Annotated in this window: 43 protein-coding genes and 1 pseudogene; 30 read left to right on the top strand and 14 right to left on the bottom strand. The window is 65.9% G+C overall.

The genetic code is table 11. From position 1 onward, the window contains the following. The first annotated feature begins 206 nt into the window (after window positions 1-206). Window positions 207-1,217 carry a malate dehydrogenase gene (locus Q0A27_RS11710; RefSeq protein ID WP_291475682.1) on the top strand — a complete coding sequence of 337 codons (1,011 nt, stop codon included), beginning with the start codon at window positions 207-209 and terminating at the stop codon, window positions 1,215-1,217. Window positions 1,218-1,285: 68 nt separating this feature from the next. Then, window positions 1,286-2,419, top strand: a complete 1,134-nt coding sequence (locus tag Q0A27_RS11705; RefSeq protein WP_291475681.1) for an alpha/beta hydrolase — start codon at window positions 1,286-1,288, stop codon at window positions 2,417-2,419. Between the two features lie 22 nt (window positions 2,420-2,441). Here the strand turns inward: Q0A27_RS11705 and Q0A27_RS11700 are convergent, their stop codons facing one another. Then, on the bottom strand, window positions 2,442-4,367 hold the full coding sequence (locus Q0A27_RS11700; protein ID WP_291475680.1) for a solute carrier family 23 protein: 1,926 nt from the start codon (window positions 4,365-4,367) through the stop codon (window positions 2,442-2,444). A 643-nt stretch (window positions 4,368-5,010) separates the two neighbouring features. On the opposite strand from Q0A27_RS11700, the gene Q0A27_RS11695 reads away from it, so the two are divergent. The 7 genes from Q0A27_RS11695 (at window position 5,011) to Q0A27_RS11665 (ending at window position 11,709) form a co-directional block, all read left to right on the top strand. Next, window positions 5,011-5,979 carry a DUF559 domain-containing protein gene (locus tag Q0A27_RS11695; RefSeq protein WP_291475679.1) on the top strand — a complete coding sequence of 323 codons (969 nt, stop codon included), beginning with the start codon at window positions 5,011-5,013 and terminating at the stop codon, window positions 5,977-5,979. 344 nt (window positions 5,980-6,323) lie between these two features. Next, window positions 6,324-6,476 carry a hypothetical protein gene (locus Q0A27_RS11690; protein WP_291475677.1) on the top strand — a complete coding sequence of 51 codons (153 nt, stop codon included), beginning with the start codon at window positions 6,324-6,326 and terminating at the stop codon, window positions 6,474-6,476. A 14-nt stretch (window positions 6,477-6,490) separates the two neighbouring features. Next, a complete protein-coding gene (gene mvk / locus Q0A27_RS11685) occupies window positions 6,491-7,450 on the top strand; it encodes a mevalonate kinase (protein ID WP_291475675.1) in 960 nt (319 codons plus the stop codon). After that, a complete protein-coding gene (mvaD, locus tag Q0A27_RS11680; RefSeq protein WP_291475673.1) occupies window positions 7,447-8,472 on the top strand; it encodes a diphosphomevalonate decarboxylase in 1,026 nt (341 codons plus the stop codon). Before mvk ends, mvaD begins: the two co-directional genes overlap by 4 nt. Continuing rightward, a complete protein-coding gene (locus Q0A27_RS11675) occupies window positions 8,472-9,581 on the top strand; it encodes a phosphomevalonate kinase (RefSeq protein WP_291475671.1) in 1,110 nt (369 codons plus the stop codon). Before mvaD ends, Q0A27_RS11675 begins: the two co-directional genes overlap by 1 nt. Window position 9,582: 1 nt before the next feature. Continuing rightward, the gene (gene fni / locus Q0A27_RS11670; RefSeq protein ID WP_291475669.1) at window positions 9,583-10,734 is read left to right on the top strand and encodes a type 2 isopentenyl-diphosphate Delta-isomerase; all 1,152 of its coding nucleotides are present in this window, start codon (window positions 9,583-9,585) and stop codon (window positions 10,732-10,734) included. A gap of 366 nt (window positions 10,735-11,100) precedes the next feature. Continuing rightward, complete coding sequence (locus Q0A27_RS11665) at window positions 11,101-11,709, top strand: metallophosphoesterase (protein ID WP_291475667.1); 609 nt, start codon at window positions 11,101-11,103, stop codon at window positions 11,707-11,709. Between the two features lie 4 nt (window positions 11,710-11,713). Here the strand turns inward: Q0A27_RS11665 and Q0A27_RS11660 are convergent, their stop codons facing one another. From Q0A27_RS11660 to Q0A27_RS11640, 5 genes are all read right to left on the bottom strand, one after another. Further along, window positions 11,714-12,832, bottom strand: a complete 1,119-nt coding sequence (locus Q0A27_RS11660; protein ID WP_291475665.1) for a Swt1 family HEPN domain-containing protein — start codon at window positions 12,830-12,832, stop codon at window positions 11,714-11,716. Between the two features lie 46 nt (window positions 12,833-12,878). After that, window positions 12,879-14,537 carry a hypothetical protein gene (locus tag Q0A27_RS11655; RefSeq protein WP_291475664.1) on the bottom strand — a complete coding sequence of 553 codons (1,659 nt, stop codon included), beginning with the start codon at window positions 14,535-14,537 and terminating at the stop codon, window positions 12,879-12,881. A 20-nt stretch (window positions 14,538-14,557) separates the two neighbouring features. Further along, on the bottom strand, window positions 14,558-18,127 hold the full coding sequence (locus Q0A27_RS11650; protein WP_291475662.1) for a DUF499 domain-containing protein: 3,570 nt from the start codon (window positions 18,125-18,127) through the stop codon (window positions 14,558-14,560). 58 nt (window positions 18,128-18,185) lie between these two features. After that, the gene (locus Q0A27_RS11645) at window positions 18,186-20,996 is read right to left on the bottom strand and encodes a DUF1156 domain-containing protein (protein WP_291475659.1); all 2,811 of its coding nucleotides are present in this window, start codon (window positions 20,994-20,996) and stop codon (window positions 18,186-18,188) included. Window positions 20,997-21,105: 109 nt separating this feature from the next. Beyond that, window positions 21,106-24,678 (bottom strand): helicase-related protein, encoded by a 3,573-nt coding sequence (locus Q0A27_RS11640; protein WP_291475656.1) that lies wholly within the window; start codon window positions 24,676-24,678, stop codon window positions 21,106-21,108. Window positions 24,679-24,768: 90 nt separating this feature from the next. Here Q0A27_RS11640 and Q0A27_RS11635 point away from each other — a divergent pair, with 90 nt between their 5' ends. Then, window positions 24,769-25,167, top strand: a complete 399-nt coding sequence (locus Q0A27_RS11635) for a helix-turn-helix transcriptional regulator (RefSeq protein ID WP_291475653.1) — start codon at window positions 24,769-24,771, stop codon at window positions 25,165-25,167. Window positions 25,168-25,189: 22 nt separating this feature from the next. Here the strand turns inward: Q0A27_RS11635 and Q0A27_RS11630 are convergent, their stop codons facing one another. The 5 genes from Q0A27_RS11630 to Q0A27_RS11610 form a co-directional block, all read right to left on the bottom strand. Beyond that, window positions 25,190-25,924 (bottom strand): ImmA/IrrE family metallo-endopeptidase, encoded by a 735-nt coding sequence (locus Q0A27_RS11630; protein WP_291475685.1) that lies wholly within the window; start codon window positions 25,922-25,924, stop codon window positions 25,190-25,192. A 427-nt stretch (window positions 25,925-26,351) separates the two neighbouring features. After that, window positions 26,352-27,044 carry a hypothetical protein gene (locus Q0A27_RS11625; RefSeq protein WP_291475652.1) on the bottom strand — a complete coding sequence of 231 codons (693 nt, stop codon included), beginning with the start codon at window positions 27,042-27,044 and terminating at the stop codon, window positions 26,352-26,354. 381 nt (window positions 27,045-27,425) lie between these two features. Beyond that, window positions 27,426-28,820, bottom strand: a complete 1,395-nt coding sequence (locus Q0A27_RS11620; RefSeq protein WP_291475651.1) for an NAD-dependent succinate-semialdehyde dehydrogenase — start codon at window positions 28,818-28,820, stop codon at window positions 27,426-27,428. Between the two features lie 52 nt (window positions 28,821-28,872). After that, on the bottom strand, window positions 28,873-29,244 hold the full coding sequence (locus Q0A27_RS11615) for an AzlD domain-containing protein (protein ID WP_291475649.1): 372 nt from the start codon (window positions 29,242-29,244) through the stop codon (window positions 28,873-28,875). Next, window positions 29,244-29,906, bottom strand: a complete 663-nt coding sequence (locus Q0A27_RS11610) for an AzlC family ABC transporter permease (protein WP_291475647.1) — start codon at window positions 29,904-29,906, stop codon at window positions 29,244-29,246. Before Q0A27_RS11610 ends, Q0A27_RS11615 begins: the two co-directional genes overlap by 1 nt. Before the next feature lie 67 nt (window positions 29,907-29,973). Here Q0A27_RS11610 and Q0A27_RS11605 point away from each other — a divergent pair, with 67 nt between their 5' ends. The 6 genes from Q0A27_RS11605 to Q0A27_RS11580 all read left to right on the top strand — a co-directional run bounded on the left by Q0A27_RS11605 (window position 29,974) and on the right by Q0A27_RS11580 (window position 36,855). Beyond that, the gene (locus Q0A27_RS11605) at window positions 29,974-30,531 is read left to right on the top strand and encodes a helix-turn-helix domain-containing protein (protein WP_291475645.1); all 558 of its coding nucleotides are present in this window, start codon (window positions 29,974-29,976) and stop codon (window positions 30,529-30,531) included. A gap of 296 nt (window positions 30,532-30,827) precedes the next feature. Next, the gene (locus Q0A27_RS11600) at window positions 30,828-33,635 is read left to right on the top strand and encodes a valine--tRNA ligase (RefSeq protein WP_291475642.1); all 2,808 of its coding nucleotides are present in this window, start codon (window positions 30,828-30,830) and stop codon (window positions 33,633-33,635) included. Continuing rightward, complete coding sequence (locus tag Q0A27_RS11595; protein ID WP_291475641.1) at window positions 33,635-35,194, top strand: folylpolyglutamate synthase/dihydrofolate synthase family protein; 1,560 nt, start codon at window positions 33,635-33,637, stop codon at window positions 35,192-35,194. The genes Q0A27_RS11600 and Q0A27_RS11595 overlap by 1 nt, the downstream gene beginning before the upstream one ends. Beyond that, window positions 35,191-35,781, top strand: a complete 591-nt coding sequence (locus Q0A27_RS11590) for a TIGR00730 family Rossman fold protein (RefSeq protein WP_291475639.1) — start codon at window positions 35,191-35,193, stop codon at window positions 35,779-35,781. The genes Q0A27_RS11595 and Q0A27_RS11590 overlap by 4 nt, the downstream gene beginning before the upstream one ends. Before the next feature lie 5 nt (window positions 35,782-35,786). Further along, window positions 35,787-36,254: a DUF4233 domain-containing protein gene (locus Q0A27_RS11585; RefSeq protein WP_291475637.1), complete on the top strand. Its 468-nt coding sequence runs from the start codon at window positions 35,787-35,789 to the stop codon at window positions 36,252-36,254. Between the two features lie 52 nt (window positions 36,255-36,306). Then, window positions 36,307-36,855 (top strand): NADPH-dependent FMN reductase, encoded by a 549-nt coding sequence (locus tag Q0A27_RS11580; protein ID WP_291475635.1) that lies wholly within the window; start codon window positions 36,307-36,309, stop codon window positions 36,853-36,855. A 221-nt stretch (window positions 36,856-37,076) separates the two neighbouring features. On the opposite strand, the gene Q0A27_RS11575 is transcribed toward Q0A27_RS11580, so the two are convergent. After that, window positions 37,077-38,177 (bottom strand): hypothetical protein, encoded by a 1,101-nt coding sequence (locus Q0A27_RS11575; RefSeq protein ID WP_291475633.1) that lies wholly within the window; start codon window positions 38,175-38,177, stop codon window positions 37,077-37,079. A 104-nt stretch (window positions 38,178-38,281) separates the two neighbouring features. On the opposite strand from Q0A27_RS11575, the gene ndk reads away from it, so the two are divergent. Then, window positions 38,282-38,698, top strand: coding sequence for a nucleoside-diphosphate kinase (gene ndk, locus Q0A27_RS11570; protein ID WP_014009459.1), 417 nt, complete (start codon window positions 38,282-38,284; stop codon window positions 38,696-38,698). Between the two features lie 108 nt (window positions 38,699-38,806). Here ndk and Q0A27_RS11565 read toward each other — a convergent pair whose 3' ends face one another. Next, complete coding sequence (locus tag Q0A27_RS11565) at window positions 38,807-39,481, bottom strand: hypothetical protein (RefSeq protein ID WP_291475631.1); 675 nt, start codon at window positions 39,479-39,481, stop codon at window positions 38,807-38,809. Window positions 39,482-39,834: 353 nt separating this feature from the next. On the opposite strand from Q0A27_RS11565, the gene Q0A27_RS11560 reads away from it, so the two are divergent. From Q0A27_RS11560 to Q0A27_RS11525, 8 genes are all read left to right on the top strand, one after another. Next, window positions 39,835-43,884, top strand: coding sequence for a translation initiation factor IF-2 N-terminal domain-containing protein (locus Q0A27_RS11560; RefSeq protein WP_291475629.1), 4,050 nt, complete (start codon window positions 39,835-39,837; stop codon window positions 43,882-43,884). Window positions 43,885-44,161: 277 nt separating this feature from the next. Then, complete coding sequence (gene rplU / locus Q0A27_RS11555) at window positions 44,162-44,464, top strand: 50S ribosomal protein L21 (RefSeq protein ID WP_291475627.1); 303 nt, start codon at window positions 44,162-44,164, stop codon at window positions 44,462-44,464. Between the two features lie 57 nt (window positions 44,465-44,521). Beyond that, window positions 44,522-44,791 (top strand): 50S ribosomal protein L27, encoded by a 270-nt coding sequence (rpmA, locus tag Q0A27_RS11550; RefSeq protein WP_014009463.1) that lies wholly within the window; start codon window positions 44,522-44,524, stop codon window positions 44,789-44,791. Between the two features lie 346 nt (window positions 44,792-45,137). Further along, window positions 45,138-46,070 carry an ABC transporter substrate-binding protein gene (locus Q0A27_RS11545; RefSeq protein WP_291475621.1) on the top strand — a complete coding sequence of 311 codons (933 nt, stop codon included), beginning with the start codon at window positions 45,138-45,140 and terminating at the stop codon, window positions 46,068-46,070. 114 nt (window positions 46,071-46,184) lie between these two features. After that, window positions 46,185-47,708 (top strand): GTPase ObgE, encoded by a 1,524-nt coding sequence (gene obgE, locus Q0A27_RS11540; RefSeq protein WP_291475620.1) that lies wholly within the window; start codon window positions 46,185-46,187, stop codon window positions 47,706-47,708. A 17-nt stretch (window positions 47,709-47,725) separates the two neighbouring features. Further along, window positions 47,726-49,018 carry a glutamate 5-kinase gene (gene proB / locus Q0A27_RS11535; protein ID WP_291475619.1) on the top strand — a complete coding sequence of 431 codons (1,293 nt, stop codon included), beginning with the start codon at window positions 47,726-47,728 and terminating at the stop codon, window positions 49,016-49,018. A 92-nt stretch (window positions 49,019-49,110) separates the two neighbouring features. Then, window positions 49,111-50,424, top strand: a complete 1,314-nt coding sequence (locus tag Q0A27_RS11530; RefSeq protein WP_291475618.1) for a glutamate-5-semialdehyde dehydrogenase — start codon at window positions 49,111-49,113, stop codon at window positions 50,422-50,424. Window positions 50,425-50,505: 81 nt separating this feature from the next. Beyond that, window positions 50,506-51,333, top strand: coding sequence for a hypothetical protein (locus Q0A27_RS11525; protein WP_291475616.1), 828 nt, complete (start codon window positions 50,506-50,508; stop codon window positions 51,331-51,333). A gap of 1 nt (window position 51,334) precedes the next feature. Here the strand turns inward: Q0A27_RS11525 and Q0A27_RS11520 are convergent, their stop codons facing one another. Next, window positions 51,335-52,297, bottom strand: coding sequence for a YwiC-like family protein (locus tag Q0A27_RS11520; protein ID WP_291475614.1), 963 nt, complete (start codon window positions 52,295-52,297; stop codon window positions 51,335-51,337). Between the two features lie 37 nt (window positions 52,298-52,334). On the opposite strand from Q0A27_RS11520, the gene nadD reads away from it, so the two are divergent. From nadD to Q0A27_RS11490, 5 genes and pseudogenes are all read left to right on the top strand, one after another. Then, the gene (gene nadD, locus Q0A27_RS11515; protein WP_367273324.1) at window positions 52,335-53,066 is read left to right on the top strand and encodes a nicotinate-nucleotide adenylyltransferase; all 732 of its coding nucleotides are present in this window, start codon (window positions 52,335-52,337) and stop codon (window positions 53,064-53,066) included. Between the two features lie 103 nt (window positions 53,067-53,169). After that, complete coding sequence (rsfS, locus tag Q0A27_RS11510) at window positions 53,170-53,670, top strand: ribosome silencing factor (RefSeq protein WP_291475610.1); 501 nt, start codon at window positions 53,170-53,172, stop codon at window positions 53,668-53,670. A 15-nt stretch (window positions 53,671-53,685) separates the two neighbouring features. Further along, the gene (locus tag Q0A27_RS11505) at window positions 53,686-54,468 is read left to right on the top strand and encodes a histidine phosphatase family protein (RefSeq protein ID WP_291475608.1); all 783 of its coding nucleotides are present in this window, start codon (window positions 53,686-53,688) and stop codon (window positions 54,466-54,468) included. Between the two features lie 392 nt (window positions 54,469-54,860). Beyond that, window positions 54,861-55,889, top strand: a pseudogene (locus Q0A27_RS15065) (DegV family protein); the annotation flags it as partial. Window positions 55,890-56,548: 659 nt separating this feature from the next. Next, window positions 56,549-57,171: SLBB domain-containing protein (locus Q0A27_RS11490; RefSeq protein WP_291475607.1), on the top strand; the 623-nt coding region annotated here is incomplete at its 3' end.

The following is a 57,171-nucleotide window of genomic DNA, read 5'->3' as shown; positions in this document are numbered from 1 at the left end:
GGTGCAGGGGGTGCAGGGGGTGCGACGGGAGTGGTTTCACCCCCGTACTGAGTTGTGTCCTTATGTATACGGGCAAATGCCAGACTAGTAGGTCTACTACAGACGGTGGATACACCCGAACCGGTGTCCACCTAAGAGGGGGTGATCCACGGAATGCACTTAGACTGGCGAACGGACAACCCACCGACCCTTCAGGAGTGCCCACCGTGCAATCCACCGCCCCCGTCACCTCCCCTGTCACCGTGACCGTCACCGGCGCCGCCGGACAGATCGCCTACTCCCTTCTCTTCCGCCTCGCCACCGGCGAGGTCTTCGGCCGCGACACCGTAGTAAACCTCAACCTCCTGGAGATTCCCGCGGCCACCACCGCCGCCGAGGGCGTCGCCATGGAGCTGCAGGACGCCGCTTTCCCGCTGCTCGGAACCGTCACCGTCACCGATGACGCCGACGTCGCCTTCACCGGGGCGGACGCGGCCTTCCTCGTCGGTGCCAAGCCGCGGGGCAAGGGTGCGGAGCGCTCCGAGCTGCTCGCCGACAACGGCGGCATCTTCGGCCCCCAGGGCAGGGCCATCGCGGCCAACGCCAACCCGGGCGTCCGTGTCCTGGTCGTCGGCAACCCGGCGAACACCAACGCCGCCATTGCCGCAGCCGCCGGTGGACTGCCTGCCGGTTCAGTCACCGCGATGACGCGGCTGGACCACAACCGTGCCCTGTCCCAGGTCGCGCAGCGGCTCGGGACGCCGGTCTCGGGCCTGCACCGGATGACGGTCTGGGGCAACCACTCCACCACACAGTTCCCGGACATCACCGAGCTCGTCGACGACACCGGACGCTCACTCACCGAGGATCTCGGCGGACTGGAGGGAACCTGGAACACCGAGGAGTTCATCCCGCGGGTCGCCAAGCGTGGCGCGGAGATCATCAGTGTGCGCGGTTCCTCCTCGGCGGCGTCCGCGGCCTCGGCGGCCGTGGACCACATGCGCGACTGGGTCCAGGGCACTCCGGAGGGCGACTGGGTCTCGGTCGTCCTGGCGTCTGACGGCTCCTACGGTGTGCCCGAGGGTCTGATGTGCAGCTTCCCGTGCCGCTCGGTCGACGGGGCCTGGCAGATCGTGCAGGGCCTGGCGCTGTCCGAAGCGCAGCGGGCCCGGCTGGACGCCTCGGTCGAGGAGCTCGCCGACGAATGGTCGACGGTGCAGGAACTCGGTCTCGTGTAGCCTGGGCTGAAGTTTTTTCGGGGCCGAAGGTTCCCTTTTGCGGGGTCTACCCCCTATGGTTGTGATCTATGTCACAGACTTCGCAACTGAATGCCCGTGCCAGCGCCAACCAGGGGGCGGAGACCTACCGCCCTTCCGTGCTCGACCGGATCATCGCCGCCGGGGCCCGCGCCCTCCGCTTCATCCCCGCTCCGCTGCTCTCGGTCTTCTCCCGGACGAACAACGCCGGCGACCGGCTCGACGGTGACGTCGCCCTCTCCCTGCTCACGCTGAAACTCGTCGGCGGATCCGACATTGCCGACCAGGACGCCGTGGACGCCCGACGCAACGTCGACCGGCAGGCCTACCTCGCCGGCTCCTGCGGGACGAAGTCACTGGAGGTCGGCCTCGTCGACCACCGCATCGTCGGCGGCGTCCGCGTGCGCGTCTACACTCCGGCCGGTGCGGCCCGGTGGCAGGGCGGTAGACCGGCGCCGGCCATCATCTACATGCACGGAGGAGGGTGGGCGACCGGATCCCTCGACAGTCACGACTCGACCTGCCGTTTCCTCTGCCGTCGCAGCAGTGTCCAGGTCTATTCGATCGACTACCGGATGGCTCCCGAGCACCCGTTCCCCGCCCCGCTGGAGGACGTCACCACCGTGATCTCGGCAGCCGTGTCCGGACAGATCGCCGAGATCGACCCGGAGCAGGTCATCATCGCCGGCGACTCCGCCGGTGCGCACCTCGCCACCGCGTCCACGCTCTGGCTGCGTGACCGGGGACTGCCGCAGCCGGCCCTGCAGATGCTCTTCGCGCCGGTCGTGGACCTCCGGGAGGTCGACGAGGTGATGGCGACCTACGCGAGCCGCCGCGAATTCCACGACGGTCCGTACATCACCGAAGACCACTTCCGCTGGTACGACAAGGCCTTCGTCAGTGAGCTCAGTGACGAGGAGCGACGGGGTGACCTCGTCTCCCCGATCCTGGCCGAGGACCTGTCCGGCATCGCCCCGGCCTATGTCGCCGTTGCCGGACATGACCCGCTGCGTGACGAAGGTGAGGCCTACGCCGCCCGCCTGGATGAGGCCGGGGTGCCGGTGACGGCGCGTCGACACCGCGGCCTGGTGCACCCCTTCGTGAACTCCAGCGTGATCTGGTCGGGGTCCGGGCGAGCCCTGGATGAGGCGGTCGGTGCGGTGCGGCACGTGCTGAGTATCTGAGCGTCTCCGTCCCCGGCACCACCTACCCCAGGTGGTCGAACTTCGACTCCCACGCGGCGGCGACCGGATTGGCGTCCGCGATGAGGTTGTTGAAACGGTCATTGGAGATCTCCACGACCTCGCCCAGCAACTGCAGGTGCTCCTGCTCCGGGGAGTTCTCCAGCCGGCGCAGACCCTCCGTGACGATCTGACTACGGGAGTCCATCCGGCCCAGGCAGGCGACGAAAGGCATCCCGAACCGCTCCCGGTACTGGTCAGAAAGGTCCCGGAGCTGCTCCTGCTCCACATCGTCCATATCCTCCAGGGCGAGCGAGCCGGCGAACCCCGACTCGCGCCTCAGAGCGTCCTCGTCGAGCAGGAGATCAGCCATCGACGGGTAGTCGTGGATCAGAGCATCCTGCTGCTCGCGCGGGGCGGTGAGCACGGCGTCCTGCACCGCATCGCGCAGGTCCTGGACCGTGGCGAAGGGGCCGACGGCATGGGCGCGCTCCAGCGGCCACGTCGCATTGTTGAACAGCGGTGAGAAGGTGCGCAGGAAGGACGCCTGATCCATGGCGTTGACGTCCTCCAGAGTGAGCATCCGGCCCGCCGCATCGCGGGTGACGTCGGGGGACGGGCGGCGTCCCACATGGAAGAACAGCAGGTTCAGCACGATCGCGGCGATCGAACCGGTCGTCACACCCGAAGCGAAGAAGACCTGTGCCCACTCCGGGAAGACTTCGGCGATGCCCGGCTTGAACGTCACCAGCATGCCCAGACCCATCGAGATCGTGAGGATCGTGGCATTGCGCGTGTCCGTCAGATCGACCTTGCCGAGCGTCTGGATACCGACCAGCGCCACATTGGCGAACAGTGCCATACTCGCCGCACCCAGCACCGGGGAGGGGATTGCGGCGACGATCGCGCCGGCCTTCGGGATCAGACCGATGACGATCATGAGGACGCCGGCCGCCGCGACGACCCACCGCGACCGTACACGGGTCATGCGCACCAGACCGACGTTCTGCGCGAAGCAGGTGTAAGGGAAGGAGTTCATCACGCCGCCCAGGGTGGTGGACAGGCCGTCGGCCCGCAGCGCGCGGGCGATGTCCTCCTTGGTGGTGCGGCGTCCGACGATCTCGCCGGCAGCGAAGACGTCTCCGGTGGACTCCACCATCGTGATCAGCATGACGATGATCATCGAGATCGCGCCGGTGAGCACGAACTCCGGGGCGCCGAAGTAGAAGGGGGTCGTGAAACCGACCCAGTCGGAGGTGCCCACGTCATCGAAGCCCGTGTCGCCGAAACCGAAGGCGACGGCGGTGCCGATGACCAGGCCGACGAGGATCGACAGGGTACCGAGGAAGCCCTTGAAGAAGCGCTGCATGACGATGATGATCGCCAGCGTGAGACCGGCGTAGGCCAGGTCCTTCGTCTCCGGGGCGCCTTCGGCGTAGTTCGTGAAGTCGTTCGCGGCGACCGAGAGCAGCGTGATGCCCATTGTCGTCAGCACCGTGCCGATGACCACCGGCGGGAAGAACCGGATGAACTTCGCGAAGTACGGGGCGGCGAGGAAGGTGAAGATGCCCGAGATGATGATCGAGCCGTAGATCGCCGGGAGGACGCCCACCCCGCCGTCCTCGTTGACGGCCAGGCCGATCGCCACGATCGGTGCGACGGCCGTGGTCGTCACACCCTGGATGATCGGCAGGCGCACACCGACCTTCCAGAAACCGACCGACTGGATCAGTGTGGCGATACCGCAGGTGAACAGGTCGGCGTTGATGAGATGGATCGTCGTCTTCGCGTCGAGATTCAGCTGGCCGGCGATGAGGAGCGGGACGACGACGGCGCCGGCGTAGAACGCGAGGAGGTGCTGGACGGACAGGACCGCGAGCTTGCCGGCGGGCGGGACCTGGTCGACGGGATGCTTCTGCTGGGCCGGAGGGGCGTAGGTGGTTGTGCTCATGCAGGTTCTTTCCGTGCAGGTTCTTTCCGGGAAACGTCAACGGTCCGAGGTTTGATCGAGGTCAGTGGATGTCTGATCGATGCCGATCGATGTCAGATGGACCGGGGTACCGACACAGGGTAGTCCGCCGGTAGGGGCGGCCTGGAATCGTGGGGTGCTTCACATGTTCTGTGACCTGCACGTCGCGCTTTCTCATGTCATCGCCCCTCTTATGTCCGGATGTAGTGCTGAGGGGTCGTTTTCGCTGGGGCTGAGCGACCTGTCGGCACTACTTCCGGACAAGGGGGCCCGGGTTGAAGGGCAGCCCGGGTTGAAGGGCAGCCCGGGTTGAAGGGCAGCCCGGGAAGACAGCAGCCCGGGTTGAAGGGCAGCCCGGGAAGACAGCAGCCCGGAACGGGGGCTTGTAGGGCGCGCCGTGCTCCGCTTCACTGGACGGCGGGGCGGGTGAGATGTCTTTCGCCGACAACTGAACAGATCCGGGAGGGGATCACACAACATGGGGGAGAAACACCCGACCACAGGGGAGAGTCTGCGACAGTGGTGGCGGCGCGCCGCAGACGAGAAACGACTGCCTCCGGGCAATGGACCGGAACACACCCGGCGGATACTGCCGAGCAGACTCCCGTTCCGGCGTAAGGAAGCGATGGACTCCGGGACAGTGACCCGTCACAAGCTTGACCGGTTGTATGTCGAGGTCGCCCGCGGCGTCCTCTTCCTGGAGCTCGGGCCGGAGACACCGCGGCAGGTGGCCGGTGATCATCCCGGAGAGTTTCTGGTGGACATCATCACCCGGGCCAGAGCGCAGTGGCTGCGGCACCGCGACCTCGTCACCGGATCGTGGGCCGCCGCCGCATTCCACGGACTCCTCTACTGGGCGGACTCCGCACCGGTGCTGTTGCTCACCGACAAGTCACATCGTCATACCGGAGGCGGCGACGGCACCGGGAAGGCACGGCTGCGTCCGGTGATACGGCGGTGGCCGGCCTGCCTGACCCGCGAGACCGTCTGTCCTGATCCGAAATTGCCGGAGCTGCGGTGCGTCACCGCTCCAGTGGCTGCAGCCCAGTGCCTGAAGTCGGTGTTCATGCGGTCGCACCACTGGGTTGTCCCGGAGGTCCCCGGGCTGACCGATGTACAGGTGCGTGCGGTGCAGCTCATCGACGCGTTCCTCCAGTGCACCACGGTCACCGTCGACGAGATCATGCATGCGTGCCGAGGACTGGTCTCTGCACGCAAGCTCAGGGAGGTGCTCCCGCTGGTCGATCCGGGTGCGCAGTCACCCCGCGAGACCCTGCTCCGACTGGTTGTCCGGGACATACTGCCCGACGGTCACCGCTGGACCTCGCAGGTGCGGCTGGACCTGCCCACGGAGACCTGGACCGTGCTGGACCTGGCGTGTGCCTCGCTGAAGGTGGCGCTGTACTACGACGGTTCCACACACCAGGACGCCGGTCAGAACCAGAAAGACATCGATCAGCTCCAGGAACTCAAGGATCTGGGCTGGGAGGTTGTCCGGGTGGACGCGGCACTGTTCGCCGACCGCAGACGACTGCTCCGACTGGTGTCAGGTGCGATTTCCAGGGCAGCCGCAGTTGCTGCGGCGGCTGCTTAGATTCTCTGTCCGGAAGTAGTGCTGAGGAGTCGGTGGCGGCATCCTCGTGTCCGGAAGTAGTGCTGAGGAGTCGGTGGCGGCATCCTCGTGTCCGGAAGTAGTGCTGAGGAGTCGGTTCTGCCGGGGCGGAGTGACCTGTCGGCACTACTTCCGGACATGTGGGGTGGCGGAGCACCCGGATCATCACATGAAGCCGTCACACGCCCGGATCGTGGGTTTCATCGTGCACTGCAGCAGACATGAGGCAGTATGGGAGGACATCGGGACTGTTCTCCGGGTTCACCCTCACGTTCACGGACCCCGGTGCCGGCGACGTCCGCACAGTCGCCTTCACGGTCGTCTGCGTGCTCGACGGCACCGTCGCCAGTACCGTCGACAGTGTCGGCATTTTGCCGGTGGGCGTCGTCTGCGGCACTCTGAACAAGTTGGGCGTGGGCTACGGCGTGCAGATCGCGACGCTGTACTCTTCCCCCAGGATCGTCCTGAACCTGCTGTAGCGAGAAAGGCTTCCGTGGCACCTCACGTCGGACACGGCCAGACCGTGGCCAAGATCATCCTCTTCGGGGACCATTCCGTGGTCTACGGGCACCCCGCCATCGCGATGCCGCTGCGCACGCTGCGCATGATCGCGCGCGTCGAGCCCACGGACGGTCCAGGCACCCTCTCCGGCCTGGGCTGGACCGGTCCTCTCAGCGATGCTCCGGCCAGGTTCTCCAGTATCGTCAAGGCCGCAGAGGTCGCCGCAGCGTTCGCCGGTCACCCCGGTGCCGGCCTGAGCATCACCACGGAAGCGGAGTTCCCCCCGGAGCGTGGCCTCGGTTCGTCCGCTGCAGCCGCCGGTGCGGTCATCCGTGCAGTCCTCGACGCCTTCGACGCGCCGGCCACCCCGCGCGAGCTCTTCGATCTCACCCAGGAAGCCGAGACAGTCGCCCACGGGCGTCCTTCCGGTCTGGACGCTGTCGCCACCTCGGCGCAGACCCCGGTCCATTTCCAGGCGGGCCAGGCCACGGACCTGGAGTTCAGCCCGGACGCGTGGATCGTCATCGCCGATTCCGGTGTCGAGGGCTCCACGCGGGAGACCGTGGGACATGTCCGTGCACGCTTCGAGGCGGAGCCGGACGTGATCACGGCGCTACTCAACCGGCTCGGCGAGATCACCGACGAGGTCGTCGTCGATCTGCGCACCGGTGACGTCCAGGGCATGGGTGCCCGGATGACGGAGGCGCACGGCATCCTGGGCGAGCTCGGAGTGAGCAACACCCAGCTGGATGCGCTGGTCGCCGCGTCCCTCGGGGCCGGTGCCCTGGGCGCGAAGCTCACCGGCGGCGGACGCGGTGGTTGCGTCATCGCCCTGGCCGCCACGGAAGAGGACGCCGAGCGCGTCGAGAAGGCACTGGTGGACGCCGGTGCCCGGGGAACCTGGGTCCATGCCCCTGCCACCGGACAGATGGCCGGGGAGGTCCTGCAGTGACAGATGCCACCAGCCCGGCGACTGCGACAGCACACGCGAATATCGCGTTGATCAAGTACTGGGGCAAAGCCGACGACGCACTCATCATCCCGGTGACCTCGTCGCTGTCGCTGACCCTCGACGCGCTGTACACGACGACGACCGTCCGCTTCGGCATCGAGGGGGACGCAGATACCGCGACTCTCGACGGCGAGGTCGTCACCGGTAGGGCCTACGACAGGATCGTGGACCTGCTCGACCTGGTGCGTGAGCGCGCCGGGATCACCGACCGGGCCGAGGTCATCTCGGTGAACACCGTGCCGACCGCCGCCGGGCTGGCCAGTTCCGCCTCCGGGTTCGCCGCCCTGGCCGGGGCGGCCGCCTCCGCCGCGGGCCTGGACCTGTCGGACCGTGAACTGTCGCGTCTGGCGCGGCGGGGTTCCGGGTCGGCGTCGCGCTCGATTTTCGGTGGGCTGGCCGTGTGGCACGCCGGCACCGACGACGAGTCCTCCTACGCCGAACCGGTCGCGGATCCGACCGGTCTGTCCGGGGATCTGGCCATGGTCGTGCTGGTCCTCGACGCGGGGGAGAAGTCCGTCTCCTCCCGTGAGGGGATGCGTCGGACGGTGCAGACCTCGCCGGACTACCGGTCGTGGGTCGAGGAGCATGCCGGGCATCTGGCGTCCGCCATGGAGGCGGTGCGGCAAGGCGACCTGGAGCGTCTCGGTGCCGTCGCCGAGGAAAACGCCGCCGGAATGCACGGCACCATGGCGTCGGCCGTGCCGCCGGTGGAGTACGTCACCGACCAGTCCCGTGCCGCGCTGGGTGCGGTGAAGGCGCTGCGTGAGGAGGGACTTCCGGCATGGGCGACGATGGACGCCGGCCCGAACGTCAAAGTGCTGACCCGTGCCTCCGAGGCGGAGCGGGTGGACGCGCGACTGCGCGAGATGCTCGCCGAGGTCGCTCCGCAGCTGGGCACCGTCGTGGCCTACTCGGGCCCCGGCCTGGAGATCACCCGACCCGACTCCCAGGAGGCCAACTGATGAGCGGACTGTTCACCCGTGCTGTCACCGAGGTGCGGGCACCCGGCAAGCTCTATATCGCCGGTGAGTACGCCGTGGTCGAACCCGGCTACCCGGCGGTGCTCATCGCCGTGGACCGCTACATCACCGTGCGGGTCAGCCCGGCGTCCGCGGACACCGGCCACATCACCACCGACCAGAACGCGGGCAGTCACCTGGAGTGGTACCGGCAGGGCAGTGACATGCTCATCGAGCCGGACCAGGACCAGTTCAGCTTCGTGCTGGCCGCGGTAAGGATCGTGGAGGAGGCGGCGGTCGCCCTCGGCGTCCCGCTGCAGGTCTTCGACCTGGACATCACCAGTGAGCTTGACGATGACTCGGGCCGTAAGTTCGGCCTGGGGTCCTCCGCCGCGGTGACCGTGGCGACGGTGCGGGCGTTGTGCGCGCACTACCGGCTGAAGCTCACGCTGATGGAGCAGTTGAAGCTGGCCCTGCTGGCCAGTATCGAGGTGCAGCGGTCGGGGTCCGGCGGCGATGTCGCGGCCTCGATGTTCGGCGGCTGGATCGCCTACACCTCTTTCGACCGGGAGTGGGCCCGGGAGCAGCGGGCCGTGCGTCCGCTTCTTGAGCTCGTGAGGTCGGAGTGGCCGGGACTGTCGGTGCGTCCGCTGACCCCACCGGAATCGCTGCGGCTGCTGGTGGGTTGGACCGGCTCACCGGCGTCCACCTCCCGTCTGGTCGGGGATGTGCAGTCCAACAAGCGGGGGGATGCCGCGTGGTCCTATGCCGGCTTCCTGGCGGACTCGCGCGACTGTGTGGAGTTCTTCGTCAAGGCACTGGACGCCGCGGACACACAGGGGGTGTTCGCCGGGATCCGGCGCAACCGTGCCCTGCTGCGCGAGCTCGGCGAGCACACCGGCACGACCATCGAGACGCCGACGCTGCGTCGACTCATCGAGTCTGCCGAGGGCCACGGTGGGGCGGCGAAGACCTCGGGCGCCGGTGGTGGGGACTGCGGCATCGTGCTCATCGGGGAGGACGCCGACATCGACGGCCTACTGGCAGTGTGGGAGCGGGCGGACATCCGCCTGCTGAACCTGCACCAGCATCGACCGGACCGGGGGAACTGACATGGCGATCTCACGGGACACTCTCGGGGGAGGACGCAAGGACGAGCATGTCCGGCTGGCTGAAGAACTGCGGGAACTCCGCGACGCCGGTGTGGTGCGTGGTGTTTCTCCGCACGGCGTGTGGGATGACGTGCGCTTCATGCACCACTCCTTCCCGGGCGGGTCATTCGACGGGGTCGCGTTGAAGACCTCGGTGTGCGGGCGTGACTGGGCGGTGCCCTTCTACATCAACGCGATGACCGGCGGGTCGGAGAAGACCGCGCTGATCAATGCTGACCTGGCCCGGGCCGCTGCGGCGACCGGGGTGGCGATGGCGACCGGGTCTGCGTCCCCGGCGCTGAAGGACCCGTCGCTGGCGCATTCCTTCGCCGTGGTGCGGGAGAATGCTCCTGACGCGTTCCTGTTCGCCAATGTCAGCCCGGAGATGACGGTGGAGCAGGCGCGGGACGCCGTCGGCTTCCTCGACGCGGATGCCCTGCAGGTGCACGTGAATCCGGCGCAGGAACTGGTCATGCCCGAGGGTGACCGGGACTTCAGCGGCTGGCTCGACCGGCTGTCAGACATCGTCGACGGGGTCGATGTGCCCGTGGTGGTCAAGGAGGTCGGCTTCGGGCTGTCGGCCCGGTCTGTCGCGGAAGTCGTGGCGCGCGGTGTGCGCACCATCGACGTCAGTGGTCGGGGCGGGACGAACTTCATCGACATCGAGAACCGGCGTCGGGAGAAGCAGGAGTACGCCTACCTCTCAGGGTGGGGTCAGACCGCGGCGGAGTGTCTGCTGGATCTGCAGGCGTCTCCGGTGACTGTGCCGGGTGGCGAGTCCGCGCCCGGTGGTGAATCGACGGAGGAGCCGGTGCAGGTGATCGCGTCCGGCGGAGTCTCGACGCCGCTGGACGTGGTCCGTGCACTGTCACTGGGTGCCTCGGCGGTTGGTGTCTCCGGACACTTCCTGCATGTGCTGATGACCGACGGACTGGACACTCTGATCGACGAGATCACCGAGTGGATCGCCCAGGTCCGCACCCTGATGACGCTGCTGGGTGCTGCCTCTGTGGCGGAGCTGCGGCAGGTTGATGTGCTGGTGACCGGCACGACCGCCGATTTCGCCCGGCTGCGTGGGGTGGATCTTGAGGGGCTCGCGCGACGAGGAATGTGACGATTGAGCGTGCCGGGGGAGCGGGCGGGCCAGTGCGACGCTGCCCTACGCCCCCGTTATAGGGTGGTTTTTTCCTGTCGTGGGTTCCGGAAACCGCACCTCGGGTGGGTTTTCCGTGGTGTTGCCCCCGAATTTCACCCTCACCCCCCCCGGGGTTCACTGGTCGTATATGGTGGTGATCACCCCCGACGGAGAACTCCGGAGGTGGGAAGATACCGTGCCGCGGTCAGCGGCACGGAACGTGGGTTGAAGGGATCGAGAACTCGGTCTCTGCGCATTGAGCCGCTCATGTTTCGTGCCGGTGGCCGCGGCACTGCCATGTCCGGATGGGATGGGTCCGCGCCAGGGCCCGCTACGCTGAGGCAGATGACCACGAACTTCTGGACTGTGTCCGACCTGCACCTCGGTCACCGGCTGGTTGCTGACCTGCGCGGGTTCGCCGACACCGGGCAGCACGACCGGGTGGTGCCCGACCATCTGCGTGAGGTTCCGGAGGACAGCGTCCTGCTCTGTCTGGGGGACATCTCCGTGCGCAAGGACGCCTACGCGCTCGCCCGTCTCGCTGAGTTGAAGGCGGAGAAGAATCTCACGATGTGGCTGATCCCCGGCAACCATGACCGGGTCCACCCGATGTTCGGGTGGGATTCCGTGGCGGAGTGGACGCCGCGCTACCGGGAGATCTTCGACGTGATCGCCCTGGACCTGCAGGTCCGGATCGGACGCTGGCAGGTACTGATGACGCATATTCCCCGGGCGACGGGGAAGGACGCGGTCCCTGACCCACATCAGACACCGCTGTTGGCCCGGTGGGCGGGACGTGAGGGGTTCGACTGCACGGTCCACGGGCACACGCACTCGTCGGTGCCGGTGCGGCGCAAGCATGTCAACCTCAGTCTGGAGGCGACGGGGCTGGCCCCGGTTTCGCCGGAACGGTTGGAGGAGTTGGTGGGGCAGGCGGTGCGCTACAGGGGATAGGGGGTTACAGCAGTGCCTTGGCGCGTGAGAGGTGCTCTGTGACCTTCGCGCCGGCGCGGCTGATGCCGAAGACATTGAGGACGCCACGTCGGATCTCGGCGTCCGGAACATCAGCGCCGGCCGGCTGTCGGGCGGCGATGATGCGCCAGGCGTTGGCGATCTCCACCGGGCTGATGTCCGTGAAGTCGCGGCCGGCGGTGTGGTTGGCGCCGGTGGGCCGGAACTCCCGCCAGGTGGCGGGGTCGATATCGGTGGGCCAGACGAAATCGTCGGCGTCGATGATGAGGTCGAGCTGACGTAGCTGCCGGGCGATCTGCTGTTTCTTCTTCGCACCGCAGCGTGACATGCCGAAGGAGCGGACGGTGAGCGTTACGAGCCGGTCCAGACTGACGGGCCCCTCGAACTCGGCGATCTCGGCGGCGACACCGCGGACCTGCAGCTTGGCGTCCTTCTTCGGTAGCGCGTCGATGATCTCGGGACCGCCTGTGATGACGATCTCCCAGGGTTCGTACTCGTAGCGTCCGGTATCACCGACGGTGGGGGAGGATGTCACAGGGCAGGGTGATGGTGCCGTGGTGGTTGCCACTACGGGGGCCTGAATCGAGGACGAGGACGAGGACGCGATCGGGGTCGGGTCCGGTGCAGGGACGGGTGCAGTGAGCTCGGTCTTCGTGGCGTATGCGGAGAGGAGTCCGGTGCGTCGGGTCTTCGCCTCGGCGGCTCCGGTCGTGTCTCCCAGCAGTGTGAGCAGTCGGACGGAGTAGTCGGAGGTGCGTACGGCGTCGAGGTCGGAGAGCTCGTCATTGTGGGCCCAGCGGTTGCGCATGATGCGCAGTTCATTGGCGACGGTGCTGACCTGGCGCAGGTTGTCGTCGAAAGGGTAGCCGAGGCTGCCGAGGCGTTCGGTGAGCATGCGCAGCTGACACTGCAGGTCGGTACGGGAGTAGCTGTGCCGGCTGCGGCCTTTCGTCCGGTCGAGCTCGGCGAGGATGGTGGTCCAGGGCAGGCTGTCCGCCCCGCCGAGCTCACCGGACAGACGCGCGGCGATGAGCGGGTCGAGGCGTCGGCTGAGGGAAGTGAGGAGGTCGGAGACTGTACTCGTGACGGAAGTCGCAGAAACCATATCCATATACTCAGTATTTCATATTTCTGAGTCCACGCAGAACCAACTAAGATCTGATACCGACGGTGTGGATCTTGGTCCCCACGTGGTCCACAATGAACCGACCCTTTTTGTCGTCGATGGCGAAATAAATGCGACCACATCGCTCCGGAGAAGTGTTATCCCTGAGTTTTATGTGAGGCGTTCGTTCGTAGGTTTTTCCTTCGTAAGAGAAGTCTCGTAGTCCGGAATCCGAGGATATCGCCCTATCGAACGGGGCAAAATTTAGGCCGAAGCGTTCCATGAAGACGTCCTTCCAGTTCCCGTCCAGTGATTCTCCTTCTTCCCAGTAGCTGACTGCAAGTTTTGCCATAGAAGTGAGGGCGTCAACCATTTCGTCTGGAAATGGATACTTTGCCCTTTTCCATTCCTTTGAGACTCGCCGACTAAAAACTATCCGATCCATCGAGCGGTCTTCGAGATCATGAATTAACCGCTCCATTGAATTTTGATCTCCGGACCGTAGGCTAGGGACGCCGTCCCACTGGTCAGCTTCGGGAACTGTATCTTGTTTCCTGACGTTATTCGCTGACCCAACTGCTGAAAGAGCCTCTTGGAGATTATCTATCTGCTCTTGCAGGTATTCGTTGTTGCGTTGTAGTGAGGTGATGTCGGCTTGAGAGCTTTGGAGACCTTCCAGATCAGCTTCAATACTTTCGGCCATCTCTTTCCAGGTCTGAGTATCTTCTCGAGACTTTGCTAGACGCTGTTCAAGGGATGAGATGATCTCTTCTTTGTTTGAGATGGAGAGAATCCTACTTTGCTCAGCCTTTTCCTCTGCGGCCCTGTCGGCAGCTGCTCCTGCTTGTGCGGAGGCGAATATTTCATCTCTTCCTCGTCGCATAACAGATACGAGTGAGAGCCGCTCCATGAGGCGAGTGCGCAGTTCGTTTCGATCGTCAGAGTTTACGACTTGCCAGCTGAACTGCTCGGAATTGACTTGGCGATCGGGCCAGACTAGGACTGCGGCAGATTTTTGTGGTGCCATTCCTGGGGCTTGACGATCGATTTCAAGCTTGGATCGATAGTCCACCGTGAATACGCGAAGTAGGCCGATGAGCTTGTTCGCGCATTCTTTAGCTGCGGATATTGCTTCCAATGTTCGAGAGTGAATAATCAAAACGGGCAGTCGGTGGTCTGTGTGGATGTACTGAATGAGCGAGTTGGTCTCCTCCTGATTGCGAACGTTGACATATTTTGTTTCCAGTATGTCTAAGCCAATAAAACACCGGAGGCGGTAGTCGTTGACGAAGTCCCTTACGAGGCCTGGCTGTCTGACATCCGCTTTGCGCAGCGGGGACAAACTTCCTGTCGTGGACTCACGGGATACAACGACTCGAAGAGCGTACCTTCCGTTTTTATCGGTACCGAATGTGGTGCGCGTTTGAAGCGTCTGGTCCCCCTCGGGAAAATGATCCAACACATCAATGCGAACCATTTGCCCGTTACTGTGATTAAGGTACTTCCAGGCTGCAGATTTTTCTCCACCATTGCGGGAAGGTACTCTACCAATATTACCGGACGTGAGGAGATCTGGGGCAGATATGACCGTGTCTCCCATGGTTCGAGATATCCACTTTGCCAGAATTGAAAGTCCTATACTCCAAGGGTCGTCGGACGACGTCTTCCCCTCTACGGCGGACTGAAATACGTACAAGTCTTGCATGGCATCTCCTAAAAGTTTTACTATTCGAAGGTTCCGGAAGCGTTGTTCATCTCCGCGATGCTGCCCTCGATCATCGCGCGAGTCTGATCGTTGAAGCCTGCGGGGGCTGTGGCCTCGACATCGAGGGTGATGTTCACCGAACCACCGTTGGTCTCCAGTGACCGTAGGTGGTGGAGAATCTCGTCGTCGATCCGCATGTACAGACCGGGTCCACCACCGGAGACCGGCAGTTCGAATGTCGCGGTGAAACGGGTGTTCCGGTGTTCGGGTTCGGGAGGGAGTGGCGTGACGCCGACGATCCCACCGTCGCCTTTCTCTCCGTTCCCACCGACGTCGCCTGTGCCACCCGGGACCTCGTTCCCGCCCTCATCAGTACCAACTCCCGGGTTCTCTCCGTCACCGCTGGTCCCGTCAGTCAGTCCTGACTGACCGGCCGCGGCAGCCCGGCGGGTGGCCTCAGCCGCTTCCCGTGCCTCGCGTTCGGCCTTCTCAGCCTGGAACTGGGCGCGCGCGGCGTCCGGATGAACGATGAGCAGGGAATCCGGCAGCGAGCCGGCCGGAAGTCCGGAGTCGCCCTCAGGCCAACGGAGGTTCTCGTATCGGATGTCACTGTCTGCTTCGCTCAGACCGTCCGCGAGGGCGAACGGCCGGTCGTCCAGATTGAAGGTACCGCCGTCATTGCGGATACCCTCCTCGATGACCCGGCGGTTGAGCACCCGCTGCATGTAGAGGTAGCGCGGGTACATGCCCCACAGGTCGCCGAGACTGTAGTGCCCCTGCGCCGCCCAGGTGCCGTTGGTGTGGTTCGTCAGTTCCATGGCGATCCGCGCCGGGGCCAGTTGGTTGACGAATGCCTCGGACTGCTGCAGTTTGTCTACGGCGCGCTGGATCGTGTCGGACCCGCCGGTGATCTTCTCCTGGGTGAGGGAGACGAATCCTTCGGTGGAGTCCGTGGAGACCCCGGGTTCGATGACCCACTGGTAGCTGTCGGCGAGCCGGTCGTCGACGGTATGGTTCTGCTTCTCCGCCTGAGCTTTCGCCTGGTTGATCGTCGAGACGGTGAGGTCGAGGGTGTCAGCGTCGTCCAGGACGCTGCTCCACGCCAGGTACTTCCGGACACCGTCGCCGAGCGCCTCGATCCGGCGTGCGTCCGCGGCGAGGAAGACGACGGTGTTCCTGTAGGTACGCGGTTTCAACCCGACGTTGTTGGTCGCCGAGCGGGCCCATTCCCCGGCGGCGCCGAGGGAACCGTTGCTGTCCACCGGGTCGGACGGCGGGATGATGATGAGCCGCAGGTCTTCGCTGTCGAGAATGTCCCCGGTGGATGCCGGGGAGTTGATGACTTTCACGGACGCGTTGTTTCTGCGGTTCCAGGCGTCCGCGTGTGCGCGTAGCCGGTCTGCGATCTCGCGGTGGACGTCCTCGGTGCTCAGCGCCTCCGCCCGGTCCCGGACCACACTGGTGATGTTGGCGGTGGTGTCGAACCAGTACTCGCTGCCGTTCTCGTAGAACCGGGTCGACTGGTTCGCCAGGGCGGTGAGCCCACTGTGGAAGTTCCCGATCTTGTCGCCGGGTACGGCGGTGCCGAGGGCGATACGGCGTTCGTCGATACCGGTCCCACGGTCCCGGGGAGCGCTTCCGAGGAACACTGTCCGAGCCAGTCGAGCAGTGATGTGCCTAGACCCGAGAAGGGGGCTGTTGTCGTCGATGGCGCGGGGGACGGTTCCGTCGACGTCGGTGGAGATGATGGATTTCCAGTTGTCGTCGAGGTACTGGGTGAGTTCGTTGGTCACCGATGCTGTACCGACGGGTACGTCGGAGGGCAGGATCAGCGGGCTGTTGTTCTCCCCACGCCACAGTGCGGACACGATGGTGCTCATCAGCCGCAGGACGCCACGGGTGCGCTGGAACCGGGGCAGGGCAGCCCAGTCCTGGTAGAGCCGGTCGAACAGTTCCGGGTGGATGGGATAACACCGTTCGATTTTCGACTGGTAGTCGGGGCGGGCGGCCTCTACCGGGAAACTCGCGGCATGCTTCGTGTAGAAGGTGCGCATGGTGGCGGCGATGACGCGGATCTTCTCCTGGTTCTCCGCATCGACCTCCTGGAAGATGCGCCGGCGGACAATTTCGAAGCTCTCGTTCGCCTCGGCAGGACGCCACTGTTCGGCCTTGCGGTTGATGACCTGCAGCAGGGTGGTGAGCGCCTCGCGGCCGTCGGCGCCACCGACCTCCTCGTCGTCGAGCATGCCGTCCACGTACTGGCCGGGACGCATTTCATTGGAGGCAGGGATGGAGACCAGCAGCATGCAGTGCGGGGTGGCGGAGACCGCCTCGCTCAGGGTCTGGGCGAAGGTCGCCTGGGTGGAGAGGTTGCCGGCGGCGAGGTCGGTGCGGTTGACGAGCTGGCGGGCATAGGCCACCCACTCGTCGATGAGGATCACCGCGGGGCCGAATGCCGCGAGCAGGTCCCGGAGTTTGGTTCCCGGGCTGGTGGCGGTACGGTCAGCGTCCTTCACGATCTCGTAGGCTTCGGCGCCGCCGAGCTGCCATGCCAGTTCGCCCCAGATGGTGTTGACGACCGTCCCGTCCGGCTTGACCATGCCGCCTGAGGGGACGAGGTCCGTGCCGACGAGGGCGACACGGTTGACTCCGGTGGGGATTTCCGCGCCGCCGAGGAGATCCTGCATGTCCTGCGGGAGCTGGATTGTGTCGAGTCCACCGAAGAGGTGCCAGACGGCGAGCATGGAGTGGGTCTTGCCACCGCCGAAGTTGGTCTGCAGGTTGATGATCGGGGACGCGTCGTTGGCGCCGGTGACTCGACCGAGGGCCTTGGTGAGCAGGTCGCGGAGGCCTTCGGTGAGGTAGGTGCGGTCGAAGAACAGTTGGGGGTCGGTGTACTCGGGGCCGGCGGAGACCGTCTCTGCGGAATCGTCGGCGGCCGCAGCGTGTCGTCCGGAGGGGGCCCGGTGGTTGTTCGTCAGGCCGGCGACGGTGCGCAGGTCTGCGGCGAACGCGGAGGCATTGAAGGTTCCGTTGGCGACATCCGGGTGCGGGGTGACTATCTCCCGCCAGGGTTGGAGGTTCTCACCGCTGATGTTGATCTCCGCCGAGTGACTGGTCTGTGCCTCCACTTTCCGGTCCTGGATGATGCGCACGCCGTTGCGCTGGGCGGCGAGTTTCTCCGCTGCCTTAGTGTCCTTCACTGCGGTGGCGAGACGGCACATCGTGTCGAGGGCACGGTAGGCGTCGTCGTCGGTGAACTTGGCGTTGTGGGCCCAGAGGTTCCGGGTCTCCCGAAGTTCGGAGGCAAGTGCTTCCTCGGACCGGGTGAGCTTCTCGCTGAGGGGACGCCATCCGGGGCGGAACTTGTGGGTGGTTCCCTCGGTGATGAACCGCAGGGAGCACTGTGGGTCCTCGGCGGAGTAGTCCTGTCGACCACGGCTACCGGAGCGCTGGGTGTCGGTGAGTTCGAGGATGTCGATCCAGCTGGAGTTGTCGTCGATGTGGACGACGCGGGTGAGGAAGCGGTTGAGGGCGTCGGCGAGGATCTCGAAGCCGGTGTTGATTCGGTCGCGGTTGCTCTGGGCCATGGTCAGCCTTTCGTAGTGCGAGGAGGTCGGGGGAGATGGGTGCCAGGCGGTGGTCGTGTCAGAAGAGCATGTCGTCGGTGGCGGGGGTTCCGACGCGGTCATGAGCGGGGATGTCTCTGGCGGTCTGGGCGATGTCGTTCCAGGCGGTACCGAGCTGGTTGAACAGCAGGGCTGTCTTCGCTTCGTTGCGCTGTTCGGAGATCTGGAACAGGAGGAAGGCTAGCTGCTTGCAGAGGTCCCGGTTGATGGCGTCGGGGACACGCGCGAGCAGGCGACCGGCGGACGCGACACCGTCGCCGTACTCGAGTTCCTTGGCGAGGTGGAGGACGGTCTCCCAGGCACTGACGTCACTGTCTGCAGCGGGGTCGTAGGGTGTGCCTGTCTCTTCGTCCGACTGGTGCAGCTTCTCCGGGGAGTGGAGAGTGACCTTGCCTTGACCGCTGTGGAGGATTCCGGCACGGTGGAGGTGCTCGACGGAGGTGTTCCGGGCGCGGGCGAGACTGTCTGCGCTGCCGTAGGCCTCGGTGCCGAAGCCGTAGCTGCGGAACCAGGCGAGCGCGAAGCGGGTGTCCGCGTCATACTCACCTTCCTGCTCACTGAGGACCTCATCGAGGATCTCGTTGATAACCTGGAGGGCAGAGCGGACACTCATCTTTCGTCCGTCGGCCTCCAGCACTCCGCTGTACTTGGAGAACAGGCCGATGCCCGGTCCGATGGCAGACTGCGGAAGGTCAGCTGGTTTCAAGGTTCCGCGCCGGAGATCACGCAATGCAGAGGGCAGCGAACTCCTCAGTTCGCGAAGAAAATCACGACGGGTGGTTGTTGGTGCATTTTCCGGTCGGGCACGGAGAACAAGTGCGATTGAAGAAGCTAACGAATTTTTTCCTTGAGCTCCTGCACGGTTTGTCATTTCTGAGCCCATAGGCCAAGTAGCGGTGATTTGCCAACCGGAGCGGATAATACCCTCGAGAATTGCTTCCCATCCTGTTGTAATCCCACTGGATTTTGTTTTTGAGTCCTGCTGTTTAAAAGCGTAATATACTGTCATCGGGTAGTCGGATCGAGTTTCAATACGCGCCTTGGTGAAGAACTCGATGAACCCGCTCTCGAAGTACTCCTGAGCTTCCTTTCGGCCGCCGTGTCGGTAAGGGTTGGCTACTAACTCTTCGGTCTTTGGTACGAGCGTACGATTGAAAAGTTCTGGTTCGACATCACGAAGCATTCGGCGAAGCCAGACATAGAAGTAATCAGACAGATCAGAGTATCCGATGTAGTCGTAGTACGGAGGATCAGTGGATAGGATGGCTCCCGAAAGGTCTGCGGTGAGTGCGGAAGTCATGACGGCATTCGCGTTGCGAAGTGCAGGTGACGACTTGAGAGCACCTATGGTGATCTTTAGCTGGCTTTCAAAGCTTCCTCCGGCCCCCGAAAACGGATTAGGCTCAGCATAATCCCAAACCATGGGAATTGCCTGTTGCGTAAAGGTATGACTGATTCCATCCCTACTTCGGTCCCAAGAGCAAAACGATGACCAGCGATCTGTGCATCGACTAGTGGCCAATGCTAGAAGTATGGCTACTGACCTTGCGTATCCTTTATTGGTTACGACATTAACTTCGTGGAAAACATCATTAATGAGATTGCTGAAAGTTTCGAGGGCAATTGTTTGCCGATTCGTGAAGAGGTCTGCGTATTGACGGAATCCGTATGCCTGGACTCGAAAACCTAATGCCCGTTCAGGAAGGGTGCCGGGTATTGGGTGCGCTTCTGGAAGATCTACATTTTCATGAGCAGTTTGCGGGCCTACGTATTGGCGCACAGTACGTGCACCTTCTCTGCGCTTAGTGACCATGCAGATTAGCTGCGATTTTAGTCTCTTGGATTTTCCTTCTGATTTGATATAATCGAATGTGATCGCATTTCCGCATCCTATGCAGTGTGCACCGTTCCGGTCCACGGTACCTTTTGCATTAAATCCTTTAGGCGGAGAAGTTACGTTGATAACTGAGTAATTAACTAGTCCGTTTTTAACTTCCGGTTCTATGTATGATTTTCCGGACTTGGATTTGGAATTATTGGATACCCACCAAGAGTTAGTGAGTGGAGTAGAGATACCGCAGGCGGGGTTTGGGCAGGTGACAGTTCTTACCCACAGCCACGCGTTGACCGGTGCCATCGTGCCATCCCCCATCTCGGCTTTCGGGTATAGATGCCCGATACGCTTCTTCGCCTCCTCTAGCATCCACTCGCCGTACCACCGCACATCCTCAGCCAGTCCAGTGGCTCCAGGCCAGGTGTCCGCATCCTGCCCCTTCAGCAGTTCGGCGGCGCCCGGGTGTACCGGGGGCTGACCGGCGAATTTCGGCGGGATCTCGATCAGAGCCTTCTCCAGCAGTACCGCCACCGGGTTCACGTCACTGGCATGCGCCTCCAGTCCCAGACGCTGGGCCTCCAACGGGATGGAGCCGCCCCCGGCGAACGGATCGGCGACCGCCGGAGGATTGCCGTCGGTGTACAGCATGATCTTCGCCCGGGCCTTGTCGAACCACCCCTCGGGGTCGCTCTTCACGGTGTCCCAGTTTGAGATGTGCTCGATGATCCGGAACAGTTCCTCGCGCTCGGCGTCCTGTTCCTCCACGGTGGAGAAGAGATCGGGGCGAGACGCCGGATCGTCCACGATCTGGGCGAAAAGCACCGCACGTGCCGTCGTAGTGGGCTTACGCGACCACCATAGGTGGAGGGTGGAGGGGGTGCCATGGTGGTTGTTCTTCTCTCTTTTCGACTGCTCGTTGATCTTCTCCAGAGGAATGGAGACCTCAATGAGTTTGCGGCGCTGCTCGGGTGGCGGGGTGGGGATCGTGGACGTCATGAATGCTCGCTCTGTGAATGAACAGCACAAAATAATGTGCCTAGATGGATGTGGGAGGGCGCACAGAAGTGGCGCCAAAGGTCAGGGTCTGGTCATCGTGGAGGTGTGGCTACACGGGATCACCGCCGCGGTTCCAGGTTTCCGGCCAGTTCAGGACGACCTTTGTCACACCGAACTCCCGGTCGGCGCCGGCGAAGTCGCGGAAATGGTCGACCAGGTACCGGACCCGGTCGTGCTCCGGGCCCTCCGGACTGATCTCCACCAGCGCGAGACGGTGGTCCTCGCCGGTGTTCTTCGCGGTCAGCACCTCCCGGTGGGTGATCACGAAATCTTCTGCGCCGGCAATCCGCCCCTTCACTTCGATGATCACCGATGGCCGGGACGCACCCGGCCACCGCGACGCGACATCGAAACCCGGATTGTTGCGCGGCATCTCCACCGGAGTCCGGCCCAGGGCCCGCTCCGCGGCGAGTACCGCATCGACCGCCCGGCGGTCCACCTCAGCGGTATCCTTCGCGTGCTGGTCGACGTCGTCCCAGTCGGCACCGGTCAACAGATCCACCAGGCCCTGCGGTAGCACCAACGCCCGTGCCACGATCCGCGGCGGGGCAGGGGAGAGCAGCCGTTGTCGCGCGATGAGATCCAGCCGTTGCGTCAACCGGGTCTGCAGGGCGTAGACCTGCTTCTTCAGTGACGCTGCCGAGACCTTCGGTGCTCGCTTCGCCTCGCCGGCCTCGAACAACCGCTGTTGCTCCTCAGCCTCGATCGCCGACCGGGTGAGATAGTCCATCTGCGCGGTGAGCCGACGTTCCACCAGCCCGGCCGCACGGTCCAGTTCCGGCAGGATGCGCTCCCGCGTGGCCTCCAGCACCGGGCGGACACGGGAGGCGGTCACCGCTGCGCGGATCAGGTCAGTGAGGTTGCCGGACAACCAGTCACTGTCCAGGCTGACTGCCGTGATCGCCTGCTCGGCTGTGATGTCCTCCGGTAGGGGATCGAAGTCGAGATACGGCGCCAGGCCGGCGTCCTCGTCCGTGCCGTCCGGGTTCACCCGCAGATAGGCGAACTCCTTCGCGAGCACGTTCTGCGTCCCGTCGTATACCTCGATGAGCGTGGCGGTCAGCAGCCACGGATCAGTGCTCGGATCATTGGGGTCCACGAGGACCGTTCCAGTCTCGAGCACATCACTGAGACCGGTCACCGACAGATCGACGAGAGAGTCCAGCAGCGGATGCCCGGGGGCTATGAACTCCACATGCTCGGTTCGGTCCGCGACCGCTGGATCAAAGGTCACCAGGTCATAGCGGTCGGCCAACGGCGAACCGTGCTGCCGCGCCCAGTTCAGGACCGCCCCCGGCAACGCACGGACTGCTGCCGTGCCCTTTGCCTTGCGGACGAGGCGACCACCCTGGTGCTCCAGGGCGCGGGTGAAGAACTGGGCGATGTAGTGCGGCTGCAGCTTCCGGGCACGCGCGGCATCCATGGCGTCGCGCATCCGCTCCAGATCCGCAGACGTGAAGGATTCCGCTGCCAAAGCGCGTTCCGCCATGAGATCGTCGAGGCCGTGGGCGACCTCGGCGTCGATGATCTCCTCGATCTCCGCCTGCCGGGCCGGATCGTCGATGTAGACAACCGCGTCCATGATGAGGTCTTTCAGCGACGTCTCCCGGAACGCGTCCCCCAGCACGTCGAAGACCGGCCGCTTCAGAGCTCTGCGCTGGACCTCCATCTTGTCCAGTAGGCGGGTGTACACCGCACCTTCACGGGTCTCGTCGGCGACGAGGTTCCACAGCTGGCAGACATGCTTCTGGCCGATGCGGTGAATCCGGCCGAAGCGCTGTTCGATCCGGTTCGGGTTCCACGGAAGGTCGTAGTTCACCATGAGGTGTGCAGCCTGCAGGTTCAGACCTTCACCTGCAGCATCGGTGGCGACGAGGAACTGGACCCCGGCGTCATTGGTGAAGTTCGCGGTGATGCGCTGTCGTTCCAGACGGTTCGTGCCTCCGTGGATGCTGACGACCGACCGCGGATCGGCTGTGATGGACCGGATCTGGTTGACGAGGTAGTTCAGGGTGTCCCGGTGCTCGGTGAAGATGATGAGTTTGCGCCGCTTACCCGTCGTACCGTTGGTGAGTGTCTTCTCCTGGATGATCCGGCGGAGTTCGCTCCATTTGCGGTCTTCGCCGCTGAGCACCACGGTGTGTGCCGTAGAGACCAGGTGTTCCAGCTCCACAAGTTCGGCATCCAACTCCGGCAGGGTGCGCGCCGCTGTGGCCGGGGTGATGAGCACCGTGTCTTCGGCTTCCTCCACCTCATCGGCGGCGAAATCGTCAAGCGAATCTGCGTCATAGAGGTCGGAGACCATGCGGGCCGGTCCGGTGAAACCGTGTCCGTTCCACCAGAGATCACGACCCTCCTGCGTGGCCTGCTCCAGCTCAGAACGGTAGGACGCCAGCTTGTCACGCCGGCGCTTCAACGAGTTCCAGATAGCGTATGGACTGGATGCCAGACGCCGCTGCAGCACAGTGAGAGCGAAGCCGACAGTGCGTCCGACCGAATCGTTGAGGGCATTCTCCGCCTGCTTCATCTGGGTACGTACGTACCCGGTGACCTCCTCGTACAGCCGCATCTCCGGCACACTGAGCTGGTAGGGGACCGTAACAGCCCGACGCTCCGGGAAGAGCGGCTTCCCTTCGAAGGTGAGCAGTTCCTCCTTGACCATGCGGCGCATCAGGCCGGTGGTGTCCACGTCCTCGGTACCGGTCTGAAACGCGCCCTCGAAACGGTCCGGGTCCAGCAGCGACAGGAACGCCTGGAAGGCCTCGTTGTCGCCGTTGTGCGGGGTGGCGGTGAGCAGCAGGAGGTTTCGGGAGATGTCCCGGAGCAGTTCACCGAGCTGGAAACGGCGTGTCTTCTTCAGCTCGTTGCGGAAGCCGGCGGAGGCGGACATCCGGTGAGCCTCATCGACGATCGTGAGATCCCACTGCGTTCCCTTGAGCAGCGGCAGCAACTCCTCGTCACTGCGGGCCACGGCATCCATCCGGACGATGAGCAGGTCGTGGTCGGTGAACGGGTTCCCGGACGCGGAGTTGTCCACCGCGCCGGGGGAGAGGACATGGAAGTGCAGTCCGAACCTCTCGCGGAGTTCCTCCTGCCACTGCGGGGCCAGGCCGCCGGGGCAGACGATAAGGCACCGTTCCACGTCGCCGCGCAGGATGAGCTCTTTGATGTAGAGCCCGGACATGATGGTCTTCCCTGCACCGGGGTCGTCGGCCAGGAGGAAGTGGAGGGGGATGCGAGGCAGCATCTCTTCGTAGACCGCCCGGATCTGGTGGGGCAGCGGCTGGATGTCGCTGGAGGTGACCGCGAGCATCGGGTCGTGCAGTCCGGCGGTCTGGATGCGCAGAGCTTCGGTGGCAAGGCGGAACTGTTCGGCGTCCCCGGTGAACATCTCCCTGTCCGCCGGGTCCTGGATGGCCAGGCGCGGGAGATCCTCCTTGAAGACGACAGTCTCCTGGAGTGCGCCGTCCGGGTGGCGGAAGGTGATCGTGGCTCCGAACGGGGAACCGACCGTCTGGACGATCTCCACCGGATGCTCGCTGATACCGAGAAGCTGCAGGCCAGGCTCAAGATCTTCGACCGTGAGGGTCGAGTGGTCGTCTGACCGTCGATCAGTGCGCATGAGTGCTCCAGGTGGTGGCGGACGAGGCGGTCCGGAAAGCCCAAAATAATGTGCTGACAACTGAGGTTACCGCAACCAGATTTGTGATTCATGTACACCCCACCGCCCGACCTCGACTGGAAGACCTACGCGGTGGTCGTCGGTCAGCGGGTGAAGGCTCTACGGACCGACTGGGAGTGGACCCAGGAGGAGTTGGCAGAGCGGGCAGGGATCAGCCGCAACCAGATCCAGAACATCGAGCGTGGTCACGGCACGGGGGTAAACGGGCGCGTGACGAACATGTCGATGGAACACGTCTACCGCCTGGCCTACGCACTGGACGTTCCGCCGATCGTGCTGCTGCCGGACGTCGAGAAGGAGGTCGTTCCCCGCTGTCGTGCGGCTGAGCACCGCGAACCGATGAGTGGCCTCATGCATCGGACCATCGAGATCGACGTCGCCTGGCCGAGGGGCCTGCGGGTGGTGAAGCCGGGGGAAAGCGAAGGCTGAGACGCTCGGCCAGCGTCAGATGTCAGCCCTGCACGAGCCGTAGCTTCGGCTTCTTGGGTGACCGGGTGGAGGTAGGTACGGTGGAATTAGACGCTTCCTTCGCCCCCGTGTCCACCGCGTGGACCTGCGAGCTGAACGTCAGCGCATGCACATCAGCTACGGGGAGAGACAGGTCCACTGAGATGCGGTCAGCTGAGGTCCGTTTGTCGCCGGCTGCGGAGCCGAAGATATAGGTGAAGATCCGGGACCGTTCATGGTGAGTCATGCCGCCGGGTTCTCCCGTGCGGAAGCCTCGCCGCGCGAGCGCGGAACAGAGTCGACGGTAGCCCGTATCGTCTGTGTGACCATTGCGCAACAGGGCTTTGGCTGTCATCATCGCGGACACCTTGAATACGGACCGGAAAGCCAGCACCTCATCGACCGACGGGTGCCGAGGAAGGTGTTCGGAGACACTCGATGCCGGTGCCAGGAACTCGGCGGCGAAGCGGTCAGCGTCCTCCTCCTGACGGTGGTGCGCCTCGGTGCGGCTATCCAGGGAGGTCGAGTGAAGGATCAGATGACCGAGCTCGTGGGCGATGTCAAAGCGGGAACGCTCCGGGGTCTTGCTCCGGGACAGGAAGATATAGGGGGTCCCGTCTGACCATCCGGAGAATGCGTCGACGACCTCCGCCACGGACGGAAGGCCGTACACGCGGATTCCCCTCGACTCGCACAGCTGCACGATGTTCGGGAGTGGGCCTTCGCCAAGCCCCCACATCAGGCGGAGCGTCTGCGCTGAAAGAACCGGATCTGTCGTCTCAAGTTCATCGATCGCAGCTGCATCACCCGCAGACCACGACGGACGGGTGAAGTGCTCGTCGATCCACCGGTCGATCATGACTCCGAACACCCCGGCTGCCACGGCGGCATGACGGTGAACTGCGGCAGCACGCCGGCCTGCCCGGAAGTTGACCTCATCCACCGAAAGACTCGGGAGAGGGACATCAGCGAAGAACGTGGCGGGCATCTGCAGAACCGTCTCGAGATCTTCGGCCACGTGGACAGGTGCCCCGTCCGACACATACCGCGACCAGGTTCGGGCGGTGATGCCGAGTTGGCGGGCGGTCTCTGCCTTCGACAGTCCACGCCGTAACCGGGCGACGTCGATACGGTCACCACTGAGGCGGAGGTGACCTGCGCTCCGGTCACTCGATGCCGTAGTAGACATCATCACCACCTTGATCATCAGTAGGACGGAGGACCTCTCCAACAGCATTGTCGGTCACTGTGCCGAGCATGACCCGGACCAACCACCCCTCGATGGTGCCGTCAGAGGTCATGCCGGAGGGAAGCGAGAACTCACAGTGAATGCCGTCATCTGCGGGATGGTAGAGCAGGATCCAGGTTCCGAACGGCGGGGCGTCAGGGTCCCGGGGATCGGTGGTGCCCGGGATCAGATCGGCGAGCTCTATGAGCGGCGCGACAAGATCTTCGCGGAAGCGGTTGACGGAATCGACGGTCTTCTTCCCCGCGGGGCGGGTCAGTGCAGGTTCCTCGTGCGGTAGACCGGTCGAGGCGCTACCGCGGTGTGCGGCAACTTCGTAGCGCAGACTGTCGCGCTGCATGACCGGGCGGTTGTGCGGGTTCTCTACGGACCACTCGTCGCTGTCGTTGAGGTGTTGGCGGAGAGTCCGGACAGTCTCCATCCATCGGGCGAGTCCGGCTGCGTTGACCGGGTAGAAGCGGCTTGAGTGGTTTGCGGCGTCCTCATGGCCCTGCCGTACCGCATCGCGGAGGTCAGCCAGGTTGATGTCCAGTCGGCTCAGGTAATCCCCTGCTTCTCCCTCATCAATGATTCGCGTGGCGGGAACATCGGCGGAGCGTGCTGGAGTGGTCATGGCGAGCCTGCTTCTGGTGTGGGGCGTGTCCTGATGTCCGTAACTGGACACTTCGCTGGTCAGTAATGACACGATACTAGCTTGGTGATGGACGCAAAAACCGCCAGTTTGGAACGGGTGATCTATTGCAGTGTCGCTTTTCTACCCGCGATATGCGCCCCTCCGGGTAGTGTCAGGAGGCGATGAGACACCGCCGCCTCATCATGGAGAAGTGGATGACATGGGCTGCAACCATACGTCACCCGCTTCCGGCCACCAGAGTTGCAGGAACCACTTCGCAGCATCGCGGACTCGGTCCGAGATGATTGTGGCAACTACACGCTCCAGGACCCGTCGCATGAAGTTCCAGCTTCCGCGACGGGTCCGTCTTCATTCACCGCCTCACTTCCGCAGCGAGCGCACCCGCACCAGGTGGTCGTTGCAGAACTCGCCGACGCCCCACTCGGCCAACTCGCGACCGTAGCCGGAGCGTCCCACACCGCCGAAGGGAAGTCCCGCCGCGGTGACCGAGGCCTCGTTGACGAAGGACATGCCGACCTCCAGCCGCGCCGCGGTCTGCTCCGCCAACTCCAGGTCCGTGCCCCACACCGACCCGGACAGTCCGTAGTCGGAGTCGTTGGCGATCCGCACGGCGTCGTCCACGTCGGTGGCGCCGTAGACGATGGCGACCGGCCCGAAGACCTCGTTGCAGCCCACATCGGCGGACGGGTCAACGTCGGTGAGCAGCGTCGGCTCCATGAACGCGCCGGGGCGCTCCAGCGCCCGACCACCCACACGCACCGTGGCAGTCCCGTCGGAGGACGCGGCCTCCAGCCGCTGGACGATCTCGTCACGGGCGTCGACCGAGGACAGTGGCCCCACATCGGCGTCCGGGTCGTCCCACTCACCCGGTAGCAGCGCACTGATCCGCTGCTCCAGGCCGGACACCACACGCTCGTAGTCGTCATCAAGGACGATCAGCCGCTTCGGCGCATTGCACGCCTGACCGGTGTTGTACATCCGCAGGCCCACATACCGGTCGAGGACGCGGTCCATGTCCTTGTCGGACAGTCCACCGAGGACGATGAACGGATCATTACCGCCGAGCTCCAGCAGTGACTTCTTGTAGTTCTCGCCAGCTGTCGCGGCCACAGCCGCACCCGCACGCTCGGAGCCGGTCAGCGAGACTCCCGCGATCCGGGGGTCGGCGACGAAGGCGTCCATCTGGGAGCCGGAGGCGTAGATGTTCTGGAACACGCCGGCGGGCAGGCCGGCGTCCTCCAGAATGTCCTGGCAGGCCTGCGAGGACAGTGGGCAGATGGACGCGTGCTTGAGGACCAGGGAGTTGCCGAGCAGCAGGTTCGGCGCGGCCCAGCGGGCGACCTGGTAGTAGGGGAAGTTCCACGGCATGATGCCCAGCAGTGGGCCGACCGGGTCCTTGCGGACGTAGGTGTGCAGTGCATTCTGTGCCGGCAGTTCGCGGTCGGCGAGCAGCTCATGGGCGTGCTCGGCGTAGTACCGGTAGATGTCGACGACGATGCCGAGCTCGGCGCGCGCCCAGGAGGTGAGCTTGCCCATCTCGCGTCCGATATGGGACGCGAGCTCCTCGGTGTTCTGCTCGTAGAGGTCGGCGGCCCGGGCGAGGACGCGGGCCCGCTCGTCGACCGAGGTGGTGCGCCAGGAGTTGTAGGCCTCGGTCGCGCGGTCGAGGATGGCGTCCCGGTCGGAGTCCTCGATTCTCGTGAACGTGTCTTCGGTGGTGCCGGTGGACGGGTTGTTCAACTGGAAGGTGCTCATGGGCCCCGTTGTACGCGTCCTTACCGGCTACGTCACCCGTGTCGGTGACCGCTCACGCCACACCGAGCAGGCGAAGCACCGCGGTGGTCGCCATGGCCAGCAGAACAGCGAGGAGCATCGGCACCCGCCGCCACAGAGCGACGATTCCGACAGCTACGCCGAGGATGCGGGACAGCCCCGTGAGATCCTGTCCGTCATAGGTGGCCTGTGTGGCGGCGACGGCGACGAGGATGACGACCGCCGCACGGTCGAGCCAGAGACGGACAGCCGCCGAGGAATCTCCGGATCCGGTGTCGGACGATCTGCCGGACGCAGCGGGGCCTCCCGCGGCGAGACGGCGTCCCCACAACACTCCGGCGAGCCGGATCAGGTAGGTGGCGACGATGAGGGCGCCGGCGGAGAGCAGGAAAATCTGTGTGTCCATCAGGCAGACCTCCGGGTCGACAGGGCCCAGGGCAGCAGGACGACCAGGGCGCAGACGGCGGCGAGGCCCGAGGGGACGACCGGTGTCGCCGAGACGCTGACCACCGCGGCGGCGAGCGCGGCCAGCAGGGTGGGTCGCCGTCGGAGATCGGGGAGGACCATGGCGACGAGGATCACCGGGAAGGCCGTGTCCACCCCGAAGGCGTCGGTGTCGGTGAGTCCCGCCACCAGTTGCCCGGCCACAGCACCGCCGAGCCAGGAGAGGAGCAGGGCTATGCCGAGAACGGAGAACCGTCGCCACCGACGGTCGGCAGGTTCCCTGACCCGGGAAAACGCCATGGTCTCGTCGTTGACCAGGTGCGCGCCGGCGACTGCCCGCCAGCCGCGGGGTGCGATGGTGCCGACGTTCATGCCGTAGGCGAGGTTCCGGGAGTTCACGAGGACGCCACCCAGCACCGCGGCGACCGGTGATCCACCGGCGCCGAGCGTGCCGACGAAGAGGATCTCGGCCGCGCCACCGTAGGCCAGCGCGGCGAGAAATGCGGTCTGCCAGAGGTGGAGCCCGGCCTGGTGGGACAGTGAGCCGTAGGAGAGACCGACGGCGATCAACGTCAGGCAGATGACGGCGCCGTCTTTCACTGCCGTTCTGTCTGATGGTGCCATGTTCTCTATACTGAACGATTGCGGAGGCGTTCGTCAAGATGGACAATTGTCCCGTACCGTGAACGACATGTCGAAGGATACGCAGTACGACCATCAGCGCATGGGGTCCGCCCTGCGCGCCGAGCGGGAGAAGGTCGGACTGAGCCTCACTGAGGCAGCAGGCCGGGCGGGCATCGGGAAGTCCACACTCTCGGTCCTGGAGTCCGGTGCCGGCAATCCCAGCGTGGAGACACTCTGGTCGCTCGCCAGTGTCTACAACGTGCCGCTGTCCAGGATCATCGATCCGCCGACGCCCGACATCGACGTCACCCGGGCGGAGGAACTGAACTTCCTCGAGTCCGAGGACAGTGCCTACCGCGTGGCACTGGTCAGTCCGGGAGAGCCGTCGACCAGGCGGGACCTGTACTACATCACCGCAGGTCCGGGCACGGTGAAGTCCTCGAAGCCGCATCCCCGGGGGACCGTCGAGTACGTGTTCATCACCTCGGGGCGTGCGGTGGTCGGCGTGCAGGACCGGACGATCACGCTGGACGTCGGGGACTGCGTCCGCTACCCGGGGGATGTTCCGCACACCTTCGAGGCGTTGGAGGACGGCACGACGGGCGTCACCGTCGTGGAGGGGTAGCGGCCGGAACGGGGTGGCGCTGCCTCACCGGTACAGAAATAGTGGCCACAGGTCGCCCGATGCGGATTTTTCCGACTCCTCGCCACTACTTCTGTACAAGGGGGTGCACGGGAACACACGGGAGCGCGAGGGATGCGCAGGGCGGCACCGGGGCTCTGGAACACAGGGACAGTCGGAGCTGGGAGGGGGGAGAGGCCGCGACCGGGGCAGCGGAGTGCCGACCACAGGACCGCACTACCGACCTGATGAACGACCGGTCACGGTCCACGTCCGTGCCTGCACTAGACTGTCTCACCGTGACTGATCAGACCAGCAGCAGCGCATCACGCAGCAACGAGTCAAGCGGCAACCGGGCCGACCGCCTCCCGAAGCAGTGGAACCCCACCGACGTAGAATCCGCCCTCTACCAGGGCTGGGTTGACGCCGGCTACTTCCATGCGGACGCCACCAGTGACCGTAGGGCGTTCTCTATCGTGCTCCCGCCGCCGAACGTCACCGGCCAGCTGCACATGGGTCACGCCCTCGACCACACCCTCATGGACTCGATGGCCCGCCGTAAGCGCATGCAGGGCTACGAGGTCCTGTGGCTGCCGGGCTCCGACCATGCCGGCATCGCGACCCAGACCAAGGTCGAGGCGATGCTCAAGGAGACCGAGGACAAGGACCGCTTCGACTACGGCCGCGAGGAATTCGTCGACCGCGTCTGGGAGTGGAAGCACAGGTTCGGCGGTGTCATCCAGAGCCAGATGCGCGCCATCGGCGACTCGGTCGACTGGGAGCGTGAACGCTTCACCCTTGACGACGGCCTGTCCAAGGCCGTCCAGACCATCTTCAAGGAGCTCTTCGACCGCGGCCTGATCTACCGTGCGAAGCGCCTGGTCAACTGGTCCCCGGTGCTGCGCACCGCCATCTCCGACATCGAGGTCGTCTACTCCGACGACGAGGGTGAGCTGGTCACCCTGCGCTACGGCGATGTCGAGGGCAAGGGCCCGCACGCCGATGTCGCGACCACCCGGGTCGAGACGATGCTCGGCGATGTCGCCGTCGCCGTCCACCCGGATGACGAGCGCTACAAAGACCTCGTCGGCACGACGCTGCCGCACCCGTTCATCGAGGGACGCGGCATGGTCGTCATCGCCGACGACTACGTCGACCCGGAGTTCGGCACCGGCATGGTGAAGATCACCCCGGCGCACGACCCGAACGACTTCGCCATGGGCCAGCGCCACAACCTCGAGATGCCTGAGGTCATCGACGAGACCGGCCACATCGCGGGCACCGGCACGCAGTTCGACGGCATGGACCGCTTCGAGGCCCGTGAGCAGATCCGCCTGGCACTCGACGAGCAGGGCCGCGTCCTCAAGCGCATCCACCCCTACGTCCACTCCGTGGGTCACTCCGAGCGCTCCGGCGAGGCCATCGAGCCGCGCCTGTCCGAGCAGTGGTGGGTCAAGGTCGACGAGCTCGCGAAGATGGCCGGAGACGCCGTCCGTGAGGGCGACACCGTCATCCACCCCGCCTCCCAGGAGCCGCGCTGGTTCGACTGGGTCGACGACATGCACGACTGGTGCATCTCCCGTCAGCTGTGGTGGGGTCACCGGATTCCGATCTGGTACGGACCGGACGGCGAGATCGTCTGCTGCGGTCCCGACGACGAGAAGCCGACCGGTGAGGGCTGGCACCAGGAGAGCGACGTCCTGGACACCTGGTTCTCCTCGGCACTGTGGCCGTTCTCCACGATGGGCTGGCCGGACAAGACCGATGAGCTCGCGAAGTTCTATCCGACCTCCGTGCTGGTCACCGGCTACGACATCCTGTTCTTCTGGGTCGCCCGCATGATGATGTTCGGCACCTTCGCCGACACCATCGACGGTTCCACCCTCGGTACCGGCGAGTCCGGCACGAGTGCCGACGAGCGTGGCGGACGCCCGCAGGTGCCCTTCACCGACGTCTTCCTCCACGGCCTCGTCCGTGACGAGCACGGCCGCAAGATGTCGAAGTCCCTGGGCAACGGCATCGACCCGATGGACTGGGTCCGTGACTACGGTGCGGACGCCCTGCGCTTCACCCTCGCCCGCGGTGCCAACCCCGGCACCGACCTGCCGATCGGTGAGGACTCGGCGCAGTCCTCCCGCAACTTCGCCACCAAGCTCTTCAACGCCACGAAGTTCGCGCTGATGAACGGTGCCGAGGTCCTCGGTGAGAACGAGAAGCAGAACTTCCCGGCCCGTGCGGACCTCACCGACGCCGACCGTTGGATCCTCGACGAGCTCGAGGAACTGCGCGCCCTGGTGGACACCCACCTGGACCGCTACGAGTTCGCCGTCGCCAACGAGGCCCTCTACCGCTTCGCCTGGAACGAGTTCTGCGACTGGTACCTGGAGATCGCCAAGGTCCAGATCCCGCGCGACTGGGACGCCGCCACCGATGCCGAGAAGACCCGTGGCAAGAACACCCGTCTGGTGCTCGGCCGCGTCCTCGACACGGTCCTGCGCCTGCTGCACCCGTCGATGCCCTTCGTCACCGAGACCCTGTGGACCGTCCTCACCGACGGTGCGGAGGGCTACCCGACGAGCCTTGTCGTCGCATCCTGGCCGACGCCCTCGGACACCAACGGGGGAGTGGCAGCCGACGAGGACGCCGCCCGCCGCATCGCCGACGTCGACAAGCTCGTCACCGAGCTGCGTCGTTTCCGCGCCGACCAGGGTGTCAAGCCCACCCAGAAGGTCCCGGCCCGCTTCGACGCCGCCGCCGTCGACCTCGTCGAGCAGGAGGACGCCGTCCGCTCGATCGTCAAGGTCACCGAGCCGGAGGACGGGTTCACCCCGACCGCGAGCGTCGAACTGCGCCTGTCGACCGCGACCCTGACCGTGGAGCTGGACACCTCCGGCACCGTGGACGTCGCCGCCGAGCGCAAGCGACTGGAGAAAGATCTCGCCGAGGCGAACAAGGAACTGGACCGCGCCGCGAAGAAGCTGGGCAACGAGGGCTTCCTCGCCAAGGCTCCCGAGCATGTCGTGGCCAAGATCCGTGAGCGTCAGCAGATCGCTGTCGAAGAGGTCGAGCGTATCTCCGCCCGCCTCGCCGAGCTGCCGGAGAAGTAGTGGCTGACGAAGAGAACACCAACGAACTCAACGAGGCTCTCACCGAGGACCAGCACGGCGGCTTCGGCGAGGTGAATCTCGGCGAGTCCGGCCTGGACCTGCCCATAGACCTCAACGAGCCCGCCGCGGATGAGACCCCGGTACACAACCCGGTGACCCCCGAGGATCTCGCCGCCCTGGCGCAGGTCGAGTCGGAGCTCAACGAGCGCTGGAACGAGACCCACATCGACCCGACCCTGGACCGCATCCGGGAGCTCATGGACCTGCTGGGCAACCCGCAGCGCTCCTACCAGTCGATCCACATCGCCGGCACGAACGGCAAGACCTCCACGGTGCGCATGGTCGAGTCACTGCTGCGCGCCTTCCACCGACGCACCGGCCGGACCACCAGCCCGCACCTGCAGATCGCCACCGAGCGCATCGCGATCGACGGCCAGCCGATGCACCCGGCGGACTATGTCCGCATCTGGCGGGAGATCGAGCCCTACGTCGATATGGTGGACGCCGCGTCCGAGGTCAAGGGCGGCCCCCGGATGTCCAAGTTCGAGGTACTCGTCGCGATGGCCTACGCCGCTTTCGCCGACGCCCCGGTCGACGTCGCTGTCGTCGAGGTCGGTATGGGCGGACGCTGGGACGCCACGAACGTCATCGACGCCGACGTCTCCGTCATCATGCCCGTCGGCCTGGACCACACCGACTACCTCGGCGACACGATCGCCGAGATCGCCGCTGAGAAGGCGGGGATCATCAAGTCCCGCTGGGACCGCGACGACCTGCTGACCCCGCCGGACAATGTCACCGTCGTCTCCGAGCAGGACCCGGAGGCCATGGAGGTCATCCTCAGGAAGGCCGTCGAGGTCGACTCCTCGGTGGCCCGTGCCGGTGCGGAGTTCGGCGTCGTCGAATCCGGCATCGCCGTCGGTGGTCAGACGCTGACCATCCGTGGTCTCGGCGGGACCTACGACAACATCTTCCTTCCGCTCTCGGGTGCCCACCAGGCGCGCAATGCCGCTGTGGCCCTGGCTGCGGTGGAGGCCTTCTTCGGTGCCGGGGCAGGACGCCAGCTCGACCTCGAGACTGTCCGACGCGGCTTCGCCCAGGTGCAGTCGCCGGGTCGGCTTGAGCGGGTCCGCGCCACCCCGTCGATCTTCATCGACGCGACCCACAACCCTCACGGGGCCAAGGCCCTGGCCGAGGCCGTGGACCGCGACTTCTCCTTCCGACGCCTGGTCGGCGTCCTCGGGATCCTCGGTGACAAGGACGCCCGAGGCATTCTCGCCGCCCTGGAGCCGGTGCTCGACGAGGTGGTGGTGACCCACAACGGGTCACCGCGTGCTCTGGACGTTGAAACCCTGGCCGAATACGCCCGCGATGCCTTCGGTGAGGAGCGGGTGCATGTCGCCGCGGCCCTGCCCGGAGCGGTTGAACTGGCCGTGGAGCTGGCCGAGGATGACGGCGGCTTCGACGGCGGCATGGTCTCCGGGGCCGGTGTGCTGATCACCGGCTCGGTCGTCACCGCCGGTGAGGCCCGCACCCTGTTCGGCAAGGATCCGGCATGACGTCGGTGGCTGAGCAGCAGGTGAAGCGTGTCGCCCTGTACCTCGGGTCGGCGGCCGGGAACTCCCCGGCCTATGAGGAGGCCACGGTCCGGACCGTGCAGGTGCTCGCCGAGGCCGGCTACGAGCTGGTCTACGGCGGTGGCTCCGTCGGGCTCATGGGTGTTGCGGCGGACACCGCGCTGGACGCCGGCATGCCGGTCCACGGTGTGATCACCCGTCACCTCATGGACGGCGAGACCGGTCACCTGGGTCTGGACACCCTCGACATCGTCGAGACCATGACCGAGCGCAAGGAGCGGATGGCGTCGATGGCGGACGCCATGGTCACCCTGCCCGGCGGTATCGGCACGCTCGAGGAGTTCTTCGAGGTGTGGGTAGGCCAGGTGCTCGGCGTCCACCACAAGCCGGTCGCACTCGTCGACGTGGACGACTACTGGCAACCGATGGCGGACATGCTCGACCACATGGTGGCCCGTGGGTTCTTCGCCCAGGACCACCGGGACCGCCTCATCCGGGTGGAGGATCCGGCGGAACTTCCGGCCGCGTTGGACCTGTGGACCCCTGCTGCGGCAAAGTGGAGCAGGTGAGCGAGATGAGTGACGACAACAGGCGGGGCAAGGGCCCCGAGGTCGGCCCCCTGGGCATGGGCCATGACCCCCAGATCGACCCGTTCAAGGGACTCAAGGGGATGATGGCCGGCATCATGATCATGGAGGCGCTGGCCGTCTTCCTCATCCTCCCCACCATCGGCAAGCTGTGGGACGGCGAGCATGCCACCGCCTTCAACATGACTTACATCGCGGTTCTTGCGGTGGCGATGACCGTGGCGTCCTTCCTGCAGTTCAGGTCCTTCGCCGACCCGATGAACATCGTGCTGCAGGTGCTGCTGCTGATCGGCGGCATCGTGGTGCACCCGATCGTGTTCATTGTCGCGGTGCTGTTCATCGCCGCGTGGTGGTACACGTACTACCTGCGTGGGCATCTCAAGCAGCGGATGGAGCGGGGGCTGCTGCCGGCGCAGCACGTGTGGGTCGACGAGAACAAGGACTCGCGGATGTGATACCCGCCATATAGTTGACGCGTCAACTAATCTGCGGGTATAACTGGTTGGCATGACAAGTACTCCCCGTATCGGCATCCTCGCCGGCACCGTCCGCGAAGGCCGCAACTCCATCAAGATCGCCGACTGGGCGCAGCAGACCCTCGCTGCCGCCGGTATCGACGCCACCTTCGAGGTCATCGACCTCGCCGCCCAGGAGCTGGGCAAGTTCACCTCCGCCACCCCGCCGCGCATGCACCAGGGGGCCTACGAGGAGCCGGAGCTGGCCGCCTGGTCCGAGAAGATCGCCGGCTTCGACGGCTTCATCTTCGCCACCGGCGAGTACAACGGTTCCGTCCCGGGTGTCATGAAGAATGCCGTGGACTCCCTCTTCGTCGAGTGGACCGAGAAGCCCGTCGGCTTCATCGGCTGGGGCTCCACCGGGGCATCCTCCGCCCTGGAGCACTGGCACACCATCGTCACCTTCCTGGGCATGAAGCTCACCGGTGAGGACCTCAAGCTGCCCTTCGCCGAGGTCTTCCCGGACTTCCGGTTCACCCCGGGTGACGCGCAGAATGCTGCCGTCGTCGAGCTCGGCAAGGCCGTCGCCGCCGCTGTGTAGGTATCCGGCCCGGGGACCGATCCCGGGCACGAGCTTTCCCGGTCCGGCTCCAGGGGCTGGCCCCGACCTCCGGCCCTGACCCCCCAGGTCAAACATTATGCATGCTGTAGTGTGCACTACAGACTACGGAAATGTCTTTGAACTGCGGGTTTACCGGTGGTTGATGCCGGTGAGAATGCACAATGTGACTGCACAATCTGCCACCAGTCGGTCGCAGTCGGTCACAGCCGTGACAGGCAGAGCTTCAACGCATCAGCGACGGTCTTCCACAGCAGTTCGTCGTCATTGAGATGACCGTAGGTCAGCCGGAGCGAGTACCACCCGAGGTTCCCCAGTTCGGCGGTGATCCGGGAATCTCGGTCCCGCTGAGATCTCGCCAGATGCCCCGACCCGTCATACTGCAATCCCAGCCGGTACTCGGTGATCCCCAGGTCCAGTCGGGCGACAATGCGACCTATCCCTGGCGTCCCGCCGTGGACCGGGTCGGACGCCGACCCGTCAGCATGGACGACCAGTTGCGGGACCACCGCAGGCAGTGACGGTATCGTGCCCCGCGCATTCAGGATCCGGAGCATCCGCCGTACCTTCAGCCGCATCACGGTCTCCATGGGGGAATCTGTCCCCTTGTCGGCGACGGACACAATCCGCTTCAGCGTCCGCGCCGAGAACTGGTCGCGGCAGGCATCCGGCAGGACAGTGGGGGAGAGATCGAAAAGCGCGCAGAAAGCGTCGACGGTCTGGACCATCTGGACGCCACAGTCAGTCAGCCCCGTTCCCTGGATCGGGAACCACCGGTGGTCTCCCCGCCAGACTGACTGGAGACAGTGGATCAGAGTCAGGACCGGAGGAGTTACCCGCAGGTCCGGGGTCAACGTGTCGATCTGCATATCGGGGACATTTTTCAGAGACGGCGTCCGGCGCCTGACCGTGCAGTCGTCGACATTTCTGGCGGTGCGTGGTGTGGTGTCGCCGATCATGCAGGTGTCGGCGTCATCGCAGAACCAGGGCAGGCCCCATGCATCGGCGGCTGACCAGGCCGACAGCGTCCATCCCGGATGTCGGTCGGCCTGTATCCGGGAACGGGTCAGTGCGTCGAGGTGGAACGCGTGTCCGCGGGGATGTTGACCGGCCCCACGGGCGACATCCTTGTCCGTACGCACTGAACTGACCGGTACCCACAGGCCGTTGACCTGCGTGTATCTCTCGTCCGGTGGTGACTCCCCGGGAAGGGCCACCGGCACAGGACGCGCAGTAGTGCGCAGCGCTTCGGGCTCCTCCCACGCGGACGCCACAATCTTGTCGATCTCCCCACCCCAGTACATTGATGACCCCGCCCTCTACGGTCTCTGTTCCCCTGCGCCCCCTCGGCACACCATCGGGCACCCATGATACGGGAGTTTCAGGGACGTCCGGTACCCTGTCCGGCATGACTGAACGCACTCTCATCCTCATCAAGCCGGACGGGGTCCAGCGCGGACTCGTCGGCGAGATCATCGCCCGCATCGAGCGCAAGGGCCTGACCCTGGCCGCCCTCGACCTGCGACTGACCGACCGCGCCACCGCTGAGAAGCACTACGCCGAGCACGAGGGCAAGCCCTTCTACGAGGGTCTCGTCGAGTTCGTCACCTCCTCTCCGCTGATCGCGGGTGTCGTTGAGGGCGAGCGCGCCATCGAGGCCTGGCGTCAGATCGCCGGCGGTACCGACCCGGTGTCCGCCGCCACCCCCGGCACCATTCGCGGCGACTTCGCCCTCTCCGTCGGTGAAAATGTCGTCCACGGTTCGGACTCCGTGCTCTCCGCCGAGCGCGAGATCGGGATCTGGTTCCCGGAGCTCGCCAAGTAGCGTTGCCCTTCCGACCCTCGTGGTCGCGAGATCTGCCACCCCTCAGGTCACTGTCCGGGTCTCCCGGCGTCCTGAGGGGTGGCAGAATTCTGTCTGGACAGGCTTCTTTCAGGTCGCCGGGCGCGCAGGGTCGGCTGCGTCAGCCGCGCCGGTCCCGCTAAGGCTGATCCAGTCGACCCGTTCACCGGACCGCTCCCGCTCAGTGACAACGACGAGTTTGTCCCGGGCAGCGAGGTCGGCGATGGTCTCCGAGACCTCGTCGGCGCTCATCCCCATGGCCTCCGCCTCGTGAATGAGTGCGCTGCGGTTGACCTGACGTCCGGAGGGGACGGCGTTGAGGCTGAGGAGCAGTCGGCTCATCGTCCGGACGCCGTGGCCGGTGGGGACCGGGATGTTCCTGGTGCGGTCGGTGGTCAGCGTCCACCATATGAGCGCACAGCCGGTGCCGACGGTGACGACACCTGCCCAGATCCACCCGAGCACGTCGTCCTCGATGGTCCGGCCGAAGGTCAGGGCGGCGTACACCAGTGTCACGGTGACCATCGGCGCCCACGTATCGAAGGCGCTGCGGTGAGGCATTTCGGCATCCGGTGTCATCGGGGCGTGGTCGTTGAGACGGAAGCCGCGGCGCCGGTTGCGGACGGTCAGCAGTGCCCAGCCGATCAGCATGAGGGCGAGGAACGTCCAGGTGACGGCGATGTCAGCCAGAGGGGAGGCGGAGAGTCCGGCGACGATCGTGGTCAGTGCGGAGAGCCCGACACGGAGAGAGATGGCTGAGGACATTGCTCCAGGGTATCCGGAGACTGTGAATGGCCGATGGTCCGGAGAAGAAAATCACGGTGTGAGGTAGCCGATGCCGTGTGCAACAAAGGTCTTGCCGGGTGTTGTGACAGAATGGTCGATGGACGTGCAGCACCTGTCAGGCAACACAGAGCCGATGAACCGGAGTGCGCACCTCCGAGAAGAGCTTCCAGACATCAATATTGCGGCGTCCCGGCCCACGAACGACCGACGCTCGGTGAGAGGCAGCGACATGCGCCCGCCGAATTGATGGACGCCGCGCCCGTACAAGGAGAACAGTGGCTAAAACCAGCCAGGAACTTGCGGCATCAGCCGCGGGAATCACAATCGAAGACATGGGGGAGAAGGTCCGCGTCCACGCGCTGGCCAAGGCCCTCGACGTGCCCAGCGCCGAACTGGTGCAGGTGCTCACCGCGCAGGGGATCGAGGGCAAGCGTGCCACCTCGACTCTGCCGAAGGCCCAGGTCGGGGAGCTTCTTACCGCCCTGACAGCTGCCGGTGCCCCGGCGGAGGCCGGGAAGAAGACTCCGGCGAAGCGGACCCGCAAGGCTGCGCCTAAAAAGGCCGCTGCAAAGAAGACCACCGCGAAGAAGGCTCCGGCCAAGAAGGCCGCAGCCGAGGAGGCCTCCGCCGAGGACGCCCCGGTCGAGGCTGCGGCTGCGGAGAAGAGCGCAGAGAAAGCTGCGGCGAAGAAACCGGACACGCGGGCTGCGACCGCGAAGAAGACTCCGGCCAAACGCACCCGCAAGACCACCGCCAAGAAGGCGACGCCGAAGAAGGTCGAGCCCACGCAGGACACCGCTGTGAAGGAGGAGTCGACGCAGCACGCCGTCGCTCAGGGCGCGGCACAACAGGCTGACGTCACAACGGCCGAGCCCGGGAAGACGAGCGCCCGGAAGTCTCCCGCGAAGAAGACCACGGCGAAGAAGTCGGCGGCAAAGAAGACCACTCCGAAGGACGGGGAATCGTCCGCCCCGGCTGTTTCTGAGCAGGCCGCTGAGCCGGTCGCCGAGCAGGCCACTGCACCGACCGTCGAGGAGAAGCCGGCGACGAAGACCACGTCGCGTCGGCCGCGTCGTGGACGCAAGGCCGCCGCTGCGGCGAAGACCGAGGCGGCCGCCGACACCGCATCCTCCGCCGACACCGCATCCTCCGCCGACACCGTGGACGATCTCATCGACCGCATCGCCGGATCGGTGGAGGCTCCGGAGGACGCGAAGCCCAGGCAGACGGCATCCAAGAAGAGAGCGAAGCAGACCGGGCCGAAGAGCGGGAAGGCGGCCGAGCCGAAGACTGAGGTTGTCGAGGCTGCTGAGGCCACTGAGGCCACTGAGGCCTCTGAGACTTCTGAGACCGCCCAGTCTCCCGAGGCGGAGAGCCCTCGACCGGTGCGTCGTCGCGTCGTGCGTCGGGTCGGTTCCCGCAGTGCCGCGTCGGACGCCGAACTTCTGCGCAACCGCAAGGCTGAACAGCGCCGCGCCGCCGAGGCCGCCGCCGGGCAGTTGACGGAGAAGACCGACGGGAAGGCGGAGCAGGCTGAGAGCTCCGAGGACGACACCGCGTCCGCCCAGCCCTCCGGCAACCGCAGCCAGCGTCGCGGCCGTCGGGGTCGTGGCCGCGGCCGCGGTGACCAGGACCGCCAGAACCAGGGCGACAACCGGAACGAGCCGGTCACCCAGGCTTCCGAGACCACCGACCAGGCACCCGAGACGTCCGAGACGTCCGAGGCGCCCGAGGCTCCGCTGGAGCCCGCCGACGATCACGGCGTCCCCGGTGGCCTGCCGGTGCTCACCGAAGGCGCGGAGGTCGTCGACGAGCCGGTGAAGCTCAGGGGCTCCACCCGCCTGGAGTCGAAGAAGCGCTGGCGTCAGGAACAGGGCCACGACAAGAAGAAGGTCGTCAGCAAGGCCGAGTTCCTCGCCCGTCGTGAGAACGTCGACCGCTCGATGGTCGTCCGCGACTCCGAGCGCTCCGACCACCCCGGCACGACCACCCAGGTCGGCATCACCGAGGACGGGATGCTCGTCGAGCACTTCGTCACCAGTGAGACCCAGACGTCGATCATCGGCAACATCTACCTGGGCCGCGTCCAGAATGTGCTCTCCAGCATGGAGGCCGCCTTCATCGACATCGGAACCGGACGCAACGCAGTCCTCTACGCCGGTGAGGTCGACTGGCGGAACAAGCACCTGCACACCCGCACCCGTCGCATCGAGGCCGCGCTGAAGCCCGGCGACCAGGTTCTCGTCCAGGCGATCAAGGACCCGCTGGGCCACAAGGGTGCCCGCCTGACCAACCGCCTGAGCTTCGCCGGCCGCTACCTCGTGTACGTGCCCGGCGGCAAGACCCAGGGCATCTCCCGCAAGCTGCCCGAGTCCGAGCGTAAGCGTCTCAAGGAGATCCTCGGCCGCGTCGTCCCGGACAACGGCGGCACGATCATCCGGACCGCCGCCGAGGGTGTGTCCGAGGAGCTCATCGCCGAGGACGTCAACCGCCTCCACCAGCGTTGGCTCGATATCCAGGACGCCGAGGAGAAGGCACGGGCCCGCAAGGGCTCCCACCCGGTGACCATGTACGAAGAGCCGAACATGCTCGTCAAGGTCATCCGCGACATCTTCAACGAGGACTTCAACGAACTCGTCGTCGACGGCGAGAAGTCCTGGGCGGTCGTGCGCGACTACGTCCACCGGATCGCCCCGGACCTGGAGTCTCGCGTGGTGCGTTACCACCCCGAGCAGCACGGTGGACGCGATGTCTTCGAGGACCGTCAGCTCGACGAGCAGCTCGCCAAGGCGCTCAGCCGCAAGGTCTGGTTGCCGTCCGGCGGCTACCTCATCATCGACCGCACCGAGGCGATGACCGTCATCGACGTGAACACCGGCAGCTTCGTCGGCTCCGGTGGAAACCTCGAGGAGACCGTCACCCTCAACAACCTCGAGGCCGCCGAGGAGATCGTCCGGCAGATGCGTCTGCGGGACATGGGCGGCATGATCGTCGTCGACTTCATCGACATGGTCCTGCCGGAGAACCGCGACCTCATGCTGCGTCGTCTCAGCGAATTCCTCGGTCGCGACCGGACCCGTCACAAGGTCTCCGAGGTCACCAGCCTCGGCCTGGTGCAGATGACGCGCAAGCGCCTCGGCACCGGACTGCTCGAGACGTTCTCGACCGAATGCCCGACCTGCGAGGGACGAGGCGTCATCATCCACGATGACCCGGTCGAGCACGTCGAGGAGGAGGACGACCGTCACGAGCGGCGCGACCACGGTCACCGCTCCGAGAAGCGTCAGGCCCGCGACCAGCAGGAGACGCGGCGGCGGCACGAGAAGAACCGCGAGGACGCCACCTCCGACCGTCCGGCGAAGAACGGACAGCAGGAAGTTCCGGCTATGGAGAGATCCGAGGAGAACCGGGAGTCCGGGGATCCGCAGGAGAAGCGCCCCGGGTCCGGCCCGTCGCAGGGCAGGTCCCGACGGACCCGTCGTGGATCGCGCGCCGGTGGCCAGGCAGATGAGAAGGCACCGGAGCAGTCCCGGTCGAAGGCAGAGACCAAGTCCCAGCCGAAGGCTGAATCCGAGGCCGCACCGGAGCACTCCGGGGAGTCCCAGGGCTCCCGTCGTGGACGCCGTCGCGTGGTGCGTCGCAACGAGACCGGTCAGCCGGAGCAGTCGCGTCATGACAACCGCGGTGCCCGTGAAGACCGTGGCTCCCGTGGTGCAGGCAGTGCCGGTCGTGCCGGTCGTGCCGGTCGTGCCGCCGGTGATGTCGCCGCGATCGCCGCACAGGCGGTGCAGCACGCCGGGATCGAGGATCCGGACGAGCCCACCGGTGCCGACTACGTGCCGAATGAGCCGCAGGAGACCGTATCCTCCCCCGCATCCGCCCCGGAGGTTGCTCCGGAGTCGGGCACGGACCGTCGTGGTCGTCGCCGGGTGCGCCGCGTGGTGCGTCCTGCCGAGGGGCATGCCCCCGAGCAGAAGGCAGATGAGAAGAAGCAGCCGCAGCGGAGGACCCAGCCGAAGACCCAGCCGAAGACCCAGCAGAAGTCTGAGCCGACGGCGGAGTCGAAGGCCGCTACCGAGGCCCCGTCCGTCGGACAGAGCTTCGCTGAGGCGAAGGCCGAGTTCGACGCCTCGCCGCGTCGTCGTCGACGGACCCGGGGCCGCTCCCGGTCGGACGTCGCCCCGCAGCCCGCCGACTTCGCCGGTGCGGGGTCGACCCCGGAGGCGGCGTCCTCCCCGGAGCGGGTGGAGAAGTCTCAGCCTGGGGTTGAGGTCTCCGCGCCGCGGTCGAAGGCACCGAAGAAGTCGCAGGAAACCCCGGTGACCAGCGGTGCACCGGCGTCCCGGCGAGGTCGCCGTCGGGTGGTACGCAGCAGTCGTTAGGGCACACAGACCCGGACGGCGGGGGGATTTTGTCCTTCCCTGTCCGGGCAGGTAGTCTTGAGCGGTCGCTGTTCGACTGTCAGTGCTGTGTGCCTTCAACGGGTGCGCGGGACATTCCGGCCGCCGGATCCACGGATCCAGGTGCCGGCCGCACGAGGTCGAACGCAGTGAAAGCAAGTTAGTCCAGTCAGTCCGTTTCCTCGGAACTCTCCGGTTCTCCGGCAGAGGGTGGGGGAGCTGCCTGAGCCGAGTAGAGAAACAAAGGGGCAGCCCTTCCATGTACGCGATCGTCAAGACCGGCGGCAAGCAGTACAAGGTTGCCGAAGGTGACCTCGTCAAGGTCGAGAAGATCGAGGGAGAGTCCGGCGCAGCCGTGGCACTCACCCCGGTTCTCCTCGTCGATGGCGCGGACGTCACCTCCGGCGACGCCCTCGCGGGCAAGACCGTGAACGCCGAGATCGTCGAGCAGACCAAGGGGCCGAAGATCAACGGCATGCACTACCGGAACAAGACCGGTTACAAGCGCCGTTACGGTCACCGTCAGAAGCAGACCGTCCTCAAGGTCACGGGCATCAAGTAACTTCACCGACCGCTGCGACGTTACGCGGCGGCGAACTTTTCCGAGGAGGGAAAAGACATGGCACACAAGAAGGGTGCTGCTAGCTCCAGCAACGGTCGCGATTCCGAGTCCAAGCGTCTCGGTGTCAAGCGGTTCGGTGGTCAGCAGGTCAAGGCCGGCGAGATCCTGATCCGTCAGCGTGGAACCTCGTTCCACCCGGGTGAGAACGTCGGCCGTGGTGGCGACGACACCCTGTTCGCCCTCAAGGCCGGCGCGGTGCAGTTCAGCACCCGCCGCAACCGTCGACTGGTGAACATCGTCGAGGAGACCGAGACCGCCGAGGCCTAGTCCTCCGAGATCTCCAGACGCCCCGGTGGTGTCGGTCCCACAGGCCCCCGTCAGCTTCGTGCTGGCGGGGGTTCCGTGCGTCTCCGGGGCAGGAGTGTGAGGTCGCTTGCTCGTCTTTCCTCCTCCGCATACGGAAGTAGTGCCGGGAAGTCGGGATCCTCGTCTGAGACCGACCTGTCGGCACTACAACACGACAGGAAGTCAGCGCGGCCCTCGACGATGCTGATAGCAAGGGCAGCCTATGGTAATTTCCGCGGTCATGACGCTTCCGACCTTTCCGACGCTCCCGACCCTTCCGACCCTTCCGACCCTTCCGACCCTTCCGAACGGTGAACAGCCGTCAGCCATGAACCGTCCCGTCACCCGTCGTGCGTTCCTCGGCGGCACCGTCGGTGTCGCGGCCCTGACCCTGCTGGCCGCCTGCTCGGGCGATGATGACGCAGACAATGACGCTGCCACCGGGGCGTCCTCCGACAGTGGGAACCAGACCACCCGCATCGTCGCGCTGAACACCGGGCACCTTGACCACCTGCTGCTGCTCGGCATCGTGCCTGTCGGCCTCGGTGTCGCCAAGTCCGCCAACGGCGACCCCAGCGGTATCCCGGACTACATCTACGACCGCTTCGGAGACACCTACGACCTGGACGCCATCGAACAGGTCGGCCTGCGTTCTGAACCCGACGTCGAGAAGATCGCGACCCTGGAGCCGGACCTCATCCTGTCCAACGACCGCGCCGACGAAGCACTGCTCACCCAGCTCCGGGCGATCACCACGGTCGTCACCACCAACGGTGGGTCCGAACTGTGGAAAGAAGACCTCGGGATCCTCGCCGACGCGGTCGGTAAGCGTGAGGACGCCGATGGCCTGCTCGCCACCTACGAGAAGAACGCCTCCGACTGGGCGGAAGAGCGGGGCAGTGGCGCCGTCGTCTCCCTGGTCCGAGGCCGCAACGACGAGTACATCCTCACCGGCCCCAGTTCCCTGTCCGGCAGTGTGGTCGAGGACGCCAGTCTGACGCGTCCCGATGGGCAGCAGTTCACCGACACCGCCAACCACGATCTCTCCGTGGAGAACACCGACCAGCTGGACGCGGACTATCTCTTCTACTCCTTCGACGGCGGTGCGGAGTCGCTGACGGGCTCAGTGTCCTGGAGCAGTCTGGAGGTCGTCAAGGACGGCCACGCCTACGCCGTCGACATGGACGCCTGGTTCCTCAACGCCTCGCTCGTCGCCGCGGAGTACGTCCTCGACGACCTGAAGCACAGGATCGGCAGCTGAGCCCCGCAGCCGACCGCTGAGCGGGGACTAGGGCGCCCGCTGAACGCGGGGTACACTCAGCCGGTACGCGTCTGCGTCTGGTCTGTGCTTTCTACCTGGAGGGGAATCCCACCAATGTCTACCCGCTTCGTCGACCGAGTCGTCCTGCACCTGCAGGCCGGCGACGGCGGCAACGGCTGTTCCTCGGTCTACCGCGAGAAGTTCATCCCGCTCGGCGGTCCGGACGGCGGCAACGGGGGACACGGTGGCGACATCATCCTCGAGGTCGACCCGCAGGTCCACACGCTGCTGGACTTCCACTTCCACCCGCACATCAAGGCAGGGCGAGGCAGCAACGGTGCCGGGGACCACCGCAACGGTGCCCGTGGCGAGGACCTGATCCTCCGGGTACCCGCCGGCACCGTCATCCTCGACGACAAGGGTGAGATCATCGCCGACATGGTCGCCAAGGGTCAGCGCATCATCGTCGCCGCCGGCGGTCACGGTGGCCTCGGCAACGCGGCGCTGGTCTCCCGAGCCCGCAAGGCCCCCGGCTTCGCTCTGCTCGGTGAGCCCGGTGAGGTCAAGGACATCACCATCGAGCTGAAGTCCATGGCGGACGTCGGACTCGTCGGATTCCCCTCGGCCGGTAAGTCCTCCCTGGTCAGCGTTCTGTCTGCGGCGAAGCCGAAGATCGCTGACTACCCCTTCACCACGCTGCAGCCGAACCTCGGTGTGGTCGATGTCGGCCATCGCGTCTTCACCATCGCCGACGTGCCCGGACTGATCCCCGGGGCGTCGCAGGGCAAGGGTCTGGGCCTGGACTTCCTGCGGCACATCGAGCGCACCGCCGTGCTCGCACACATCGTCGACTGCGCCTCGCTGGAGGCCGAGCGCAATCCCGTCGACGATATCCGTGCCCTGGAGAACGAGCTGGCGGACTACCAGTCCGAGCTGTCCGAGGACGCCGGGCTCGGCGACCTGCGCGACCGTCCGCGTGTCATCGTCCTCAACAAGATGGACATCCCCGACGCCCGCGAGATGGCCGAGATCATCCGTCCCGAACTCGAAGAGGAGTTCGGATGGCCGGTCTTCGAGATCTCCACGGTCGCGCACCAGGGTCTGGAGCCGCTGAAGTACGCGCTCATGGACATCGTGGAGCAGCACCGGAAGGACCACCCGGTCGACGTCGCCCCCGCGCAGGTCATCACGCCGAAGAACCAGCGTCGCAAGGGCACCGCCAAGGTCTCCTTCGAGGTCAAGCCCGACCCGCAGGCCGGTCCCGACGGTGGCGCCTGGATCATCGAGAGCTCCGATCTGGAGCGCTGGATCCGGCAGACCGACTTCGAGAACGACGAGGCCGTCGGCTATCTCGCCGACCGCTTCGCCAAGGCCGGTGTGGAGGAGGCGCTCTACAAGGCAGGGGCGATCGAGGGCGACGACGTCACCATCGGCTGGGCGACCTTCCAGTGGGAGCCACAGACCGCCGCCGGCGTCGATCTGCTGCCTTCGGGACGCGGCACCGACAAGCGTCTGGAACGCACCGAGCGGGCGAGCGCCGTCGAGCGCAAGCGGGCCTCCCAGGCGCGCCGCGGTCTTATCGATGAGCTGGACTTCGGCGACGGGGAAGAGGCTTCCCGAGACCGCTGGGAAGGTTAACGGTAAAGTTAGGGGGCATGTCTGACACCGACGTGCAGCCTGACCCTTCCGACCCCTTCTTCGCGAACCCTGTGTTCGGGACGGATAACATCCATCAGCCAGGTCCGGTCATTCCGGCGACGGCGAAGGAGTTCCCTGACCCCGACCTCTCGCTCGACGATCCTGAGTACGGGCACCGGTCGACCGCGAGACGGACGATCCGTGACGCCAAGCGTGTCGTCGTGAAGATCGGCTCCTCCAGTCTCACCGATGAGACAGGGAGTGTGAGCCCCGAACGCATCGACCTCATCGCCGACGCCCTTGAAGCCCGCATGGACCGCGGGACCGACATCATCGTCGTCTCCTCCGGCTCCATCGCCTGCGGCATGGGACCGCTCGGCCTGAGCCAGCGTCCTACCGACCTCGCCACCAAGCAGGCCGCCGCGTCCGCCGGCCAGGTCCTGCTCGCCCAGGAGTGGGCGCGCAGTTTCGCCCGCTACGGCAGATCCATCGGCCAGGTCCTCCTCACTGTCGCCGATGCATCGCGCCGTGACCGTGCGAGAAACTCCCAGCGGACCATCGACCGACTGAGACAGCTCGGCATCGTCCCGATCGTCAACGAGAATGACACCGTCACGACCTCCTCCGCCACCTTCGGCGACAACGACCGTCTCGCCTCCCTGGTGAGCCACCTGACCTACGCGGATGCCTGCGTACTGCTCTCCGATGTCGCCGGCCTCTACGACCGCAACCCCGCCGAGCCGGACGCCAAGTTCATCGCCGAGGTCCGTTCCCACAGTGACCTGCGTGGCGTCATCGCCGGTGACGGCGGACGCCTGGGCACCGGAGGCATGAGCGCGAAGGTCTCGGCCGCGCGCCTGGCGTCCCAGGGCGGCATCCCGGTGCTGCTGACCTCCACCGAGAACATCGGTGCCGCGCTCGACCAGGCCATGGTCGGCACCTGCTTCTGGCCCGCCGAGGACCGCCTGTCGGCGTGGAAGTTCTGGATCCTCTACGCCGCGGAGGCCGAGGGTGTGCTGCACATCGACGGCGGTGCGGCCCAGGCCATGGAGCACCACAACTCGCTGCTGCCGGTGGGCATCACCAAGATCACGGGTGACTTCACCTCCCGTGCGGTGGTGGACATCGTCGGGCCCGGCGGCTACCTCATCGGCCGCGGCGAGGTGAACTACGACGCCGCGACCCTGGCCGGCCTCATGGGCAAGTCCAGCGCCGAACTGCCGGACTTCGCGCAGCGTCCGGCGGTGCACGTCGACAATCTGTCGACCTACGCCAACCGCCTGTCGCGGGACTACGGGGCGACCCGCTAGGCGTCCCGCCGGACGATCTCACCGGGGGATCCCCTGGATTTGTTCAACAATTCCTGGGACAGGGGACGGTACCTCGCGTAGGCTGGGGCACCATGAGCACCTCCAGTACGATCACCTCCGACTCCACCGGACTGACCGCCGAGCGCACCGCAGAGCGCGCCGAGGTCCTCGCCAAGGCCACCACGGCCCGCGAGGTGTCCCAGCGTCCACCGCTGACGACCACCGAGAAGAACACGATCCTCCTTGCCGCCGCCGACGCTCTCGTCTCCCGCAGCGCGGAGATCCTCACCGCCAACGAGCAGGACATCGACGCCGGCCGTGAGCGCGGTATGGACGAGTCCCTCATCGACCGCCTCCGGCTCACCGCCGAGCGGGTCGAGGGCATCGCCGGAGGACTGCGTCAGGTCGCCGACCTGCCCGACCCGGTCGGCGATGTCGTCCGCGGCTCCCGCCGCCCCAACGGACTCGAGATGCGCCAGGTGCGCGTCCCGCTGGGCGTGATGGGCATGGTCTACGAGGCCCGCCCCAATGTCACCGTCGACGCTTTCGGTCTTGCACTGAAGTCCGGCAATGTGCCGCTGCTGCGTGGCTCCAAGTCCGCCCTGCACTCCAACACCGCTCTCGTCGCCATCCTCCAGGATGTCCTCGAGGCCCACGGCCAGCCCCGTGAGACCGTGCAGCTGCTGCCGTGCGACACCCACGACTCGGTCCAGGACCTCATCACCGCCCGCGGCCTGGTCGACATCGTCATTCCGCGTGGCGGCGCCGGCCTGATCAACGCCGTCGTCACCGGCGCGACCGTGCCGGCCATCGAGACCGGCACCGGTAACTGCCACTTCTACGTCGACGCCTCCGCCGATGTCGAGGAGGCCACCCGTCTGGTCGTCAACGGCAAGACCCGCCGCTGCTCGGTGTGCAACGCCACCGAGACCGTCCTGCTGGACGCCAGCCTTTCCGCCGAGGACAAGAAGCACGTCCTCACCACGCTGCAGGACGCCGGGGTCACGCTCCACGCCGACCTCGCCGAGCTCTCCGGCCTGGACCTCGGTGGCGTCGTCGCCGCCACCGAGGCCGACTGGGAGGAGGAGTACGGCTCCTTCGACATCGCCGTGAAGATCGTCGACGGTGTCGAGGCGGCCGCCGACCACATCCGCCGGTATTCCACCGGTCACACGGAAGCGATCGGCGCGACGGACATCCGCGTCACCCAGTACTTCACCGCCAACGTGGACGCCGCGGCCGTCATGGTCAACACCTCCACCGCCTGGACCGACGGTGAGATGTTCGGCTTCGGTGCCGAGATCGGCATCTCCACCCAGAAGCTGCACGCCCGTGGTCCGATGGGGCTGCCGGAGTTGACGAGCACCAAGTGGATCGTCACCGGCGAGGGCCAGGTCCGGCCGTAGCCGCGTCGCCGGATCCACAGGACTGTGGAGCCTGAGGGGTCATAGGCAGCGTGCCCGGGCAATATATGTAGCCTGGGGAACATGAACAGCACCGTGAAGCCTGTCGTGGCGTCCGGAGTGTCGGTTGCCGCTGCTCTGGCCGTAATTCTCACGGCAGTGCCCGCGGCATACGCGGGAGCGGGTACAGCGACCGGACAGGCCGACGGGACCTGCCCGTCCACTGTCGTCCTCGCCGGTCGCGGCAGCGAGCAGAACCACGTCACCTACCCGGGCGGACCGCTGGCGCGGTACTCCAACGGCTGGGAGGGCGAGCCCGTGTCCAACCTCCTCACTTTCACCCTCGCCGAGCACCCGGAGATCCTCGACGACGGCACCACGCAGATCATCGGCATCACCGACGAGCACTACCCGGCACGCTTCCCGCTGCCGAAGTCCGTCGCAGACGTCACCCCGGCGGGTCTGGTCCAGTCCGCGCAACTCACCACGGACTCCGTCATCCGCAGCTTCACCGGCGGGCAGACCCAGGTCGATGACTGGGAAGCAACCACCGGGTGCCGGCCGGACTACATCACCGTGGGCTACTCCCAGGGTGAACTGCCGATGCTCGGCGTCCAGCGCGATCTGGCGGAGGAGGGACGCCTGCGTGGCGTCCTCGCCTTCGGAAACCCCCTGCACCACCTCCCCGGTGCCCGGGGCTTCCCCGGTGTGCCGCGTGACGTACCCTCGCTGGACTACTGCGTGCCCGATGACGTGGTCTGTGATACGAGCGTCCGCTCGGCCTTCCTCGCCCTGACCGATCCCGATGACGCGGGAGTCCATGCCGACTACTTCGAGGACGCCGTCGCCGGCGGTCCCTCGGCGGGGGACCGGCACGTCGCCGACACCCTCGCGGACTGGCTCAGCCGGTGAATCAGCTGATGAACAGGACCAGCGGCCCGTCGTAGAGCACGGCGGCGAGCAGTCCGGCCACGGTCACACCGATCACGACCGGGATCTCGGTCACACCGACCTTCTTCGGCGTCCACCCGGTCTTCGGTTCGGCCGAGGTGGCGTCCTTCGGGACGGCGTAAGAGCGCCACAGTGCCCAGCCGAAGACCACTACGGCCAGCAGCCACGGCAGGATCCCCATGTGCCCGGAGGTCACCGAGCAGAGCACCACGACCAGGGACACCGCGTGGAAGACCATCGAGCCGATCCACCACGCGCGGTCACCCTTCTTGCGGATCATCGTCTTCACGTAGAGCACCGTGCCGACCTGGTACAGCGCGAGCCACACCAGCGACCACCACATGACCGCCGGCAGGGAGTCGACAACCTCGGCGGTGAACAGGTTGCGGGTCAGCGTCACCCCGTCGGAGACCGGCTGGGACGCACCGACGCCCACGCTCGCCAGCACGGCGATGAGGAAGGCGGAGGCCACGGTCTCGGCCGCACCGGCGATGAACGAGCGGGGTGTGCCACGGTTGGTCTCCATCAGCGCGATGGCGGTCAGCGGCACGAAGATCACCGCCCACCACAGCAGATGCGGCTGCAGCAGGACCGCGCAGAGCACGGCGACCACCGTCACCGCGCCGTAGACCAGGGTCGGTGTCTTCGCGGCGTCCAGGATGCGCCTGTTACCGGAGGACCGTGCCTGCAGCCACTTCCCACCGGCGAAGAAGGCCAGGTAGCCGACGACCCAGGCCACACCGACCGCGAGGGCGGTGAGTACGGCGCCGATGCCCGCATGGAAGCCGGAGCCGAGCCCGCCGGCGTCGGAGACGATGGAGCGGAGCGTCCACAACCAGGCGACACCGACAATGAGGGGGGCGATGATCATGGGCCAGGCACCGTGCTGGTCGGGCCGCCAGAAGCGTGAGGAGCGGGACGTCATGGTGATTCAGCGTAGCCGTCCGATAGGCTCTGTGGTCGTGAACACACCCACAATCGGGCAGGGCAGGTCCGGCCAGCCGCGGCGCATCGGCGTCATGGGCGGAACCTTCGACCCGATCCACAACGGACACCTGGTCGCGGCCAGTGAGGTCGCCGCGCTCTTCGACCTGGATCTGGTCATTTTCGTGCCCACCGGGCAGCCCTGGCAGAAGAAGGACCGGTACGTCTCGGAGGCGGAGCACCGCTACCTCATGACGGTCATCGCGACCGCCTCGAATCCGCGGTTCAGCGTCTCCCGGGTGGACATCGACCGGCCCGGGGCGACGTACACCGTCGACACCCTCAAGGACATCCAGCAGCATCACCCGGACGCCGAGTTGTTCTTCATCACCGGGGCGGACGCGCTGGATCGCATCGTCACCTGGCGTGACTGGGAGGAGGTCTTCCACCTTGCGCACTGCGTCGGTGTGACCCGCCCCGGCTATGACCTGGCGGACGCCGGCGAGCAGCTGCGCGCCCAGGTCGACGCCGACCGGCTGAGCCTGGTGAACATCCCGGCGATGGCGATCTCCTCGACGGACATCCGGGAGCGTGCGTCCGAGAAGTGGCCGGTCTGGTACCTGGTGCCCGACGGGGTGGTGCAGTACATCGCCAAGACCGGGATGTACCGGAACACCGAAGAGGTTTACCCGTCCTACTCGCAGGGGAATCCGGACGCGGAACCGGATGTGGACTGGGGGACGCACCGGTTCCCGCCCGGTTGGTTCTGACAACCCGGCTCCTACGGGTAGAATTACGCAACGGATATTTCTGCACCGACCCTCTACCTACCCTGCACCGACCCTGCACCGACCCTGAAGGAACTCACTGACCGTGACCGCCAGCTCCGAAGCCATCAACCACGCAGGCATCGCCGCCCGTGCCGCCGTCGAGAAGTTCGGTGAGGACATCGCCGTTCTCGACGTCACCGGCCGTATGCCGCTGGCGGACATCTTCGTCCTCGTCACCGGAGACAACGAGCGCATGGTCGACTCGATCGTCGACGAGATCGAGGCGGAGCTCTCCGAGCAGGCCGGCATCAAGCCGCGCATGCGTGAGGGGCACCGTGACGGCCGGTGGGTCCTGCTGGACTACGGCACGATCATCGCCCACGTGCAGCGCCGCGAGGAGCGCGAGTTCTACGGACTCGACCGTCTCTACCGCGACTGCCCGACCGTCGATGTCGAGGGCATCGAGCAGTCCGACCGTGGTGCATGGGCGGAGAACCTCGACGTCAGCGAGCTCGCCGAGCTCGACCGGCTGGACCCGCTGCAGGCTCAGAGTGTCGACGAGCTGCCGCTGGCCGGTCCGGGGCCGGACGCCGACGAGATCTAGGTCAGGAGACCTGTCATGGCGGCAACAGCGGGATCACCAGCGCGTCCGGAGCGTCGTCTCCTGCTGATCCGTCATGGCCAGACCGAGTACAACAAGGCCGGCCGGATGCAGGGGCAGCTCGACACGCCGCTCAGTGACGTCGGCCGGTCCGAGGCCACCCGGATCGCCGAGGGGCTGGCCGACTGGCCGATCGGCACCGTCGTCTCCTCCGACCTGGAGCGCGCGGTGGACACCGCCGCCGCGCTCGCCGGGGCGCTGTTCCCGGAGACCCGCCGGTTCACGACGGACCCGCGGCTTCGGGAGACCGACCTGGGAGAGTGGTCGGGGTGTGCCCACGAGGACGTGGACGCGAGCTTCCCGGGCGCACGGGCGCACTGGCGGCTCAACCCCCGCTGGGCACCGCCGGGTGGGGAGACCCGCCTGGAGGTCTCGGCACGGGCGGCGGAGGTCGTCGCCGAGCTGATGGCCTCGGACGCCTGGGACCGGGGTGCGGTCGCCCTCATCGCCCACGGTGGCACGATCTCCGCCCTGACCTGCCGTCTGCTGGGAATCCCGGTGGAGCACTACACGATGCTCGGCGGACTGGGCAACACCCGTTGGTCGCAGGTCGTCGCCCGTCCCTCGGACGCCTGGGCTCCTGGTTCGGGCACGCCCTGGTGGGAGAACCCGCGCTGGTTCCTTGAGGGCTGGAACGTCGGTGTGTCGATGCCGTCGCCGGTGGCAATCGTCAACGCTGACGAGGGTACGGACACCGACGGCGAGCCGGACACCCCTGAATCCTCAGGTGGTGCGGCATGACGGTGCATGTGGTCACGGATTCCACGGCCTGCCTGCCGCCCGCACTCGCGGAAGAGTACGGCATCACGGTCCTGGAGATCCACACCCGTGGAAAGATCCCCACGAAGAGCCCGGCGGTTGAGGATGCTGGGCCTTCTGAGCCTTCTGAGCCTTCTGGGCCTTCCGGATCCTCTGAGGCTCCGGACGCTGCCGACGGCAACCGGGATGAGACTGAGACCGGTAGCGGCACTGGGGTTGCTGCCACGGACACTGCCACGGACACTGCCACGGACACCGGAGCAGAGGACGCCGCGTCCACCGAGGACAGCGGTGATTCTGATGACACCGAGAGCACTGACGACGCTGACGGCAACGGTGATTCGGGCGACTCCGACGATGCCGGGAAGCCCGAGGAGGACGCGCCCACGACGGCCGGCCTCGGCCCACTGGAACTGACCGCGGCCTATGCCCGGCTGCTTGAACGTGGCGGTGACGAGGGAGTTGTCGCGCTGCACCTGTCGCGGGAACTGTCGTCGACCTGGACTTCGGCCACGCAGGCCGCCGGTGTCTTCAACGGGCTGGTCAAGGTGCTGGACACCCGTTCTGCCGGAATGGTGCTGGGCCAGGCGGCGATCGCTGCGGCCCAGGCCTCCGCGGCCGGTGGTTCGCTGGACGAGTGCACGGCGGCTGCGCAGCATGTCCTCGACGGCGCAGAGGTCTGGTTGTACGTCCACCGGCTCGACGCCATGGCCCGCGGCGGCCGCCTGTCCACCGCACAGCGGCTCCTGTCGACGGCGCTGGCCATCAAGCCGATCCTGCATCTGGCCGGCGGAAAGATCGAGCTTGCCGCGAAGACCCGTACCCAGTCCAAGGCGATGGCCCGACTCGTCACCCTCGCCGAGAGTGCCTACCGCACCGCCGCCACCCCGGCTCCCGGGCCGGAGCCGGTGGAGGACAGCAAGGACGCCGCGCCGGTCATCGACGAGGAGTCCACGGGTACCGCAGCGGAGACCGTTGACGTTGCCGACGCCCCAGAGACCGGGGGTGTTCCGGCCGACACCGACGACGGTGAGTCCACCGACGCCGCCGGTGGCACCGATGAGGCCACAGCCGAGGGAGCCGGGGAGGACAACGCTGCGCCGGATAACGCTGCGTTGGACAACCACGACGAGGGGCGTCCCCGCGTCTTCACCTTCGGCGGCGACCACAAGTCGCGGCTGCGCAAGCGCAAGGAGGCTCCGGTGCCGCTGTCCGAGCTGCCTGCGGTGCCGATGCACCTGGACATCCACCAGGCAGGCTGTCCGGAGATCGCCGAGGACCTGCGTGCGACACTGCGCGCCGATCTGCCCGACTGCGTGGTGATTTCCGTGGTCGATCTCTCTCCGGCACTGATAGTCCACACCGGCCCCGAGGCCATCGGTATCACCCTCGTCCACGGCTGATCTCCGGGCCGGATCACGGACGATTCCGGGCCCTGCAGTGTGATGTCTCAGGGCATCGTGGCCGGAACCCCTACCGGTGGGCAGATTCTTCACCGGTGGACTGTGGTTGCGCTCCCTGCCGGCAGACGAGAGTGCCGGATGTCAGACAAGAATGCCGGGGTCTGCCGGTCGGTGCGACATTCTTGTCTGCCGCTGTGACGGTTCGTAGGCCCGTGCGGCAGTCCCGTCTGCCCGAGCCCGTCCGCCTGCGGAACACGTCCGCAGCTCCAGGCAGCTCCCCGCCCGAGGATGTGCCGGCGAACCACCGCGTTGCGGCACTGCACCCGACACCGGTGCGGCGGGGCCAGGCAACTCACCGGACGTGTCATCACGTGGCCGCCGGACGTGTCACCGTTGTCCTGGTACATCACGTTCCGGGATCTGCCGGGCAGGTGCTCAGAATCGTCCCTTTTTCTCCTGGGGACGCCGGGTGAGGCTGCCCGGAGCGGACGGGGAAGACCGCAGGAAAATGCTGTTGATCTGTGGTTTTCCTGCATCCTGCTCGAGCCCGCGGCATCCTGGAAAAAGTTTGTCCACAGGGGCCGAGTTATCCACAGGGGCCTGGGCTTTTGTGTTTCCGGGGGACCGGGCGGCAGCGCCACCGTGGTTGGCTGTTTTGCATGGACGGAGACGCAGAACGCAATGGAGAGCTGAAGGGCCGCACACGACGTGCCACCGGCTCGTTGAAGGCCAGGATTGAATCCCTGGTCCAACCGGTGCCGGGGCATGAGCTGGCCGATGTCCGTTTCGAGCGTCGGACCGCGATCGGTCCCCGGTCCGCCCGTGCGTTGACCATCATTGTCGCGGCTGTCGCAGTCGCGCTCGGAGGAGGGATGCTTATCGGACTGTTGAGAGGCGGAGGTGGCGACGGGGGAACGGTCGCCGTGGCGGGGCTTTCGCCGACCGGAGCAGGACAGCTGACGGGAACCCCCCGTTTGACGGAACCCTCGTCAGCTGACCGCCCGGAGATGGACAACGACGGGGACGGGGGCACCGGGGGTCCAGGGGACACAGACGAGACGGTGGTGATCGCGGTCCAGGGGCTGGTGGACCGCCCGGGGCTGCACACCGTCGATGCGGGGACACGGCTGGGTGAGGTACTCGACCTCGCCGGTGGGGTGCGGCCGGAGGTGGGACTTGAGGGGATCAATCTCGCCGAGAAGGTGGTCGACGGTCTGCAGCTGGTGGTGGACGCAGAGGGGCCCCGGGTGACGTACCCCGGGCAGGCGGTGCAGGCAGGCGG

It is taken from the genome of Corynebacterium sp. (assembly GCF_022712275.1).
GTDB lineage: Bacteria > Actinomycetota > Actinomycetes > Mycobacteriales > Mycobacteriaceae > Corynebacterium.
The sequence above is the reverse complement of the archived record's forward strand: the minus strand, read 5'-3'. Positions and strand labels throughout refer to the sequence as shown.

Coding starts and splice junctions, on each gene's coding strand:
- Q0A27_RS11590 (WP_291475639.1), top strand. CDS start 35,191: ATGACGTCGGTGGCTGAGCAGCAGGTGAAGCGTGTCGCCCTGTACCTC.
- Q0A27_RS11605 (WP_291475645.1), top strand. CDS start 29,974: ATGTCGAAGGATACGCAGTACGACCATCAGCGCATGGGGTCCGCCCTG.
- Q0A27_RS11660 (WP_291475665.1), bottom strand. CDS start 12,832: ATGGTTTCTGCGACTTCCGTCACGAGTACAGTCTCCGACCTCCTCACT.
- Q0A27_RS11565 (WP_291475631.1), bottom strand. CDS start 39,481: ATGTCCTCAGCCATCTCTCTCCGTGTCGGGCTCTCCGCACTGACCACG.
- Q0A27_RS11520 (WP_291475614.1), bottom strand. CDS start 52,297: ATGACGTCCCGCTCCTCACGCTTCTGGCGGCCCGACCAGCACGGTGCC.
- Q0A27_RS11700 (WP_291475680.1), bottom strand. CDS start 4,367: ATGAGCACAACCACCTACGCCCCTCCGGCCCAGCAGAAGCATCCCGTC.
- Q0A27_RS11580 (WP_291475635.1), top strand. CDS start 36,307: ATGACAAGTACTCCCCGTATCGGCATCCTCGCCGGCACCGTCCGCGAA.
- Q0A27_RS11650 (WP_291475662.1), bottom strand. CDS start 18,127: ATGGCCCAGAGCAACCGCGACCGAATCAACACCGGCTTCGAGATCCTC.
- Q0A27_RS11620 (WP_291475651.1), bottom strand. CDS start 28,820: ATGAGCACCTTCCAGTTGAACAACCCGTCCACCGGCACCACCGAAGAC.
- obgE (WP_291475620.1), top strand. CDS start 46,185: ATGTCTACCCGCTTCGTCGACCGAGTCGTCCTGCACCTGCAGGCCGGC.
- Q0A27_RS11635 (WP_291475653.1), top strand. CDS start 24,769: ATGTACACCCCACCGCCCGACCTCGACTGGAAGACCTACGCGGTGGTC.
- Q0A27_RS11505 (WP_291475608.1), top strand. CDS start 53,686: ATGGCGGCAACAGCGGGATCACCAGCGCGTCCGGAGCGTCGTCTCCTG.
- Q0A27_RS11625 (WP_291475652.1), bottom strand. CDS start 27,044: ATGACCACTCCAGCACGCTCCGCCGATGTTCCCGCCACGCGAATCATT.
- Q0A27_RS11695 (WP_291475679.1), top strand. CDS start 5,011: ATGGACTCCGGGACAGTGACCCGTCACAAGCTTGACCGGTTGTATGTC.
- rpmA (WP_014009463.1), top strand. CDS start 44,522: ATGGCACACAAGAAGGGTGCTGCTAGCTCCAGCAACGGTCGCGATTCC.
- Q0A27_RS11665 (WP_291475667.1), top strand. CDS start 11,101: ATGACCACGAACTTCTGGACTGTGTCCGACCTGCACCTCGGTCACCGG.
- Q0A27_RS11530 (WP_291475618.1), top strand. CDS start 49,111: ATGAGCACCTCCAGTACGATCACCTCCGACTCCACCGGACTGACCGCC.
- Q0A27_RS11630 (WP_291475685.1), bottom strand. CDS start 25,924: ATGTGGGGGCTTGGCGAAGGCCCACTCCCGAACATCGTGCAGCTGTGC.
- rplU (WP_291475627.1), top strand. CDS start 44,162: ATGTACGCGATCGTCAAGACCGGCGGCAAGCAGTACAAGGTTGCCGAA.
- Q0A27_RS11705 (WP_291475681.1), top strand. CDS start 1,286: ATGTCACAGACTTCGCAACTGAATGCCCGTGCCAGCGCCAACCAGGGG.
- Q0A27_RS11655 (WP_291475664.1), bottom strand. CDS start 14,537: ATGCAAGACTTGTACGTATTTCAGTCCGCCGTAGAGGGGAAGACGTCG.
- Q0A27_RS11575 (WP_291475633.1), bottom strand. CDS start 38,177: ATGTACTGGGGTGGGGAGATCGACAAGATTGTGGCGTCCGCGTGGGAG.
- Q0A27_RS11640 (WP_291475656.1), bottom strand. CDS start 24,678: ATGCGCACTGATCGACGGTCAGACGACCACTCGACCCTCACGGTCGAA.
- Q0A27_RS11585 (WP_291475637.1), top strand. CDS start 35,787: ATGAGTGACGACAACAGGCGGGGCAAGGGCCCCGAGGTCGGCCCCCTG.
- Q0A27_RS11615 (WP_291475649.1), bottom strand. CDS start 29,244: ATGGACACACAGATTTTCCTGCTCTCCGCCGGCGCCCTCATCGTCGCC.
- Q0A27_RS11525 (WP_291475616.1), top strand. CDS start 50,506: ATGAACAGCACCGTGAAGCCTGTCGTGGCGTCCGGAGTGTCGGTTGCC.
- Q0A27_RS11645 (WP_291475659.1), bottom strand. CDS start 20,996: ATGACGTCCACGATCCCCACCCCGCCACCCGAGCAGCGCCGCAAACTC.
- Q0A27_RS11545 (WP_291475621.1), top strand. CDS start 45,138: ATGAACCGTCCCGTCACCCGTCGTGCGTTCCTCGGCGGCACCGTCGGT.
- ndk (WP_014009459.1), top strand. CDS start 38,282: ATGACTGAACGCACTCTCATCCTCATCAAGCCGGACGGGGTCCAGCGC.
- Q0A27_RS11610 (WP_291475647.1), bottom strand. CDS start 29,906: ATGGCACCATCAGACAGAACGGCAGTGAAAGACGGCGCCGTCATCTGC.
- Q0A27_RS11560 (WP_291475629.1), top strand. CDS start 39,835: ATGGGGGAGAAGGTCCGCGTCCACGCGCTGGCCAAGGCCCTCGACGTG.
- proB (WP_291475619.1), top strand. CDS start 47,726: ATGTCTGACACCGACGTGCAGCCTGACCCTTCCGACCCCTTCTTCGCG.
- fni (WP_291475669.1), top strand. CDS start 9,583: ATGGCGATCTCACGGGACACTCTCGGGGGAGGACGCAAGGACGAGCAT.
- Q0A27_RS11675 (WP_291475671.1), top strand. CDS start 8,472: ATGAGCGGACTGTTCACCCGTGCTGTCACCGAGGTGCGGGCACCCGGC.